At 37.0% G+C, this 57671-nt stretch carries 53 protein-coding genes, 3 tRNA genes, 3 pseudogenes and 1 CRISPR repeat array; of the genes and pseudogenes, 38 read left to right on the top strand and 21 right to left on the bottom strand.

Translation table 11 applies throughout. The features are described 5' to 3' along the window. Positions 1-56 precede the first annotated feature (56 nt). The 11 genes from IEV17_RS02725 (at position 57) to IEV17_RS02675 (ending at position 10861) form a co-directional block, all read left to right on the top strand. A complete protein-coding gene (locus IEV17_RS02725) occupies positions 57-1034 on the top strand; it encodes a KpsF/GutQ family sugar-phosphate isomerase (protein WP_004663031.1) in 978 nt (325 codons plus the stop codon). A 3-nt stretch (positions 1035-1037) separates the two neighbouring features. Continuing rightward, entirely contained in the window at positions 1038-1577 is a 540-nt protein-coding gene (locus tag IEV17_RS02720; protein ID WP_004663029.1) for a KdsC family phosphatase, read from the top strand. 39 nt (positions 1578-1616) lie between these two features. Beyond that, a complete protein-coding gene (gene lptC, locus IEV17_RS02715) occupies positions 1617-2165 on the top strand; it encodes an LPS export ABC transporter periplasmic protein LptC (RefSeq protein WP_004663028.1) in 549 nt (182 codons plus the stop codon). After that, positions 2149-2697: a lipopolysaccharide transport periplasmic protein LptA gene (lptA, locus tag IEV17_RS02710; RefSeq protein ID WP_004663026.1), complete on the top strand. Its 549-nt coding sequence runs from the start codon at positions 2149-2151 to the stop codon at positions 2695-2697. The genes lptC and lptA overlap by 17 nt, the downstream gene beginning before the upstream one ends. Continuing rightward, positions 2697-3443 (top strand): LPS export ABC transporter ATP-binding protein, encoded by a 747-nt coding sequence (lptB, locus tag IEV17_RS02705; protein WP_004663024.1) that lies wholly within the window; start codon positions 2697-2699, stop codon positions 3441-3443. The genes lptA and lptB overlap by 1 nt, the downstream gene beginning before the upstream one ends. 301 nt (positions 3444-3744) lie before the next feature. Further along, entirely contained in the window at positions 3745-5280 is a 1536-nt protein-coding gene (locus IEV17_RS02700) for a TolC family protein (RefSeq protein ID WP_004663022.1), read from the top strand. Further along, positions 5277-7418, top strand: coding sequence for a type I secretion system permease/ATPase (locus IEV17_RS02695; protein WP_004663020.1), 2142 nt, complete (start codon positions 5277-5279; stop codon positions 7416-7418). The genes IEV17_RS02700 and IEV17_RS02695 overlap by 4 nt, the downstream gene beginning before the upstream one ends. Then, positions 7415-8605 carry an HlyD family type I secretion periplasmic adaptor subunit gene (locus IEV17_RS02690; protein ID WP_004663019.1) on the top strand — a complete coding sequence of 397 codons (1191 nt, stop codon included), beginning with the start codon at positions 7415-7417 and terminating at the stop codon, positions 8603-8605. The genes IEV17_RS02695 and IEV17_RS02690 overlap by 4 nt, the downstream gene beginning before the upstream one ends. A gap of 89 nt (positions 8606-8694) precedes the next feature. Continuing rightward, positions 8695-9297 carry an IMPACT family protein gene (locus IEV17_RS02685; RefSeq protein WP_004663017.1) on the top strand — a complete coding sequence of 201 codons (603 nt, stop codon included), beginning with the start codon at positions 8695-8697 and terminating at the stop codon, positions 9295-9297. Next, positions 9287-9904, top strand: a complete 618-nt coding sequence (locus IEV17_RS02680; RefSeq protein ID WP_004663015.1) for an acyltransferase — start codon at positions 9287-9289, stop codon at positions 9902-9904. The genes IEV17_RS02685 and IEV17_RS02680 overlap by 11 nt, the downstream gene beginning before the upstream one ends. A gap of 114 nt (positions 9905-10018) precedes the next feature. Beyond that, entirely contained in the window at positions 10019-10861 is an 843-nt protein-coding gene (locus IEV17_RS02675) for a universal stress protein (protein ID WP_004663013.1), read from the top strand. A 119-nt stretch (positions 10862-10980) separates the two neighbouring features. Here IEV17_RS02675 and IEV17_RS02670 read toward each other — a convergent pair whose 3' ends face one another. From IEV17_RS02670 to mutS, 4 genes are all read right to left on the bottom strand, one after another. Continuing rightward, positions 10981-11649 (bottom strand): O-methyltransferase, encoded by a 669-nt coding sequence (locus IEV17_RS02670; RefSeq protein WP_004663011.1) that lies wholly within the window; start codon positions 11647-11649, stop codon positions 10981-10983. A 138-nt stretch (positions 11650-11787) separates the two neighbouring features. After that, entirely contained in the window at positions 11788-12501 is a 714-nt protein-coding gene (locus tag IEV17_RS02665) for a D-Ala-D-Ala carboxypeptidase family metallohydrolase (RefSeq protein ID WP_004663009.1), read from the bottom strand. A 136-nt stretch (positions 12502-12637) separates the two neighbouring features. Next, positions 12638-12967 (bottom strand): ferredoxin FdxA, encoded by a 330-nt coding sequence (fdxA, locus tag IEV17_RS02660; protein WP_004663008.1) that lies wholly within the window; start codon positions 12965-12967, stop codon positions 12638-12640. Positions 12968-13246: 279 nt separating this feature from the next. After that, positions 13247-15904: a DNA mismatch repair protein MutS gene (gene mutS / locus IEV17_RS02655; protein ID WP_004663006.1), complete on the bottom strand. Its 2658-nt coding sequence runs from the start codon at positions 15902-15904 to the stop codon at positions 13247-13249. A 177-nt stretch (positions 15905-16081) separates the two neighbouring features. On the opposite strand from mutS, the gene IEV17_RS17115 reads away from it, so the two are divergent. From IEV17_RS17115 to IEV17_RS02625, 9 genes and pseudogenes are all read left to right on the top strand, one after another. Further along, complete coding sequence (locus IEV17_RS17115; RefSeq protein ID WP_227554447.1) at positions 16082-16246, top strand: hypothetical protein; 165 nt, start codon at positions 16082-16084, stop codon at positions 16244-16246. A gap of 592 nt (positions 16247-16838) precedes the next feature. Next, entirely contained in the window at positions 16839-17039 is a 201-nt protein-coding gene (locus tag IEV17_RS17110) for a tyrosine-type recombinase/integrase (RefSeq protein WP_227554446.1), read from the top strand. Between the two features lie 111 nt (positions 17040-17150). Beyond that, a complete protein-coding gene (locus tag IEV17_RS17260; protein WP_264822532.1) occupies positions 17151-17282 on the top strand; it encodes a hypothetical protein in 132 nt (43 codons plus the stop codon). 15 nt (positions 17283-17297) lie between these two features. Further along, positions 17298-17534 carry a hypothetical protein gene (locus IEV17_RS17350; protein WP_498034070.1) on the top strand — a complete coding sequence of 79 codons (237 nt, stop codon included), beginning with the start codon at positions 17298-17300 and terminating at the stop codon, positions 17532-17534. Positions 17535-17704: 170 nt separating this feature from the next. Continuing rightward, positions 17705-18466 (top strand): PP2C family protein-serine/threonine phosphatase, encoded by a 762-nt coding sequence (locus IEV17_RS02645; RefSeq protein WP_004663005.1) that lies wholly within the window; start codon positions 17705-17707, stop codon positions 18464-18466. Positions 18467-18488: 22 nt separating this feature from the next. Then, positions 18489-18701, top strand: a complete 213-nt coding sequence (locus IEV17_RS02640) for a DNA translocase FtsK (protein ID WP_004663003.1) — start codon at positions 18489-18491, stop codon at positions 18699-18701. A gap of 42 nt (positions 18702-18743) precedes the next feature. Next, a complete protein-coding gene (locus IEV17_RS02635) occupies positions 18744-20174 on the top strand; it encodes a DUF262 domain-containing protein (protein WP_004663002.1) in 1431 nt (476 codons plus the stop codon). Beyond that, positions 20164-22200 (top strand): GmrSD restriction endonuclease domain-containing protein, encoded by a 2037-nt coding sequence (locus tag IEV17_RS02630; RefSeq protein WP_004663000.1) that lies wholly within the window; start codon positions 20164-20166, stop codon positions 22198-22200. The genes IEV17_RS02635 and IEV17_RS02630 overlap by 11 nt, the downstream gene beginning before the upstream one ends. 64 nt (positions 22201-22264) lie before the next feature. Next, positions 22265-22476, top strand: a pseudogene (locus tag IEV17_RS02625) (hypothetical protein). Positions 22477-22585: 109 nt separating this feature from the next. Here IEV17_RS02625 and IEV17_RS02620 read toward each other — a convergent pair. From IEV17_RS02620 to IEV17_RS02590, 7 genes and pseudogenes are all read right to left on the bottom strand, one after another. Next, a pseudogene (locus IEV17_RS02620) lies at positions 22586-23241 on the bottom strand (Fic family protein); the annotation flags it as partial. Between the two features lie 18 nt (positions 23242-23259). Further along, positions 23260-27787: a CRISPR direct-repeat array (repeat unit 28 nt; unit sequence TTTCTAAATCATCTACACGATGATGAAC). 97 nt (positions 27788-27884) lie between these two features. Next, the gene (cas1f, locus tag IEV17_RS02615; protein WP_004662986.1) at positions 27885-28838 is read right to left on the bottom strand and encodes a type I-F CRISPR-associated endonuclease Cas1f; all 954 of its coding nucleotides are present in this window, start codon (positions 28836-28838) and stop codon (positions 27885-27887) included. A gap of 11 nt (positions 28839-28849) precedes the next feature. Continuing rightward, on the bottom strand, positions 28850-29458 hold the full coding sequence (locus IEV17_RS02610) for a type I-F CRISPR-associated endoribonuclease Cas6/Csy4 (protein ID WP_004662985.1): 609 nt from the start codon (positions 29456-29458) through the stop codon (positions 28850-28852). 2 nt (positions 29459-29460) lie between these two features. Continuing rightward, positions 29461-30522, bottom strand: coding sequence for a type I-F CRISPR-associated protein Csy3 (csy3, locus tag IEV17_RS02605; protein WP_004662984.1), 1062 nt, complete (start codon positions 30520-30522; stop codon positions 29461-29463). Between the two features lie 28 nt (positions 30523-30550). Then, positions 30551-31435, bottom strand: a complete 885-nt coding sequence (gene csy2, locus IEV17_RS02600; RefSeq protein ID WP_004662983.1) for a type I-F CRISPR-associated protein Csy2 — start codon at positions 31433-31435, stop codon at positions 30551-30553. Next, on the bottom strand, positions 31432-32598 hold the full coding sequence (locus IEV17_RS02595) for a hypothetical protein (protein WP_004662982.1): 1167 nt from the start codon (positions 32596-32598) through the stop codon (positions 31432-31434). Before IEV17_RS02595 ends, csy2 begins: the two co-directional genes overlap by 4 nt. A gap of 175 nt (positions 32599-32773) precedes the next feature. Next, the gene (locus IEV17_RS02590; protein ID WP_004662981.1) at positions 32774-32992 is read right to left on the bottom strand and encodes a hypothetical protein; all 219 of its coding nucleotides are present in this window, start codon (positions 32990-32992) and stop codon (positions 32774-32776) included. 565 nt (positions 32993-33557) lie between these two features. Between IEV17_RS02590 and cas3f the strand changes: the two genes are divergently transcribed. After that, entirely contained in the window at positions 33558-36803 is a 3246-nt protein-coding gene (gene cas3f, locus IEV17_RS02585; RefSeq protein ID WP_004662980.1) for a type I-F CRISPR-associated helicase Cas3f, read from the top strand. 284 nt (positions 36804-37087) lie between these two features. On the opposite strand, the gene IEV17_RS02580 is transcribed toward cas3f, so the two are convergent. Together IEV17_RS02580 and IEV17_RS02575 are read right to left on the bottom strand one after the other, a co-directional pair. Next, positions 37088-37519 (bottom strand): SRPBCC family protein, encoded by a 432-nt coding sequence (locus IEV17_RS02580; RefSeq protein ID WP_004662979.1) that lies wholly within the window; start codon positions 37517-37519, stop codon positions 37088-37090. A 246-nt stretch (positions 37520-37765) separates the two neighbouring features. Continuing rightward, positions 37766-38688: pseudogene (locus IEV17_RS02575) on the bottom strand (IS5 family transposase). A 327-nt stretch (positions 38689-39015) separates the two neighbouring features. On the opposite strand from IEV17_RS02575, the gene IEV17_RS02570 reads away from it, so the two are divergent. Further along, positions 39016-39243 (top strand): hypothetical protein, encoded by a 228-nt coding sequence (locus tag IEV17_RS02570; RefSeq protein ID WP_004662973.1) that lies wholly within the window; start codon positions 39016-39018, stop codon positions 39241-39243. 197 nt (positions 39244-39440) lie between these two features. Here the strand turns inward: IEV17_RS02570 and IEV17_RS02565 are convergent, their stop codons facing one another. Then, positions 39441-39671 (bottom strand): hypothetical protein, encoded by a 231-nt coding sequence (locus tag IEV17_RS02565; RefSeq protein WP_004662971.1) that lies wholly within the window; start codon positions 39669-39671, stop codon positions 39441-39443. Positions 39672-39961: 290 nt separating this feature from the next. Between IEV17_RS02565 and IEV17_RS02560 the strand changes: the two genes are divergently transcribed. The 8 genes from IEV17_RS02560 (at position 39962) to IEV17_RS02525 (ending at position 46892) form a co-directional block, all read left to right on the top strand. After that, positions 39962-40573 carry a LexA family protein gene (locus tag IEV17_RS02560; RefSeq protein WP_004662970.1) on the top strand — a complete coding sequence of 204 codons (612 nt, stop codon included), beginning with the start codon at positions 39962-39964 and terminating at the stop codon, positions 40571-40573. Positions 40574-40577: 4 nt separating this feature from the next. Beyond that, the gene (locus IEV17_RS02555) at positions 40578-41876 is read left to right on the top strand and encodes a Y-family DNA polymerase (RefSeq protein ID WP_004662969.1); all 1299 of its coding nucleotides are present in this window, start codon (positions 40578-40580) and stop codon (positions 41874-41876) included. 325 nt (positions 41877-42201) lie between these two features. Next, the gene (locus tag IEV17_RS02550) at positions 42202-42849 is read left to right on the top strand and encodes a hypothetical protein (RefSeq protein WP_004662968.1); all 648 of its coding nucleotides are present in this window, start codon (positions 42202-42204) and stop codon (positions 42847-42849) included. Positions 42850-42866: 17 nt separating this feature from the next. Beyond that, positions 42867-43832 carry a 2-hydroxyacid dehydrogenase gene (locus IEV17_RS02545; protein ID WP_004662967.1) on the top strand — a complete coding sequence of 322 codons (966 nt, stop codon included), beginning with the start codon at positions 42867-42869 and terminating at the stop codon, positions 43830-43832. 111 nt (positions 43833-43943) lie between these two features. Then, positions 43944-44531, top strand: coding sequence for a 1-acyl-sn-glycerol-3-phosphate acyltransferase (locus IEV17_RS02540; protein ID WP_004662966.1), 588 nt, complete (start codon positions 43944-43946; stop codon positions 44529-44531). Positions 44532-44685: 154 nt separating this feature from the next. After that, on the top strand, positions 44686-46098 hold the full coding sequence (locus tag IEV17_RS02535; RefSeq protein WP_227505826.1) for a M48 family metalloprotease: 1413 nt from the start codon (positions 44686-44688) through the stop codon (positions 46096-46098). Between the two features lie 28 nt (positions 46099-46126). Beyond that, the gene (locus IEV17_RS02530) at positions 46127-46492 is read left to right on the top strand and encodes a GFA family protein (protein ID WP_004662964.1); all 366 of its coding nucleotides are present in this window, start codon (positions 46127-46129) and stop codon (positions 46490-46492) included. Between the two features lie 40 nt (positions 46493-46532). Then, the gene (locus IEV17_RS02525; RefSeq protein WP_004662963.1) at positions 46533-46892 is read left to right on the top strand and encodes a hypothetical protein; all 360 of its coding nucleotides are present in this window, start codon (positions 46533-46535) and stop codon (positions 46890-46892) included. Between the two features lie 81 nt (positions 46893-46973). Here the strand turns inward: IEV17_RS02525 and IEV17_RS02520 are convergent, their stop codons facing one another. Both IEV17_RS02520 and rpsU read right to left on the bottom strand, forming a co-directional pair. Further along, on the bottom strand, positions 46974-47420 hold the full coding sequence (locus IEV17_RS02520; protein WP_004662962.1) for a GatB/YqeY domain-containing protein: 447 nt from the start codon (positions 47418-47420) through the stop codon (positions 46974-46976). A gap of 29 nt (positions 47421-47449) precedes the next feature. Beyond that, positions 47450-47665, bottom strand: a complete 216-nt coding sequence (gene rpsU / locus IEV17_RS02515) for a 30S ribosomal protein S21 (RefSeq protein ID WP_004652785.1) — start codon at positions 47663-47665, stop codon at positions 47450-47452. A 145-nt stretch (positions 47666-47810) separates the two neighbouring features. Here rpsU and tsaD point away from each other — a divergent pair, with 145 nt between their 5' ends. Both tsaD and IEV17_RS02505 read left to right on the top strand, forming a co-directional pair. Next, positions 47811-48818, top strand: coding sequence for a tRNA (adenosine(37)-N6)-threonylcarbamoyltransferase complex transferase subunit TsaD (gene tsaD / locus IEV17_RS02510; protein ID WP_004662959.1), 1008 nt, complete (start codon positions 47811-47813; stop codon positions 48816-48818). A gap of 198 nt (positions 48819-49016) precedes the next feature. Next, positions 49017-49520: a hypothetical protein gene (locus tag IEV17_RS02505; protein WP_004662957.1), complete on the top strand. Its 504-nt coding sequence runs from the start codon at positions 49017-49019 to the stop codon at positions 49518-49520. Between the two features lie 79 nt (positions 49521-49599). Here the strand turns inward: IEV17_RS02505 and IEV17_RS02500 are convergent, their stop codons facing one another. The 3 genes from IEV17_RS02500 to IEV17_RS02490 all read right to left on the bottom strand — a co-directional run bounded on the left by IEV17_RS02500 (position 49600) and on the right by IEV17_RS02490 (position 51790). Next, positions 49600-50517, bottom strand: coding sequence for a DMT family transporter (locus IEV17_RS02500; protein WP_004662955.1), 918 nt, complete (start codon positions 50515-50517; stop codon positions 49600-49602). Next, positions 50514-51092: a TetR/AcrR family transcriptional regulator gene (locus IEV17_RS02495; RefSeq protein WP_004662953.1), complete on the bottom strand. Its 579-nt coding sequence runs from the start codon at positions 51090-51092 to the stop codon at positions 50514-50516. The genes IEV17_RS02500 and IEV17_RS02495 overlap by 4 nt, the downstream gene beginning before the upstream one ends. A 155-nt stretch (positions 51093-51247) precedes the next feature. Beyond that, entirely contained in the window at positions 51248-51790 is a 543-nt protein-coding gene (locus tag IEV17_RS02490; RefSeq protein ID WP_004662952.1) for an HPP family protein, read from the bottom strand. A 90-nt stretch (positions 51791-51880) separates the two neighbouring features. Between IEV17_RS02490 and IEV17_RS02485 the strand changes: the two genes are divergently transcribed. Then, positions 51881-52456 (top strand): TetR/AcrR family transcriptional regulator, encoded by a 576-nt coding sequence (locus IEV17_RS02485; protein WP_004662951.1) that lies wholly within the window; start codon positions 51881-51883, stop codon positions 52454-52456. A 60-nt stretch (positions 52457-52516) separates the two neighbouring features. Here IEV17_RS02485 and IEV17_RS02480 read toward each other — a convergent pair whose 3' ends face one another. Next, positions 52517-53617 carry a DUF6670 family protein gene (locus tag IEV17_RS02480; RefSeq protein ID WP_004662950.1) on the bottom strand — a complete coding sequence of 367 codons (1101 nt, stop codon included), beginning with the start codon at positions 53615-53617 and terminating at the stop codon, positions 52517-52519. Positions 53618-53722: 105 nt separating this feature from the next. Continuing rightward, positions 53723-54607 (bottom strand): ATP-binding protein, encoded by an 885-nt coding sequence (locus tag IEV17_RS02475; protein ID WP_004662949.1) that lies wholly within the window; start codon positions 54605-54607, stop codon positions 53723-53725. A 177-nt stretch (positions 54608-54784) separates the two neighbouring features. Here IEV17_RS02475 and IEV17_RS02470 point away from each other — a divergent pair, with 177 nt between their 5' ends. From IEV17_RS02470 to IEV17_RS02450, 5 genes are all read left to right on the top strand, one after another. Beyond that, positions 54785-56293: a DUF3336 domain-containing protein gene (locus IEV17_RS02470; protein ID WP_004662947.1), complete on the top strand. Its 1509-nt coding sequence runs from the start codon at positions 54785-54787 to the stop codon at positions 56291-56293. Next, on the top strand, positions 56268-57089 hold the full coding sequence (locus IEV17_RS02465) for a protein kinase domain-containing protein (protein ID WP_004662946.1): 822 nt from the start codon (positions 56268-56270) through the stop codon (positions 57087-57089). The genes IEV17_RS02470 and IEV17_RS02465 overlap by 26 nt, the downstream gene beginning before the upstream one ends. Before the next feature lie 106 nt (positions 57090-57195). Further along, a tRNA-Leu gene (locus IEV17_RS02460) sits at positions 57196-57280 on the top strand. A 68-nt stretch (positions 57281-57348) separates the two neighbouring features. After that, positions 57349-57422, top strand: a tRNA-Trp gene (locus IEV17_RS02455). A 150-nt stretch (positions 57423-57572) separates the two neighbouring features. Beyond that, positions 57573-57657, top strand: a tRNA-Leu gene (locus IEV17_RS02450). Positions 57658-57671: the final 14 nt, after the last annotated feature.

The raw sequence follows: 57671 nt of genomic DNA, 5'->3' as shown, positions 1-57671 counted from the left end.
TTGATTAAAATCATCTGCCTTCAGGTGGATAGCGTATTATTCTGGGTCAAACTCATATGTCACAAGCCATAAATTTTCAAAAAAGCGCATTAGAGACCCTGCGAATTGAGCAACAAGCCTTAGAAGTTCTTGCAACACAAATTAATGAAAGTTTTGATCGTGCCTGTGAAATTCTTTTGCAGTGTAAAGGGCGTGTTGTTGTGACGGGTATGGGCAAATCAGGTCATATCGGTCGGAAAATGGCAGCGACATTTGCATCAACTGGGACACCATCATTTTTTATGCACCCAGGTGAAGCGGGGCATGGTGATTTGGGTATGTTAGTGCGTGGTGATGTTCTGATTGCCATTTCAAATTCAGGCAAAAGTGATGAAATCATGATGCTCATGCCGTTAATAAAACATCTAGGCGTACCATTAATTACTATCAGTCGTGATGATAAAGGACCAATGCCACAGAATGCGGATGTTGCATTGACATTAGGTGAGGCGGATGAGGCTTGTCCTCTAGGTTTAGCACCAACGTCTAGTACGACTGCAACACTTGTTTTAGGTGATGCATTAGCTGTCGCATTGTTGGAAGCACGTGGTTTTACTGCCGATGATTTTGCTCGTTCCCATCCTGCGGGAGCATTAGGTAAACGCTTACTTTTGCATGTTAAACATTTGATGCATACAGGCATTGAATTACCCAAAGTTAAACCTGATACACCGATGAATAAGGTGTTATATGAAATCTCAGATAAACGTTTGGGTCTTACCACGGTTGTTGATGAGAACGATATTTTATTAGGTATTTTTACTGATGGTGATTTACGCCGAATGATTGATCATCAACAAGGTTTTGATGTAAATCTACCTGTTGCTGAAGTCATGACCAAAAAACCACTCACTATTTCTCAAGAAGCCCGTGCGGTGGAAGCATTGGAAAAAATGCATGAGAAAAAAATTAACCAATTTGTAGTTGTTGATCATACCAATAAAGTGATTGGTGTGATTAGTATGCATGACCTTATTCAGGCAGGAGTAAATTAAGCCATGGCATCTTATGCTTTACAAGAACAAGCACGTCATTTACAAGCATTAGTGCTTGATGTGGATGGAATCTTAAGCGATGGCTTTGTAACCTTAACAAACTCAGGTGATGAACTTAAATCATTTGATATTCGTGATGGTTTAGGTATGAAATTAGTTCAACAAGCAGGAATGAAAGTGATTATTATCACTGGACGTAAAAGCAATATTGTTGAAAAAAGAATGACAGATTTAGGTGTTGATCTTATTTTTCAAGGGCGAGAAGATAAAGGTGTGGCATTACGTGAAGCATGTGCTCACTTAAATATTTTACCTGAAGATTGTTTATATATGGGCGATGACTGGCCTGATTTATCTGCATTTGCGATTGCTGGCATGAGTATTACTGTTCCCAATGGGCATGAAGAAGTTCGTCGTCGTGCAAATTTAGTCACTCAAGCGATGGGTGGACGTGGCGCAGTTCGAGAAGTATGCGATATGCTCTTATTTTCAAAAGGCGTTTACCAAGAGCTACTTGCAAAATATTTGGCTGTACCACATTAATAGTAGCGTGAATTACCCAAAGGTCAGGTAACTCTGTTTATGGATACCAAGGTTTTATATGTTGTCGCTGTTTTGATTGCTGCTTTAAGTGGTGGCTATTATTATTACAGCGGCAAAGCAAAAAAGTTGGATGTTGATTCAGCGAAAAATATGACTTATTCAGCGCAGGGTGTTCACTTAACACAGACTGATGAGCAGGGTAATTTATACATTCGGGCTGAGGTGAAACAGTTGCAGCAAAATATGCAGCAGAAAACATCACAACTTGATCAATTAAATGCCGTGATGTACAAGCAGGGTAAGGCTGATGCAACGTTTTATGCAAAACAAGCACAAGGCTATGACGATAATACAAAGATCATATTACAAGGCAATGTCGTTGCAACTAAATTGTCTGATCAGGGGAAAATGGAGTTTCATACTAATGAACTCACAGGATATCCAAAAACCAGAGAATTAGAGACACAACACCCAGTCACTGTACAAACGCCAAGTTCTGAGTTTGTTAGTCAAGGTCTAAAGGCAAATTTGAATAATGGTCAATATGAATTCTATAAAATTCGAGGAAAGTATGCGCCAAGCTCTTAATTCTAAATTTCGTTTCACTTTCCTAAAACAAGTCACTTGTATTGCCGCTGTAGTATTTTCTTCGGCTTCAAGTTTTGCTTTGCCATCAGACCGTAGCCAACAGTTATCATTGGTTGCTGATCGTGCAACCTATAATGATAAAACGGGTGTAACAACCTATACGGGTAACGTAGTGATCGAGCAAGGCACAATGAAGCTTCAGGCTGATTCTATTATTGCGACATTGAATAGCAAAAAAGAAATACAAACGATTACAGCTAAAGGTCAGTTGGCAAAATTTCAGCAGCAAATAGATGCTAAAAAAGGTTTAGCACGTGGTGAAGCGCAGACCATTGTTTATAATGCCGATACAGGAATTATTACTTTGACTGGTAAGGCATATCTGTATCAAGATGGTTCTAGTATTCGTGGTAATAGTTTGAAATATAGTATGAACAAAGGTGATGTAGAGGCACAAGGTTCTTCATCAAATCGAGTTCAAATTATTATTCCGCCATCAAGTTCTAAGAGTTCTCCAGGGGCGCGTGATTAATGGATCAATCAGTGCAGCAATCACAAACTTTATGTATTAAACACCTAGCTAAAAACTATAGTAAACGTTGGGTGGTAAAAGACGTGTCATTTACGATGCAAAGCGGTCAAATTGTCGGTTTACTTGGACCAAATGGTGCAGGTAAAACCACAAGTTTCTATATGGTTGTCGGACTTGTTCGTATGGATAAGGGTGAAATCCATTTAGATAATTTAGATTTATCTGATCTAGCGATGCATGAGCGGGCACGTAAAGGTATTGGATATTTACCACAAGAAGCATCAATTTTTAGGAAGCTCACAATTTCCGAAAATATCATGGCAATTTTGGAAACGCGTAAAGATCTAAATAAACAGCAAAGACAGCAACGTTTAACTGAATTATTGAATGATTTTAAAATTAATCATATTAAAGACTCCTTAGGAATGAGTGTATCTGGTGGTGAACGTCGTCGTGCTGAAATTGCTCGTGCCTTAGCCGCTGACCCCAAATTTATGCTATTAGATGAACCATTTGCAGGGGTCGATCCAATTTCTGTAGGTGATATTAAAGATATTATCCAGACATTAAAGAGTCGAGGAATTGGTGTTTTAATTACTGATCATAATGTACGAGAAACCTTAGCAATTTGTGAAAAAGCTTATATTGTCAGTGAAGGTTCTGTGATAGCAGAAGGAACTCCGCAAGAAATTTTAGATAATGAGCAAGTACGTAAAGTGTATCTAGGCGATGACTTCGTTGTTTGAATCAAATTCAATCAAGAGAAGAGAGAACCATTTATTGGTTCTTTTTTTATCTAAAATTATTATGAATAATAAATAGATACGTGATTAATGCATTTAAAACTAAAAGGTTTTAATTTTTAGATGATTGATTTTTAATTAATTTTTACTTTTACTTTATGCTGTTGTTTGCGCATTATTACGAAACTATTTTACAAAAAACAAACACTTAAGTGTGTCCGAATTAGCTGAAAGAGCATAGTTTTTTGTTGGAAAAAGTGAGTAGAATGATTGTGCTTTTAAACGATAATAATATGAAAAGAATATGAGCATAAAGAAAGATATAAACGTCAATAGTAGAACATGGAAAATATATGGAGATATTAAGTGGCTATTTTCTATAGCACTTTTATCGGTACCGATTACGCATGCTGAGACACCCAGTGAACAGTACCATACTTTAAAAAATAATTTGTCGCAGCTGTTTGCACCAAAAAGTAATGAAGACTTTAAAATTGCGAATATGCAGAGACTAAGCAATTTTTCGTTTAATCCTTCTAGTGTTGAATTACCTGTAGTTGGTGCTGGTCATGCGATTGATACAGTTCCAAGTGCTTTATGGCAAAGCCAGCTGAAGGTTTTAAAAGATGCGGTAAAAGTAGTGGTGCAGAGAAATCCAGAAATTTCCCAAACACTCGCGACTTTAGCAGCACAAAATGCAAATATTGATGTTGCAAAAGCGGGCTACTATCCACAGATTACTGGTGGCGTTAACACTGGTGATTTAACAAAAAAAGCAGCTCGTGGACAACAGATCCTTGCATTAAATGCGACACAAATGCTTTTTGACTTTGGAAAAGTAAAATCAGGTGTCAACACGGAACAGGCAAAACTTTCATTAGAACAAGCAAAAGTGCTTATTAAAATTGATGATATTTCATTAGATGTCGCTCAAACAATAATTAATATACAACGTTATCAGAAGCTTATTCAGATTGCGAATCAACAAATTTCTGGAATTCGACGTATTCAAGAAATGGCAAATTTAAGAGCAAATGCAGGAATTAGCAGCCAAGCGGACCCAGTACAAGCACAGTCTTATTTACAGTCTGCTCAGTCTGCTTTAATTGCGCAGCAATCTTTACTTGCCCAATATCAACAGCATTTAAATACTTTACTTGGGTTTGATGTAAATAACGTGCAATGGGCGATTCCAGATGATTTGGTTCAACAGTCAGACTTATATTCAGCCCCACAATTTAACATCATTCCTCAAATGATTGCTGCACAAGCAGGAATTGACGTTGCTCGTTCGCAGAAACAGCAAACACAATTAAGTCGATATCCTACATTATCTGTGAAAGGTGAATTGAGTCAGGCTTTGCATGGTCGAAACCCGAATAATGATAAAGAGGGAGGTTTCGATAGTGCCATTATGTTGGAAGCGACCAGTCAGTTTTATCAAGGTGGTGCAACATCCTCACAGATTAAAGCGGCTAGCTTTGCCGAAGAGGCTGCTAAAGCTCAAGTCAATGCAGTCTATCTACAAGTACTTGACCAGATTCGGACGAGTCGGGAACAAATTGAAAATAAACAAAGACAAATGCAAGTTCTCATGAGTCGTCAAGCGACAACCGTGAGAACAAAAGAACTTTATCAAGAGCAATATAAATTAGGTACACGATCACTTGTAGATTTATTAAATGCTGAACAGGCAATTCACGGCGCAAATTCTGAGTTAGAAAGTGCACGTTACGATATTTATAGCAGTATTGCGCAATATATAGCGACCACAGGACGTTCGCGTCAAGCCTACGACTTAAATAATATACAAATTCAGGGGTTTGAAGTTCAGCCATGATGACAAAAATAAATTATCAACCGTGGTTGCAAGCGGTATTAATGATTGCAAAGCATTATCGTATAGAACCGTCTGAAGAACGTGTACGTTTGCAACTTGATTGGAATCAAAATCAAAATTTAGATGAAATTCTATTATTAATGTGTCGACAAGTTGGTCTTCATTTACGCAAAGTTAAGTTTAGTGATGATGTGGTCAATCCATGGCGTTTGCCCGTGATTGTTGAACTGAATGATGGTCAAGTTGGTGTTATTGATAAGGCTGATACAGAAGGTAACGTCAGTGTTCAATTAAGTGGTGATCAAGGGCTATCGCAAAAATTTGCTGTTGGAGCACTTAAACATATTGTCAAAGGTGTTTATATCCTTCGACCAGAAAAATCAGTGCCAGATGCACGTATTGATGAGTATATTAAGCCTTATGAAGCAAGTTGGTTTTGGTCAATTGTATTACAAGATTGGAAGCGTTATATCGATATAATGTTTGCCTCTCTTATGGCTAATATTCTGGCATTAGCCACCATCATTTTCTCTATGCAAGTATATGATCGGGTCGTTCCATCGCAATCTATTCCAACACTTTGGGTACTTGCGGGTGGAGTATTCATTGCAGCAATTTTTGAATTTGTTCTCCGTGTTTCGCGTGTTTATTTGTCAGATATTATTGGAAAACGTGCTGACTTACGTGTTTCGGATCGTGTATTTGGGCATGCCTTAAGAATCAAAAATAGTGAGCGTTCCAAGTCAACAGGAACATTTATTTCTCAGATTCGCGAGCTTGAAGGTGTCCGTGATCTCGTGACATCTACTACTATGGGGGCAATTGCTGATTTACCATTCTTCTTTTTATTCTTGGTTATCTTTGCAATTATTGGCGGTAATTTATTTTGGGTGATGCTCATTGTTGTCCCGTTGATGATCTTACCTGGCATTTTAGTACAAACTAAATTAGCTCAACTTGCTCAAGAAGGGATGCGTGAATCTTCTATCCGCAATGCAATTTTGGTTGAAGCAGTTCAAGGTATTGAAGATATTAAATTATTACGTGCAGAATCTCGATTTCAAAATCAGTGGAATCATATGAATGAGGTTTCTGCTGATATTAGTATGCAGCAACGTAAAATTGTTGGTGTTCTAACTGCATGGACTCAAAAAATTCAAGGTTTGACTTATGCTGCAGTAATTTTGGTGGGATGTTTTGCGGTGATGGATGGTGAAATGACCACAGGTGCTCTTGTTGCTTGTTCAATTTTATCATCACGCATGTTGGCACCTATTTCTCAAATTACGGGTATTTTAGGACGTTTACAACAAGCCAAAGTTGCGAAAAAAAGCCTAGATGAACTCATGCAAAAACCTGTAGATCAAGCTGATCAAGCTCATTTAGTGCATAAAGAAGTCTTAAACGGTGAGTATGAACTTAAAAATGTAATGTTCCAATATACTGAAGAAGACCCAAGACCTAGCTTAGCAATTCGCCAATTAAAAATTAAAGCGGGTGAAAAAATTGCGATTTTAGGTCGTAATGGAGCAGGTAAGTCGACATTATTGCAAATTCTCTCGGCGATGCAGTTTCCTACCAATGGCTCAGTTCATTTAGATGGCTTAGATATTAGTTTAATTGATCCTGCTGATGTGCGTCGGGATATGGGATTATTGAACCAAAATGCGCATTTATTCTATGGAACAATTCGTGAAAATTTAACGCTTGGTGCACCCTTAGCACGTGATGAAGATATTTTAAAAGCCTTAAAAGTTACGGGTGCTTTAAGCTTTGTACAAGAGAAAAAAGAGGGTTTAGATCATTTAGTTTTAGAGGGAGGCGTTGGGTTTTCTGGAGGACAACGACAGGCATTATTATTAGCACGGTTGCTTATTCGTCAACCTAATATTTTACTTTTAGATGAACCTACAGCTGCAATTGATGATGTTGCTGAGAAACAATTGATTGATCATTTAAAAGGTTGGCTTTCTCACCGAACTTTGGTGGTGGCGACTCATCGCCGTGCTGTTTTAGAATTGGTTGATCGTATTATTGTCATGAATGATGGCAAAGTGGTGATGGATGGACCTCGTGAACAAGTATTAAACCAATCTACTTTACAACAAAAACAAGTTAAGCAAGGGGATAATTCATGAGTCAACTAGAACAAGCGAATAGCCGTCCCATGAATGTTACCTATAAAGAACCAAGTTTACCACGTTCTAGCTTTGTGATATGGATTGTAGGAATCGGTTTACTTGTACTTCTAATTTGGGCGTGGTTGTTTAATTTAGAAGAAGTTTCAACAGGGACAGGTAAAGTTATTCCATCCTCTAAAGAGCAGATCGTTCAATCACTTGAGGGTGGTATCTTAACGAGATTGGATGTTCAAGAAGGGGATATTGTGCAAAAGGGGGAAGTTTTAGCTCAACTTGATCCAACACGTTTTGCTTCGAATGTTGGTGAATCCAAATCACTTCTTGTTTCATCTCAAGCGACAGCAGCCCGGTTGCGTGCAGAAGTAAATGGAACACCTTTGGTTTTTCCTGAAGAAGTTTTAAAAGAACCAAAATTGGTTAGGGAAGAAACCGCACTTTATTACTCTCGACGTGAAAATTTGGAACAGTCGTTAGCAGGTTTTCAACAAGCACTTAAGCTTGTGCAACAAGAGTTGGTAATGACAGAACCGTTAGTTGCTAAAGGCGCAGCAAGTGAAGTTGAAGTACTAAGATTAAAACGTGAAGCGAATGATTTACAAAATAAAATGAACGATACCCGTAATCAGTATTACGTTAAGGCAAGAGAGGAGTTGTCTAAAGCGAATACGGATACTCAAACTCAACAACAAGTGGTTATGGGACGCAGTGATAGTTTACAACGTTCGGTTTTTAAAGCCCCTGTTCGAGGAATTGTAAAAGAAATTGATGTTACGACTTTGGGCGGGGTCATCCCTCAAAATGGTAAATTAATGACGATTGTCCCATTGGAAGATAAGCTATTAATTGAGGCACGTATTTCTCCAAGAGATATTGCATTTATTCGTCCAGGACAAGAAGCATTGGTAAAAATCACAGCTTATGATTATTCAATTTATGGTGGTTTAAAGGGTAAAGTGACGGTGATTTCACCCGATACGATTCGTGATGAAGTGAAGCAGGATCAATTTTATTATCGTGTCTACATTCGCACAGATTCTGATAAGCTCAAAAATAAAGCAGGAAAAACCTTTGGTATTACGCCAGGCATGGTTGCTACGGTTGATATTCGTACTGGTGAAAAAACAGTGATGGATTATTTATTAAAACCATTTAATAAAGCAAAAGAAGCCTTACGAGAACGTTGATTCTGATTAAACCTAAACCTCGCTTAAAGCGAGGTTTTTTATTGTCGTGTGAAAAGTTATAATCTCTTTTTAGTTTGTATTTATGTTTTATGCCTTTCACTATCGCAAATACAGTTACTTTTGAAGAAGACATTAAAAAAAGTCGTTTCCAAGCGATTGCCGCAGTTGTTGAGAATGAGCAGCAAGTTAAAAATTTTCTAGAACACACCAAAGATATTTCAACTACACATCAATGCTGGGCATGGAAAATTGGGCATCATGTTCGGTTTAATGATGATGGCGAACCTTCCGGCACCGCAGGTCGCCCCATTCTTGCCACCATTGAAGGCAATGATTTAACCAATATCATCGTATTAGTCAATCGTTGGTATGGTGGGGTTAAGCTCGGTACAGGTGGTCTGGTCAGGGCGTATGGTGGATGTGCAGGTCAGTGTTTATTGCTTGCTGAAAAAATCGAATTGATTGAGAAAAAACAGATTCGTTTTGCTTGTCTATTTAATGAATGGGCAATTATCCAATATGAATTAATTCAACAACAGATTGAATATCAAGAGAGCTATATTGAAACGGGTGTTGTTATTGAAGCACGATTACAAGTACATCAAATTGAACCTTTAAGAAACAAGCTTCAAGATGTGACACGTGGGCGTGAATCACTGAAAGTGACTGAGGAACAAGAGCATGACAACTGATCCTTTATTAAAATATCGAGAACAGCACAAGCATCGTTTGAATTATATGCCTTGGTTGTACTGGTCACTTAAGCCTAAACATCGAGAGTGGGCAGATGTATGGCAGGCTGAATATCAAGCGTATTTGATGGAAATGGAAACTATAGAAATCGGTAAAAATTGTTTCATTTCACCTTTAGCACATATTTTTGCTGAGCCTGGTCGCAAGATCAGCATAGGAGATAATACCTTCATTGCAGCTGATTGTACTTTACATGGACCTTTAGAGATTGGTAACGAAGTCGCGATTAATCATCATTGTATTTTAGACGGTGGTCGAGCAGGGATTAAGTTACATGATCAGGTTCGAATAGCAGCTTATAGTCATTTATATGCATTTGATCATGGAATGGATTTAGACCGACCCATATACCAACAAGCTGTTACCTCCAAAGGAATTGAGATTGGGCGAGATGTATGGCTAGGTGCTCATGTTGGAATAAAAGATGGAGTGAAAATCGGACATCATGCGGTTGTGGGGATGAATAGTATGGTCACTAAAAATATAGAAGATTTTGCAATTGTGGCAGGTAATCCAGCTAGATTGATTCGTTATCGTACTGAATAAAATCAATTAAAAGCTCATGAGATTCTATACATAAATTTAACCCACCATACTTTGATCTGTGATAAGTTAAAAATAAGTAGAAGACCTAAGGTATATACCTAAAGAGAGGCGAAAATGAACCGTGTCATTGCATGTATCGATTCTTCACCCTGTATTGATGCTGTTGCTGAAGCGGCAGTTTGGGTTGCTAAGCAAACTCAAAGAGAATTAGTACTGTTGCAAATTCTGGACTATTATCCCGCAAGTTATCATTTAGGTGAAATTAGTGGCGTAATTGGTTTTGAAAGTAATGCGATGTTACTCAAAGAATTAGCTGAGTTAGAGCAAAAGCAAAGCGAGCTTGCACTCGATTATAGTAATAATTTACTCAAGCATATTTCAGAACTTATAGAGAAACAATACGGTTTAATCAGTACCAAGATTCAAGAAAAGGGAGACTTTCTTGAACAGAGTTTTAATATTCTGAAAGAAAATGATGTAGTAATTATTGGCCGTGTGGGTGAACGAGCAGCAGAAAAGAATAAGCCGATTGGTAGCAATGTTGAAAACTTCATACGCGGCGCGAATTGTACAGTGATTACAGTGGGAGAGCATTTTGAACCACCGAAACGTTTTATTTTCGCTTATGAGTATTCACCTACCTGTCAAAAAATGCTGCAACGTATAGCACAAAGTGATTTATTGAAAAAATTACAATGTCATTTGCTTTATGTCGGTGATCATCCAGAAATGCTGGCAGAGCCAGAAAAATATTTAAAAGATGCGGGTTTAGATGTTATACCAATTTATCGCTATGGGGATGTTGCACAAAATATTCTTGAATATCAACGAGAACATGATATTCAACTGATTGTTTTAGGTGCTTTTAGCCATAGTAAAATTCATCAATTTTTCTTAGGCAGTATTACCACAACCATCTTCCGTAATGCCAATGTTCCTTTGCTTGTAGCTAAGTGATTCATTTTCTTCTATATAGTTATCCGCAATTATTGTGGATAACTATATGGAAAAGCACTGTGGATAAATATAATTTATTGATATTAAACAACTAATTTTTTTAGATTGTTTTTTGATCTTTATTTCACGATCGCAATTGCAAAACCATCATGCCCTTTAGATCCTACTGTTTGTAAAGCTGTGCAAGAGAGTAGTTGAGGATGATCTTTTAATGCTGAGAATGCTTCACGAATGCCTTCAATACTAGGCTTCTTATTATTCTCATCTAAGATTGCACCTGCACGAATGACGTTATCAAGTACAATAATCGTACCTGAGTGAGAAAGCTTTAAACTTAATTCAAAATATTCACGATAACTTTGTTTATCGGCATCAATAAAAATTAGATCAAAGGGTTCACTGCCTTCAGCAATGAGTTGCTTCATAATATCTGCACCACGACCTTTCTTGAGCTCGATATTGGTTGGCATATTGGCAAAATCAATATTTTCCTGAGCAATAATGACGTGAGTATCTCGACCTTCTACCGTGAGTAGATAGCCATCTTCAGGTAATGCTTTTGCAAGCCAAATAGTACTGTAGGCACCAAAAGTTCCTAGTTCCAGTACCCGTTTGCATTGGTTCATCTGAATCAACATTTGCAAAAACATGCCTTGATTAGGCGCAACAGCCAAATGATTAGAAAACCCCTGAGTATCGGTGTTGTCTAATGCATGTTGAAGCCTTGGGTCTGTGGGAATTAAATGTGAATTGATATAGTCATCAATGTCGGTCCACATCTGTTGCATAATCAAGTTTACCTATGAATCTGTTAGCTGCATTTTAAACATTTATGCTTAGAGTGCAATTTGATTACTGAATTAATCACTACCATTGAAATAAAAAAGAGACCGTTTAGATCTCTTATCGATTTAAATTATTGTTTATTAGAAGTTACACATTGAACTATTGCGGGTGAGGTCAGGTCCCCAAGTTCGATAACCTTGAGTATCAATATGAATTTGACCAGAACTGTACAAGCCGATTCCAAGATTTAAACTCTGCCCATGCTGCATCCAAAATTGGCACAGTTTAAATTTGGTCTGTTCAATATATGCATAGTCTTGCGGTTGCGGAACTTCAGGCCCGATACGGAAGTCGATTGCTGAATTGAACAAATGCTTAGAAGAACCCGCACCACCTGCACATTGATTTAAAGGTAGATCGCGGTAAACAGAAGTTACTTCGAAATCAGTTAAAATCTTAGCAGCAATTAAATATTTAAAGACGCGTAAGGTTGAAAGTGAATTATTCCATAGCTCACGATTTGGCACCATATATTCTGAGCGACCACATTTTTGCCAATCTCTAGCGGTACGTAATAATTCAAAACTTGGAATAATATGTGCAACATTATTACGATTTAAAAACTGCTCGTATTCGCGGACGCGCGCGTAATTTTCACCTTGATTGAGCCATTGGCGATAAGAGTTCGGTTCAACTTTATTTGGAATTGGGCGAGTAAAAGTAACTTGTTCTTGAGGGATGTAAATTCTTTTACCTTGATTTTGATTCACTTTAGTGGCTGAACTGACACAACCGACCATCATCACAGGGATGATACAAAATGATAAGAGACCCTGTAATTTATTTCGCATCATAAAAAAGCAGTTCACAATCTATAAGTGATAGATGTATTATTTTAATGCAAAATAACGCACAAATAATGGTGCAATTGCAAAGAAATGTGTGATTCGAGTATAAAAAAAGACCAGTTAATACTGGTCTTTTCTATGATTATTTTTCTAAATATTGCAATTTATTTGGCTTGCCATTCCATTCTTCACGATCGGCAGGTTGTTCACCAATTTGAGTGATGTTATTACCTGCCCATTTTTCAGAGAGTTCAGCATTCAGCTCAATAAACGCTTCTTGACCTTCAGGTAGCTCATCTTCAGAGAAAATCGCATTTGCTGGACATTCAGGTTCACACAATGCACAGTCAATACATTCATCTGGATTGATGACAAGGAAGTTTGGACCTTCATAGAAGCAATCTACAGGGCAAACTTCAACACAGTCTTGATATTTACATTTAATACAGTTTTCTGTGACAACAAAGGTCATGGCGGCAGCTACCTAAAAAATATGGTTTTCATTTTGCATAGCGTATTTTAGGCAAAAAATACCGATAGAAACAATTCCTTTTATTGATATTTATTATTCGTATCAATGAAATGGACTTATTTATATGACTTTTATTGATAATAAGTCTCAATAACCTAATGAATTGTCGAATTTCTTCTTACATTATATATATGATGCAAAATGAGCGCACAAATATAATTGCGATCTTACATCTAGAGAAATCAGCTCTGACCTAGGGCCAAAGCTGATGATTTAATCCTAATTTTCGAGTGCTTGGCTAGATTTGAACAAGGCTTTGAGTTGATAAAGTTGCTCCAGTGCCTGACGTGGTGTTAGATCATCCACATCAATTTTATCTAACAATTCAAGAGCAGGGGATTGAGCTTCCACTTCAACAATTTTCTCAACAACTTGAGTTTCAATTTCATGCTCAAGTGAACTGAATAAATCATTTTGAACTGTATTTTGCAAATGATGATGTTGTTGCTTTTCAAGAATCTTTAAGCGCTTTTGCGCCTCTTTAATGACGCTAGCTGGAATTCCCGCCAGTTTTGCAACTTGTAAACCGTGGCTTTGACTTGCAGGGCCATGTTGTACCTTGTGCAATAAAATTAAATTGCCATTCAGTTCTTGTGCTGTCACATGATAATTATCAATACCAACTTCACCACCAAGTTCGGTTAACTCAAAGTAGTGTGTTGCAAATAAACATAGACATTTCACACGCTTCGTCAAATCAAGTACACATGCCCAAGCTAAAGAGAGGCCATCATAAGTACTCGTACCACGACCAACTTCATCCATCAAAACTAAAGATTGACTTGTAGCATGATGTAAAATCTGTGAGGTTTCAGTCATTTCCACCATAAAAGTAGATTTACCTGTCGACAAATCATCCGCAGAACCGATACGGGTAAAAATACGATCAATTGAACCCAGTTTTGCCGATTTTGCAGGAACGAAACTACCACAGTAAGCAAGTAAACTGATCAATGCAGTCTGACGCATAAATGTCGATTTACCCCCCATATTTGGCCCCGTAATAATGGCCATACGGTGTTGTGGGTCTAGAGTCGTATCATTTGGTGTAAATGGTGCTTTATTTAAAGCTTCAACAACTGGATGACGACCAGCTTGAATTTTGATGCTGGTTTCAGCCGTAAATTCAGGTCTTGTCCAATTATTTAATCTAGCTTGATGTGCAAAATTTGCCAGTACATCAATATGTGCAATTGCTGCGCTCATCATTTGTAATTGAGCAATATTCTGGCGAAGCTCATCTAATAAGGATTCAAACAAAAGCTTTTCACGGGCAAGCGCGCGTGATTCACTTGAAAGGACTTTATCTTCAAAGCTTTTTAGTTCAGGCGTGATATAACGTTCCGCATTTTTGAGTGTTTGACGACGTATATAATCCGCTGGTGCTTGCTCTGCTTGGCTACGAGTCAACTCAATATAGTAACCACTGACACGGTTATAACCAATTTTAAGTGTATTGATTCCTGTACGTTGGCGTTCTTTAATTTCTAAATCAATTAAAAATTGCCCTGCATGATCGCGAATTTTACGTAATTCATCCAATTCATCATCATAACCTTCAGCAATCACATTACCATCGCGTAATAATACTGGCGGATTTTCAACAATTGCCGCCATTAAATGTTGATGCAGACTTTTGAAATCACCTAATTGATTATCTAGTTGATTTAATAATTTAGATTGTTGGTTTTTTAGTACAGGTGCTAAAGCATGCCGTAAAAATGGAATTTGTGCACATGCTTGACGCAGTTGAACTAAATCACGTGGACGTGCACTGCCTAAAGCAACACGACTCAGTACTCGTTCAATATCTCCAATCTCTTTTAATACTAAACGCGCAGGAGACTCATGAAACCCTTTTAATAATTGCTCTGAGGCATCTAAGCGAGCATCTAATATGGCGGTATCACGAATCGGTTGCATAAGCGTTCGACTTAATAAACGACCACCCATTGCGGTTTGGCAGTCATTAATCAGTTGGAATAAAGATGTGCCATGTTCAAATAACGGATCAATAATTTCTAAATTACGACGTGTAATTGGATCAAGTGCAATAAAGTCAGTACTTTGCTCAATTTGAATAGAACGAATATGTGGTAAAGCCGTTTTTTGTGTTTCTTTGGCATAATGAATTAACGCTGCGGCTGCGGCTTTTGCCAAAGGGAGTGGATCTAGACCAAATCCTGATAAAGTTGAAACTGAGAACTGGTCACACAAGGTTTTTTGTGCATTATTTAAATTAAAATCAACATTTGGACGTTTAGTAATTGGGCAATCTAAATTCTTTTTAATTTGTTCAATAATATTTTGATCAATAAGATCTTCATCAATTAGAATCTCGCTAGGCATTAAACGAGCTAGCTCAATCGCCAATTGTTCTGGCTTATAGACTTGTTGTTGAACTTTAAAAATACCTGCGCTCAAATCAAGTAATGCAAATCCAATTTGATTTTGTTGAATACATAAAGCAACCAGATTTGAAGACTGATAACTGCTAAGTAATGCATCATCAGTCAAAGTACCTGGTGTTAGAATACGAACTACTTTACGCTCAACGGGGCCTTTTCCTGTGACTTCCCCAACTTGCTCACAAATTGCAACTGTGCGACCAGATTTAACTAAGCGAGCAAGGTAGCCTTCAGCTGAATGATAAGGCACACCAGCCATTGGAATCGGTTGCCCACTTGCTTTACCGCGATGAGTCAGCGTAATGCCTAGTAGTTTGGCTGCTAAATGTGCATCTTCAAAGAATAGCTCATAAAAGTCACCCATACGATAGAACAGCAATGCATGTTGATAGTCTGTTTTGACTTTGAGATATTGCTGCATCATAGGTGTATGAGAAGATAAGTCAGCCATGATTTCAGCGCTGTTCATGCGTATTAAGTCCTTAAATTTTTGAATAAATTAAATTGTAGAAAGTCTAATTCTCTAACCGATAGGGAGTCAACAGGATCTCCTCTAAGAAAAAGTATACTTTTTATATCCCGAAATTGAGCCAATAGTGTGTGAGATCTTATTTTAAATCTAGGGTCGTAGTTTGAATAAAGAAAAATGGACTCAGAAAAAATGATTGCTCTAATGAGTGTGGCATTAAACAACAGAAAGATATTTTATGATGGTGATAAAAGCGACATTGATGAATATTGTGGCTTGAGAATTTTTTGTGGGAAATGGGGTTTAAAAGTTTTCTCTATAGATATAGAAGCCCTAAAGTAAAGATAATTCTTTAAAAAAAATCATTTTAGGAAATTATCCAAATATGACTTTGGCTGAGGCACGTGTGGAATTACAGCGCTTAAAATTACTAATATCTCAGAGAATTTGTCCTGTATCTTAAAAGAAGAAAATGATAAGCAAACAAAAAGATGCATTTTTAGTCTAAAAAATCAACTTTAAAAAGATTTAATTGATTGTTACTTGATAGAAATTATTGAGAGTAGAGTAATTGTTGACTAGTGAACTGGTTTTTTAAAAAAATAGAGGGTTGTCGTAATTAAAAAGCATAGCAGTAGGAAACAAGAAGAACTTTATATGTTGATATCATTGCAAAATTAGTAGATAGAAAGGTAGATACTATTGTAAGAAAAGATATTGTGGAACTTCTTAAAAGTATTGTTGATCGTGGTGTGCAAGTTCGAGCTGGAAGAGATCTGTCAGAATTAATCGCTACTTAAGATTATGCTATTGGTTTAGATTAATTTTCAGAAAATTTTTGCTAATCCTATTTTATTGGCTAAATCTAGTTTAAAACAAACGCGCATGAAACTTAGTTCGTATAAGCGTACCTGAGTGCTTTTCAGATTCTGAATTGAAACAACTACTTTCTCGGTTGTCAGAATCAGGTTCGTCTAAACATCATAAAAGTATATTGATGATTGCACTTTGGACAGGAGCACGAACAGGTGAAATATGTTCGGCAGAGTGGAAGGGTATTGATTTGGAAAAAGGTACTTGGCATTTAAAAGCTACTAAAAATGGTAGTAAGCGTTTTGTTCAATTATCAAGGTAGTGTGTCAGTTTTTTACGGGGTTTATATCAATTAGATCAGAAGTATTTGTTTGCTTCGTCTCGAACAGGGTTGCCTGTACAGCAAAAGTCTCTGACAGAAGTAAAGTGGCAAATGAAAAAAACAGATAAAGCTCAGGCGAATTTTTGTCCTGAACAACTTTGGTTAACAGATATAGATGATTGGAATCCACATGATTTACGTCGAACATTGAGAACAGGTTTATCTAGATTAGGCGATGAATGAGCTAAGTTATTTACACTGTACGCTGTCGAGTGGTTTAGACGTGAATATACTGCAAAATGGACATGGGATCCGATTTTAACTGCCTTAGATATTAGAGATTTATCAGCAAACACCAGAAATGAAGTTGTAATCAAGGGGCTGAGGTTTTGGAAACGCCCGATTATTAAATATAGTAGGTCCAATAATTACTTAGGCCCGATTTTCAAAGAGGGTGGATTCCCCTTACGTTTATTAAAGGAAGGTAGAAATTAATTTGTTACATCTTTCATTAGAGTGGTAGACATGAACAAAGCTTTAAAAGCGTAAAGTAATTTTTATATTAAAAAAGTTTTATAAAACAATAATTTATTTAAATTTAAATCTTGATTATATCTTTTAAGTTTGGTAAAAATAAAATAATTTCCAAGCGTAAGATCTGTGTGATGAGTGCTTTTGAAATACAAGGTTTGACATGGAAGGCAAGATCAAAGCATCAACAAGATGCCATATTGATTGAAAATAAAGTTATTCAACATGATGGGTTAAGCAGTAAACGATATTGCCATACTGAGCAAGAAAAGTGGTGTGTTGCTGTAGCGGATGGGATTAGCAATAGTCCAGCAGCTGAGCGAGCAGCCTATACGGTCTTAAAAGCTTTAACGCAAAATAGAGAGGTGGGACAATATCAAGCATCGACTGTTCAGCAGTTTCTTGTTGATCAATTGGCAAATCAAAAAAATAGTTTTGGAGCTAGTTCAACACTTGCGCTCATTCATAATCATTCCAAACAAGGTTTTGTGACCATTCAACATCTTGGCGATAGCCGAGTTTATTTGTTTAGTCAGCATGATCAAAAGTGGCACTGCCTGACAAGTGACCATAATTATCTTGAGCAGTTAAGAGAAAGTGGCGAAGTAAAAGCTGGGGAAAACTATGCCAGTATTTATGATGCATTATTACAATATTTTTGTGCTGATCCATTGCATGAAGTGATGGATTTTACAACAACAGAAGAATACTTAACTGAAAATGATGTCTTGTTGGTCTGTACGGATGGTGTACATGATGTGATGGAGTGTAGGGAATGGCCTGCTTTAAAAGTAGATATGGAGCTTCGAGCGTGGTTGCTCAATATGAAAGCGTCATTAGATTCAAAGCAGGCGTATGACAATGTCAGCATGGTCTTAGTACGAGCAAAAATTTAATTCATTGAGAATAGGGGGAATTATGCAATCACATGATCTTTTTGAATGTGCCAAATTATTCACAGAGGGAGTGGGTGTCGTTTCGGTATCGAGTTTACAACGTAAATTTTTAATTGGACATACTCAGGCAGAACAACTACTTAATCAGTTAATTGAAGAAAATATTTGTGAATCTACAAAAACTCTTGTTCTGGATTATGGATATGGCTATAAATTGCATCGAAGTATGAAATAACAACTTTAACAATTAAAAAAATTTAATTTCAGGATAATTTTTATGGCTCAGCATCATGTTGATCAACTTAAAACAGGGATTTGGTCGGTACAAGAATTACTATTAAGTTTAGAACAACTGAGTATTCCTGATTACCAGCGTCCTTACAAATGGACAGAAAAAAATTTAAATACCCTCGTTAATGATATACAAGAACATAAAGATAAATCTGCATATCGATTAGGTACGATCGTATTGCATAGCAATCCCAATGATCAAAATAAAAATATAGATATTGTGGATGGGCAACAACGAACTTTGACTTTAATGCTACTCGTTTGGGCAGCTATTCAGGAGCAAAAATTAGATTTAAAGCGAGAGGCTCTAAAAAAAGAGTTAAATGAAATATCGGAGCAAATTAATGCTTTTATGACCAAGCAAAAATTTAATAGTGATATTAGCCATTACAATATTTATCAGAATTTTAATGCAGCTAAACGGATCGTCTCACTACAATTTTCGGAACAAGATATTGATTTTTTACTCAATCACTGTGAGTTTGCAGTTTTTATTTTAGATGATGTTTCAGAGGCATTTCAGTTTTTTGATTCTCAGAATGCCCGTGGTCGTGATTTAGAACCGCATGATCTTTTAAAAGCCTATCATTTACGAGAATTTTCTGCACAGGAACAACATTTAAAAGCTCAAACTGTTGCTCATTGGGAAAGTTTAGACTCGGATCACTTGGCAAAGTTATTTTCGAACTATCTATTCCGTATTCGTCTTTGGTCAAGAGGGAAGTCCGCAAGATATTACAATAAAGATCATGTGCATCTTTTTAAAGGTATTCATCTTGGACAAGCAGACCAACATCCATATTTAGAACCATTACGCATAGCGCATTATTTTATTGATGACTATAACGCACAATATCAACGGCAAATAGATCGACAAGAAATGAGTTTCCCATTTCAACTTGATCAAATGATCATTAACGGTCGTCGATTTTTTGAAATGGTTGAGCACTATGAAAAAAAAATCAGTAAAGTGGTGGATCATCAAGAACAGTCTGAGAAGGTCTCTATATTTGGTGTGACACTACAGGATCGAGCAAATAGAATTATCAAAATATTGAATTCATATTATGCAAGAAATAGGGATGGAGATCGTTATGTGCGAACCTTGTTTGATTCTGCATTGATTTTTTATATCGATAAATTTGCTACAGATCGGTTATCTGAAGCGATTGAAAAGATATTTATTTGGGCATATCACTGTCGGATTAGTCAATATTCGGTGCAATTGGCAACGATAGATAATTATGTCCTAGAAAAGAATATATTCAGTTTATTGAAGTATGCTCAATCACCCAGTGAGTTAATGGGATGGTCGCTCCCCATAGTCGATAAACAGGAAGGCACGAAAGTTGAGCCTTTGATCACATTATTTAAAGAACTAAATTATCTCAAACAGGAATATCATAATGAAAAATGAGTCAATCCAAGCGCTTAAGATTCAAGCCCTGTTCGAGAATAAACAGACTTATATTATCCCGATGTATCAGCGTAATTATGCTTGGGGAGAGAAAGAAATTGATCAGTTAATTTTGGATATTCAAGATTATCAGAAGCAACCTGATCAGATAAATCAAGGGCAGACTCATGGAAATAAAAAATATTATATTGGAACATTGGTTGTTTTTGAGCGTAGCAATGGCACCTATGAAATTATCGATGGTCAGCAACGATTTACCACTTTAACCTTGTTAGCGATTTGCCTGAAACGATTATCCCAAGAAGAAAAAATTGTTCTTGATATGTCTTGGTTTAATCAATTCAATCTTGATTTTGAAAGTCGACCAAAGTCTTCTTTAACCTTTCAGGCTTTACTTAGAGGTAATCATCTACAACATTTAAAATCATCCGAATATAACGCGGATTTAGTTCAGGGGTTTGAGTTGCTACAACGATCAATTCAAAAAATCATCAAACAAGGTGATTTGAGTATTTTCTGCAAATATTTATTTGAAAATGTAGTCATCACACAAGTTGCAGTCCCAAAGGATACCAATCTCAATCATTATTTTGAGGTGATGAATAGTCGTGGTGAACAATTAGAAAAACATGAAATTTTAAAAGCGAAATTGCTAAGCGTACTGCATAAAATTGAAGATGTGGGTGATAGAACATCATGCATGACACTATTTACGAGTATTTGGAACGCGACTGCCAATATGGAGCGTTACGTTCAATATGGTTTTTCAACAACACAGCGTGATGTGATTTTTGGAAAGGATTGGGGAGATTTTGTTCCTGAAAGCGCTTCTAGTTTACTTAAAATTTTTAGTAAAAATGTAGAATCACAAGAACAAACAAGTTCGAAAAGCAATTTTCAATCTATTTCTGAAATGTTAAAAAAAGTGCCTGAGCGTATTAAAAATAAAGATACAAAAGAAGAAAGGCCTGAACGATTCAATAGTATTATCAATTTTCCGAATTTCTTATTACACGTTTTACAAATTTGGCTAAGTCAAACGAACCGTAATCAAAAAGTGGCATTGGATGACAAGCAACTGATTGATCAGTTTGAAGAACATATCCTTCTCAAGAATCTAGGAATTCAAGAGGATAAAGAAGCAATAGAGAATGTAAAAAGCTTTATGTTTATCCTGCTTAAGTCTAAATTTCTATTTGATCAATACATTGTTAAGCGGGATTATTCTACGGATCATGATGATTGGAGTATAAAGCGGCTTAAATTATATGAAAGAAATAGTTCGTATGTGTATACTTTTGAGGGAAATAATACTGATATTGCTCAAAGAGTTCTATTATTGATGACAGCATTTCATACAGCTACTCCCACCTTGTCTTATAAATATTGGTTAAATGGTGCACTGTATTGGCTTTATCAAAATAAAGATAAATCTGTGTCTGACTATTTTAATGCATTACAACATTTAGCGAGAAAATTTATTTTTCAGCGGTATCTAAATGAAAAACAGATTGATTATTTTGATTTGATTTATGGCACTCCTGCAATCGATGATTTAAAAATCAATCAATTCAAGCGAAAAATAAGCTTTGGCAATATTGAAAATAATTTTGTCTTTAACTATTTGGATTTCTTGATTTATTGTAATGCAGAAAAACGTAATTTAGATGATCGATATGATGTAATCAAAAAATTTAAATTTACACAGCGCAGTTCAGTCGAACATTTCTATGCACAACAGATAGAGGGAGAGCGTGCTAAATTAGATGATGAAACTTTACATCGTTTTGGTAACTTATGCCTGATTAGTTCAAGTAAGAATTCAAGCATAGGTAATCGCTCTCCAAGTACAAAATGTGAGTATTTTATGCCTGAGATAAGGAAGGGTAAAATTGATACACTTAAATTGTACTTGATGATTCAATTGCTTGAAAAAGAAGGTGACTGGAGCACAACCCAGATTGAAAAGCACGAGCAAGCGATGTTCGCTTTGTTTGAGTCAGCTTACCAAGACTTTGTGAAATGAGTGTCGGTTAGTCTATTCAATCTTAAAATGAATGTATATAGAAACACCTGATAGGAAGAGGACTATGACTAAACGTTTAAGTGATTTGAAAATAGAAAGCCACGTTCAGCGATGGCTGGTCAACTATTATCAATTCCTTTTGATGACAACGAGGCAACAAAGCGTGTTGTAATGCATAGTGCAAAGCGTGTCATTCAACAACATAAGAAAGAAATTCAAGAGTTAGCTTATATAAATGAGTACCATCAATTCGACATTTGTAATCGCTGTTCATGATGAAATTTTGAAACAGGCGGAGGGGGCGATCGAGAGGGATGTGATATTCAGATATTTTTAGGGGCTGTACTAGGCCAACATAATGTTAATCTACTATAGCCTTAATTTTTTATTTTCTAATCTGATACCTTGGATTCCTTCCACCACCTTCAAGTCTTATGAGTCAGTTTTTTTCAATAAATCAGTAAGATGGCGAGTAGCAGTGGCTCGGCTCACCTTAGCTACTTTCTTATATTGTGAGGCACTGATCCCATGCTCAAATCCATTTTCCCCACCATCAAGCAGCCTATTTAAAACCTTGCGCTGTCCTTCATGCAAATCCAATTCCGAAAAAATCTGCCAAAATGTACTTTTTAAAAGTGTCCTTTCAATACGCTTTAATGTCTGTTCAAGGCTGTCATTGAATGCTTGTAAAAACCAAAGCAACCAAGCTGTAATATCAGAACCACCTTTTTGAGTTGCTTCAAGAATCTCATAATAGCTTTTACGCTTATTTAAAATGACAGGTGACATCGCATATAGACGAATACTTTGTTGATCCATTTGAGCTAAAGCTAAGTCAGTCAGTGTAAGTGTAATACGTCTATTACAATCATCAAAAGGGTGGGGTGTCAAAAAAACCAGGTGAGTTATTCCAGCCCGAATCAGTGGATCAAGCAGGGTATTGGTTCTGCTGGTATTAAACCACTGGATAAATTCATCTAAACGTTGCTCTAAACCATCTCGTGGTGGAGCTTCAAAATGCACAGTAGGGTAATCTAGTCGGTTTTTTCATAATATTACTTTCTAAATCATCTACACGATGATGAACGAATTTTTTAATGTTAATAGTGCTGCAATTCATTTCTAAATCATCTACACGATGATGAACTTTGACTTCTTCAAATTTGCCGTAGGCTTTAGTTTCTAAATCATCTACACGATGATGAACTTGGCATTACAGCAAGTTATTCAGCGTGTTAATTTCTAAATCATCTACACGATGATGAACAGTTTGACAAGGTATCTACTCTTGCTATGCAATTTCTAAATCATCTACACGATGATGAACGGTTGACAGCAACAGTGGGAGGGATTGCTGTTTTTCTAAATCATCTACACGATGATGAACACAGATGGATGGCCAAAGGGAATAGCTGAAATTTTCTAAATCATCTACACGATGATGAACCCACGATGTCAATGAGTTTTAGTGTAATTGCTTTTCTAAATCATCTACACGATGATGAACCCTCTTTATGAGGTGAGCATGTTTAAGGTCGGTTTCTAAATCATCTACACGATGATGAACCTTAATGACCTCAAGCGCCTAGTTGAAAGTATTTTCTAAATCATCTACACGATGATGAACGTCCATGCCCGTAAATAAAGGCTTTCAGACCATTTCTAAATCATCTACACGATGATGAACCCCTCATTCCTGAATTAACGAACGATCAAATATTTCTAAATCATCTACACGATGATGAACCTCTCCAGTGGGATTATTTGTACAACGAAAACTTTCTAAATCATCTACACGATGATGAACTTTTAAAACAGCGAGATCCTGAAACCTCTTGATTTCTAAATCATCTACACGATGATGAACCATTTCTTGAAAAGACGACTTTTTCAGGTGGTTTTCTAAATCATCTACACGATGATGAACGCGATCAGCGTCTTGTATGACTTGTTTACAGATTTCTAAATCATCTACACGATGATGAACCTTGGGGTTTAAAAAGAGCAGGTTTTCTTATCTTTCTAAATCATCTACACGATGATGAACAAACGGTATGTGTAGTTTCTTGCCTTGTTAGCTTTCTAAATCATCTACACGATGATGAACTTTGTCTGCTTGCTTTTGAATCTTATCTAGCTTTTCTAAATCATCTACACGATGATGAACCCTAGTGAAAAAAGAACTTGACCCGCAATTGATTTCTAAATCATCTACACGATGATGAACAACAGCAAATTTCTGGCTGCATAATGTGGAAATTTCTAAATCATCTACACGATGATGAACAAAAAGGTGAGGTTTGTATTTCAGATGATCAATTTCTAAATCATCTACACGATGATGAACTGTTAGCGATGTTCTTGAATGACCACTGAACATTTCTAAATCATCTACACGATGATGAACGGATTTCTATAGATCTTTACGTACGGATGGATTTTCTAAATCATCTACACGATGATGAACTGACCACTGAACAGGATTTGCAGCGCCCGCTTTTTCTAAATCATCTACACGATGATGAACAAAAATCAATAACTTAGGATAATTGTAATAATTTTCTAAATCATCTACACGATGATGAACTCGTCATTGTGTTTAAAGCTGTCTTTAACATGTTTCTAAATCATCTACACGATGATGAACGTTGAATCACGCCGTTATGGAATTGCCAAGAATTTCTAAATCATCTACACGATGATGAACATTTTTAATGCTTTCTTTAAACTAATAGGAATTTTCTAAATCATCTACACGATGATGAACCGATCTGCTCGTTTGTAAGCTCTGGAATGATGTTTCTAAATCATCTACACGATGATGAACGATTAAAGCATGAATATAACAGCTTTGCTAGGTTTCTAAATCATCTACACGATGATGAACGCAGAAGATGCTGCTTATGCAAATTCAGATTGTTTCTAAATCATCTACACGATGATGAACGATAAGCATCTAAATTTGTTTGAGTGACAACTTTTCTAAATCATCTACACGATGATGAACTCGGTGAGCATTATCATTTAACACGTCCATTCTTTCTAAATCATCTACACGATGATGAACGGTTAGCCCACATCCAAGCGGGCCAGGCAGGATTTCTAAATCATCTACACGATGATGAACAGTTGCACTTACGAAGCGGGGCGTCAATTAATTTTCTAAATCATCTACACGATGATGAACGTGTTGGTCGTGGAGTTGTTTCTGATGATTCTTTTCTAAATCATCTACACGATGATGAACACTTAACAAACCTTATGCCTCTATTTTCGGAATTTCTAAATCATCTACACGATGATGAACCTGTTGCCATAGCACCCAAATTGTATGGAAATTTTCTAAATCATCTACACGATGATGAACTAATGGAACATTTGGCGACCAAACTACATTAGTTTCTAAATCATCTACACGATGATGAACATAAATTACCACTTGATATTGGAGCTGCTTTATTTCTAAATCATCTACACGATGATGAACATGGTCTTAAAAACTTGCTTGGTGTTGGTCGTTTTCTAAATCATCTACACGATGATGAACGCGTTGATGTCCCCTGCAAATTCAATGAGAGATTTCTAAATCATCTACACGATGATGAACCCCAACCGCGCACAAACTCGCCTCGCAAGTCATTTCTAAATCATCTACACGATGATGAACGTCGATGCACCTAATTACGCCATGTCTGACCATTTCTAAATCATCTACACGATGATGAACTTTTCTTGGATGTTGTAAAGAAAGCAGTTCATTTTCTAAATCATCTACACGATGATGAACAGTTGCCGCACCGACTGAGCGTACAGTGACTTTTTCTAAATCATCTACACGATGATGAACACGGGCTGATCGTTGGGCGGGTGCAGATTTTTTTTCTAAATCATCTACACGATGATGAACGCATAAACATTGAAATTTCCGACTGATATTGATTTCTAAATCATCTACACGATGATGAACGCATAAACATTGAAATTTCCGACTGATATTGATTTCTAAATCATCTACACGATGATGAACATCTTCGCATCATTGACAAAAAAAAATCCACTTTTCTAAATCATCTACACGATGATGAACTATTCGTCAGTTGGAGAAGCGTGGATTAGTAATTTCTAAATCATCTACACGATGATGAACAATATTGATCTATGTCGGGAAAAAGAATGGGTTTTCTAAATCATCTACACGATGATGAACGCTATAGCACTTCGCCAAGCCCAGTCATTAATTTTCTAAATCATCTACACGATGATGAACAACAACACTAAAATAAAATTGTGTATGTGCTGTTTCTAAATCATCTACACGATGATGAACCTTTTGATAGGTCGTAATGATCTTTTCAACACTTTCTAAATCATCTACACGATGATGAACATTAACAGAGCGAAATAGTCTGCTGTATTCTGTTTCTAAATCATCTACACGATGATGAACAACATGCTTGCGAGTCCTTTCCGCCGCTAATCTTTCTAAATCATCTACACGATGATGAACCGCCTTAGCACAGCGCAAACATCACAATGAGGTTTCTAAATCATCTACACGATGATGAACCTTTCTGATTTGCTCGACACTCATAAACGCTGTTTCTAAATCATCTACACGATGATGAACACATCTTCATTTAGTTTAAATCCTGCATTAATTTTCTAAATCATCTACACGATGATGAACATAAACGAGCGATATGTTGGCAAGCTTCTTACTTTCTAAATCATCTACACGATGATGAACGTGCTTGAAGAATCAAATGCGCCTTTAAACGTTTTCTAAATCATCTACACGATGATGAACCAAGTGACCATGAATAACACTCAGCGCCAACTTTTCTAAATCATCTACACGATGATGAACATATTTGAGCGACTGCTCTGCTTTTATTCTCATTTCTAAATCATCTACACGATGATGAACATCCTGCCCAAGCTGTCGTTCAAATGATGAAATTTCTAAATCATCTACACGATGATGAACACGTTGCTCCTTGTGGTTTGGGCAGCTTTTGCTTTCTAAATCATCTACACGATGATGAACTATATTGATAGTATATTATTTGGGTATTGATATTTCTAAATCATCTACACGATGATGAACTTAATAATATTGCAGATTACACGCAATCCAGTTTTCTAAATCATCTACACGATGATGAACATACGCTTGGCGTGTCTATGGTAGACGCAAAGTTTCTAAATCATCTACACGATGATGAACAGTCGCCCTGTAATGGTTGCCGATTCGCTCAATTTCTAAATCATCTACACGATGATGAACTATATGACCTACCAACACCAACAATCCAAAGTTTTCTAAATCATCTACACGATGATGAACCAACAAGCATGGGCTTTGGCTCTTGAAATATTTTTCTAAATCATCTACACGATGATGAACTTTGTCCTGAAGATGGGCGAGCCAATGTTTGTTTTCTAAATCATCTACACGATGATGAACATGCCAGCGTAGCGAAAATCCGTGATGAGTTTTTTCTAAATCATCTACACGATGATGAACGATCAAGGAAAATCTTTCTTGATCACTGAAATTTTCTAAATCATCTACACGATGATGAACTAGAGTTAAGTTAAAACAAAACTCTTAAAATCAATTATATAAGTTTTTAATGAGTGAAAATACTTCGTTATGAGGTATAAATCTTAATTTTATGATTTTATTTGATTTTACTGCATATGTCCGTAATGAAGCTAAACATGTAATCCAAAAGATCTTGATCTTGGCAGATTTCTATAAGCTGCGTTCGGAATTCTTTTTGATTCAATCCTTTTGCGGCACATATAAAAGCCAGTGGCATCACAAAAGCATCTTTCACGAGATCAGCTAGGTCAAAGACTAGACCTCCACGACGTGTTTTACCATGCAAAATAGGGAGAGCAAAGCTAATTCCCATGCCATTTAAAGCCACTGCTGCATAGCCATAGGCAATATAATTACCATGATCGAGGTAGCTGTTGGCGATATCAGCAATAGTGTCGTGAGAGTTTTTTCCTTCATCACGCGTAAACTCAAGGCCAAAACCTTTAGCAAGTTGTTTATATAACGCTTTGGCCCAACGGCCTTCGGCAGCAAGTAATTCTTGTTGATTTTCGGAACGGTCAATATCTTGTTTGAATGTGTTTAAAGCATTTTCATCAATATAAATACCAGATTGAATCAAATCAAAATTCTTTTTCCATGCTTGTGATACGAGAGCAATACGTTCAAGTAATAAAATTTTCGCCATGAGTAAGCGTGCGTCATCATCTAACCATGCTTTCATCCAGATTTGCATATATTCAGTGGGGCGATATTCACTTTGGGGGGCTAAAAATGTTAAGTCTAATGATGAAAATAAAGGGGAGCCGCCAGAACCGCAAAACCCAACCATGACATTAGATTCGGCTAAACGTCTGGCAGCCGCATCTGTTAAAGAACTGCCTTTGCCAAGTAGTAAAAAGGCTGTATTTTTCTCTGGAATATTGTAGAAATATTCCACAGGTTGAGAGTTCTCCGTCAAGTAAACAATCCGATCATCTTTTAAAACGACACGAACTCTTTCGAGATAAAATACGCACGCACGCTTTGAAAGCATAAGTGGTCGGCTGCGTTCTTGACGGAGTTGACTCATATTATATTTCCTTAAAAAACGGGTAGGGCAAAAGGGCTTTCCTTACGGGCAAGTCCATAACTATCTGGTAACCCGTATCCCGCATCTTCACTTTCTTGAACATCAATAATCACTGTAAAACCATGACCTGTACTGCTGACCACCTGAAAGAAGGGCATTCCTTTGGCAGTTTTTAAGCGTCTATCTCTTAAAGGTTCATTTTGATGAGAAAGCTTTGTGCGTTCAGCTTTCTGGGTTGGAATACGAAACTTTCGATAACTTTTCCAACCAGAAATTTTGGCAGTAGGAACAGGAATTGCGGCACCTAAAACGGTATAGTCGCGAATTTTCCAGTGTCCTTTAATTGCTTCGATTAACTCATCTAACTCATCCTGTTTTTCTGCAAAAATTCGCAAAATATCAAAGTTAGGTTTAGCTGAACGACCATGTTTTTTCTCAAACTGTTCCTGCTTCGCTTTCAATTTATCGGATATTTCCAACGCAAGAGCGTAATGCGCAGGTAGTTTTCGAAATGCACCATGAATGACGGTGTAAATTTGATTACGAATATGACCTAGTTTTAAATCCGTATCGTCTGATGATTCAAGAACACGGATATCCAGATAATAATTGGCATCCATGATTATTCGCCCTCAGAGTACACGCCACCACGAATTAAACAGGCTATCAAGAACATGCCTTTATCGCTATTTGGATCAAGTTCATCAATTTCTTTTAAAATATCGAATGCAGAAACTTTGTCTTTACCTACACGATAGAAGATCTGTCCTTCTAGGTTTGCACCGTTAGGTTCTACTGCAATTGGTTTTTCATCGTTTTCTTTAAACAGTGGATACCACGTATCAATTGTTCTTAGCGCATTTCCAATTTTTTGATCACGTAAAGCAGCTTGTCCTAGATATTGGTTATCATTTGCTTTGTGGTCTGGCCTTTTCGGCGTTAATTGATATAAAGATCGAGAGAAGCCTTTTGGCTTCTCTTCTAGGTAATTTTGAGATGGAAAAACTTCTACACCACCCATGCCAAAGTCAACAATTGCTTCGATATGCAAGGCAGCACTTGTTGATTCGCCAGTAATTCCTTTTAACAAAATATCTGCTAGTTTTTGTTCTTGTTCAGACGGTTGATCAAAACTCTTGAGGTTGTAGGAAAGGGCATCAAAACTCAATGTTTCAGGGTGGTCCTGAGCAGTCACTTGAATGGTAATGCTTTCAGCGACAATGCGGTTACGCCATAACCAGCGACCATTCACGATATTACGTACATAACGACGTACAACTTCTTTTAGTCCATCGCTTTCTTTGGCGCGATTTACAAAATTTAAGAAAGCTTGGCGGAAATTATATTCTTCGCTTTTGTCAGCACCCGCTTTAGAAGCACTTGCAAACAGTACATAGTTTAGATCAATAAAACGGAAGTCCCATTTCACCAAAAGTTTGGCTTTAGGTTGTAATTTTGCAGATTCAGTAAGCTGGATATTAGTGACTTCACGAGCAAGAGAATTGCCTGTTGCAGCCCCTTTTTCTTTATTACCTGCGACATTTTGAGTTCCTCGAATACCGTGATACATCACATGTAAAGGCTCTTGTTTGCCATCTTCAAATAAATTAAAAAATGCGCCATCACTTACCACTGTGCCGCGTTGTAAAGAAAGGCTACCCGGTAATTTCTTAAAAATTGTCATGTGAAAATTCCTTATGTTCAAAAATGATTTATGCATTAACGCAATTTTGTTTTAAAAGAAAAATGTCGTCTTGTGGCCAGTGGTAGGTCCACAATAATTTTTGCAAGTTATGCCAAGTGTCATCTTCAGCCTCAGTATTTTTCCTTAGAATCTCGCCTAAAGAAAAATACTGAACAATGCCGGTAAGTGATTCTGCATAGGCATGTGCCGTTGTTTCCTGATCTTGTGCTTGGCGAATACCAGCTCGTTGGTCGGTGAGTGGCTCAAGTAGGGCATACCCCAAATTAGTTGCCGATATCCAACTTAAATTTTGATCATTAAAGAAAGCTCTAAGCGCATCTGCTTTTAATGCCAACAGTTGGGTAAAGGCCTGAACTCGATTAATTTGTTTCCGTTGCTGATACTCAATAAGCAAATCTTGTCGATCTAAAATGGCAAAGCCGGTTTTGATTTTCTTTAGGGCTGCTTCTAATTCATTTTCAGCATGGGTGGTAATGTCTAAAAACTCGATAATTTGTCCGCCAGCAAAACGGCTACGTTTCAGTATGTTTGTTAGTTTTTCTGGACTAATCCGAGAGCTAGAAAATTTAATCACAAGGCTAAACTCTAAATGACAAGATGCAGTTGGTTGTAAAGACAACGCATATTTATTTTTAGAAGAATAGTCCTTTTTACCAATAAACACGGCACCACGACGTTGAGCAGGCGTAAAGCGGCCATAGGCTTGCCCACCTAAACGCTGTTGGTCATGATGAATATAAATAATGCCTTGTTCTTGAGTGCCTAATTGTCTTGCTAAATGATGTGCAAACATATTGGCTGCAAACAAAGGTACACCACCTAATAAGAAGCCATTGGTTTGCATATTTGCATTTTGCACACGAATGCGAGGAATAACGACATAACGACTCATCGAATAATCTCCCGTAAGCGGCGGGCGATATAACCTTCAGCATTGCTATCTAGGCTAATTGATACAGTTTCATTGTTGATTTCGATATCAAAGGTTTCATTGGTGATTTTTCTAGCCAGATAATCTGAGAACTTTATTCTCCAGTGATCATCTCTTAGCTCTGGATCAATCAAACCCTGTAAAACAAATGAAAGGCTCGGATGAATCCAAAAAGAAGGACGCTCAATTTCTTCCATACTTGGTAAAATTGATTCAGCTTCTTCTAAAATATTTTTTTGAAAAGTCGCCTGTCTTAATACATCTTTAGCAAGGATATTCAGGAAAATAACTTCCTGATCTCGAACATCCCGATTGGTTGAAGGAGCGAAAATCTCGAGGTCATGCCAATTTTGAATGGTATTGGTCGCGGTGATAATAAGTTGGCGATTTAAAATTTCTGACCACTCTTTAATTGCTTCTTTTGCTCGTTTAGTTCCATGAAGCAGTGTTATCTTGCGGGATAGTCGTATCGTAAATCCGTTATAGAAAATCGCTAAAGCTTGGCGTACTTTTTCACTTGCTTGAGGAGCATCCACTGTAATAGGGCGTTGCATTGAACGAACGAGGCTTCCGACATTTTGTGGGTTGGCTCCGCCTATGCCAAAAACAGCCGTTTGAATACGGTTAAACTCGCTGTCTTTTTCTTTGCGTAATTCATTTACAGTATCAACTTCCTGGTTCACAAGATAATTTACACCAGCAGCAGTAAGTGGGCTTACTGAAACATATTCACCATTTTTGGGAATTAAAAGCTGGCGCATACGTATATCAATGTTTTCTGTACCTGCTTGATACGGCTCATTAAAAACAGATGAAATGGATGGCTTGAGCTGTTCTACCTGATGTTGAAACACAGCTTCTTCTGAACTGAGATCATCATTAATCATGGCAGCTTTAACAACTTTAAAAATAGAAGCCGTTTTACCTGCATTTGCCTGATAGTCAGTGGGAATCAGGAAGTCTTCATTTAATAAGGTTCGAGCACTAAGATAAGGTAAATCAATTGCTTGTCGCTTACTTAAACGGATACCGCCCTTTTCGACGTTCGAATTGATTGTTTTAAAACTAAAGTGCACTGATTCTTCTAAGGCATTTATAAAAATATCAGTTTGTGGTTCAGGCATTATCTTCCCCGTTTTTGTTATCTAACCAATTTTTAACACATTATTTGAAAAATGAAAGTGTTGAAGAAATACTTGGCGTCATAAATTGTCGCCAAGTATTTTGACTATTATGTTTACTGCTAATTAATTTAAGTAAAGCCGACATTATTCATAAATGTCGGCTTTAAATAGAGTTCTAGCTGGTATGACATGCATTACAGCAGTAATAACATCCGTTGATTCGAGCGTTAGGCCATCTACGTTTTGCTGCTAAAACGGCACTAAAGCAATTCAAATGTTCACCTAGATCTACTCTATTTTGAGGATATGGCATGAATGAGCAACCTGTTGTTAGGTTGTGAACTTCATAATCGCCATTTGCTTGAACATTTTTATTGATAATGAATTTAGACATAGGTTTTACTCCTCACAAATAGTACTGATTGAAGATAGATCTATGTCTTGCTGTATAGCTGGATGAGACAAAAGTGTGAAATGTTGTGCTATCATTTGGATAGTCCTTCTTTAAGTTATAGAGCTTTGGAAATGGACAGGGCAGATATGAAGTTTTCGACGGCTAAGTATCTGCTTTTTTTATGTCCATTAAATATGAAATTATCAGCATTTCTCTGAAATAGCAATAGCTGTTTTTATTATTATAAGTGTTTTTGATATATATAACTTCAACATAATTATAAGTATTAAGGGTATTTTTTTAGAAACCATCTAAGCGATGGTAAAAGTTACATTCAAATTAAGCATAAGCATTAATTTCTCAACTACTTACACAGTAGTGAACAAAAGAGATTATACAGAAATAGCTGCAACAACTTACAATTATTTGTTAAGTACAGGTAAGCTAAAATATATTTTCAAAACGACATAAACTGTCGCCCTGGGGCTATATCTTCTTCTTAAGACTTTCTCTTTTTAAAACAAAAGATTATATTTTTATACAGTTAAATTTTAAAAAATAAACTATGCATGTGATTATTATTTGTGCATGTGAAAAGCGTGCTTTAAAGAAAACAAGAGCGATCTTGGATAGCTATGCGATTCGTACAGGACATTCGTCTTGGCAAGCGCCAATGACAATGGAAGGTTTAAAAGAAATCCGAAGTGCACTCAAGAAAGTCGCCACCCGACAAACTGCGGTAGCCGCTTACATTAATTTTGGTGTGCGAAGAATGAAGCTGGCATGGGTTGTGGGAGCAAAACATAAATTTGCCCATGACGGTGCATACCCAGTAGCTTCAACCAAGAAACAGCAAAAACTATTGATGCTAGATGAATGGGTCAAAGTAAGTAGCTTGTTGGCAGGTGCAGCGGGGGATATGCATGATATTGGTAAGGCCTCACAACATTTTCAAAAAAAACTAAGTCCAGAAATGGCGGGACAAAAAATTAGAGATGATATTCGACATGAATGGCTGTCTTTAAAGTTATTGCAACAACTCCGAAAAAATGGATGGGACTGGCAACTTGCCTGGAAAAATTTAGGTAAAGGTTTAGATAAATTTACTTTAGGTGATCGACAAGAAGTTCAACAAGGAATCCAAAATGAAGTAGAAGCAGTCGACTATTTGGTCGTTACACATCATGGCTTATTAGGTGTTGAGCCTAATGGTAAGGACAAACCACCTTTCGATTCGTTACCTCATTATGAAAATCATGTTCGCACATTAGTTCCAAGCCATGAACAAATGAACTGTGCAGGTGAGTTACCAGACTCTATTTTTAAAAGCCATCAAAAACGTATGCAACGTTTAACGGCATTAGTACCAAAACAAAGAACAGATCAGCTTTTATATTGGAAAGCCTTAGCATTGCATTCACGAGCAGCGCTGATTCATGCCGATCATGTTGTCTCAGCACAACAATATTCTTTGCTAAGGCCTGAAAATGTATCGTTATTTGCAAATACAAAGCTTAAAACTATCGGTCAAGACAAGAAAGCAAAATTACAAGACCAGCCACTAGAATGGCATTTACACCAAGTGGGAGATCGAGCTTCACGAATCGCAGTTCAAATGATGACTGATCTGAGTTTATCGGGGCTATCCGAGCAAACAGTTGAATATATTTGCCAGCCAACAACTCACCCACGTTTCCAATGGCAAAATATCGCAGCAAATGCATTGCAAAAACATATACAGAAGTATCCTGAAACACCCGCATTGCTATTCAACATTGCTGGGACGGGAAGTGGTAAAACGCGTATGAATTTGCGAGCTGCTTGTACTTTAAGACCAGATGACCCAAGAATAGCAATTGCGCTTAATTTACGTTCTCTAACTTTGCAGACAGGTCATGCACTTAAAACTTCGATGAATCTGTCTGAAGATGAAATTGCCGTGATTATCGGAGACACGGTCACGCAGACTTTATTCGATCAAAGTAAAGATAAAGTTGAGTTCGTTGATGAAGATGAAAATCATCCAGAACCTATTTTTGATGCTTGGGGAGAGGACTGTGAATTACCTGACTGGTTACATCCATTATTTACAGTTGAAAGAAATGGACGCAAAGTTTTAGATCAAAAGGAAACGACCATTCTGGCTTCGCCATTATTAGTTTCAACCATTGATTATCTGATTGCAGCGGGCGAGCCGCATAAACAAGGGCATCATGTTAAGGCATTACTCAGAATTATGAGTAGTGATTTGATTTTGGATGAGGTGGATGGTTACGAGCCTAAAGCACTGATTGCTGTATTACGTTTAGTGCAGCTCGCTGCAATGTATGGTCGGAACGTAATTTGTTCGTCGGCAACCTTATCACTGACCGTTGCCAAAACAATTCATCGGGCATTTGAGTCGGGTATGCAAATGCGGGCAGCCCTTTATGGTACAGAGAAAAAATCAATCATTGCGATTATTGATAATGAGCTTAAACCACTGGTTTGGTTAGAACGATCAAGTCAAGAATCAGAATTTAATACCAACTACCAAAAGCATTTAGATAATTTACAAGTTCACTTGCTCTCTAAGCCTACTCATCGACTGGCTCAGTTGCTTTCATTACCTGAAACGACAGTTTTATCGTGGAAACAGTCAGTACTAGAGGCAGTAAAGCAACTTCATCAAGCGCATGCATGGAATTTTAAAAAGACAGAAAAGAAAATTTCTTTGGGGTTGATACGGGTTGCCAATATTAAACATGCAATTCGACTTGCCCAATTTTTATCAGATCATTTACCTGAGGCAAATATCGCTTGTTATCATGCAAATGACTGGCTAATTTCAAGATTTTATAAAGAGCAACGTTTAGACCAACTTTTAACACGGCATAAAGAGGGTAAGAAAAGAAAAACGGGGAATGAGCAGATCGAGCAAGATGATGAAATGATTGACCTCATTCAAAAATCTAATTCTCTAAATATTCCATTTATTGTGCTTGCAACGCCCGTGGAAGAAGTGGGGCGAGATCATGATTTTGATTGGGCCATTATTGATGCCTCAAGTGTGCAATCGATTGTGCAAACGTCTGGCCGAGTCAATCGTCATCGGTTGGAAAAAGTACAGCAACCTAATATTATGATTCCACAGTGGAATTATCGTTATTGTGAACAACGGGACATTGAAAAAAACAAGCAACAAAATAAACAGCGCAGGCCTGTATTTGTCTATCCCGGTTATGAAGGATATGGTTTATCTGTAACATCAACTTATTCATCTCAGGATTTAAATGAGCTTTTGCCATGGGATCATCAATCTCAATTAGTTATTAATGCCCGACTGCGTTTTGATCAAATCAATTGTTTATTTGCAAAATATGATGATCAACAAATAGGAAATTTTTGCCAAAATTATTTTAATGATCAAGGCGAGCAATTATTTTCTCGGGCTGATGTAGATGCCAGCATCATGACAGAGAATATTTATAAGTTAACACCTTTACGTGAACGTAATTATCAAGAAACCTATATGTTTGAGTGGGCTGAGAACTTGATTGTGAAAAAACAAGTTTATGGTTTTGATGAGAAAGCGGTGAAGACTTTAAAATATCCGAAATATGGTTTGGTTTGGGATCAAGTGAAGTTCGAAGAAATCCCTGCAAAATCGCAAGCATGGTTGGCCCTCACCCCACAGCAAATGCAAGATTACTGCGTCGAGTACCATATTGCCCATGAGCAAGGTTGCCGTATATCTTTAACTCTTTATAGGAGAGATGAAATACCTACTTGGTCTTATGATTATGGCTTTGGTGTGATGTTAAAACGTTAAATACAAAAAATTATGAATGTATCCTATTACTTAATTTAGAAAGAATATTAAATTTAAATAAGAAATATATTTTTTATTATACTTGTTTGATAGTATGGTTTTTGATTGTTTAGTAATTTTTTAAAAGCGTTAATTTTTGCAGTTCAAGTGGTATCTTTACTCATTATTAAATGATAATAATTTTTATAAAACTAGCTTGATGTGTTGGTGCTTATTGTTGGTTAAATATATTTAAATAAGATTATGAAAAGGGCTTATAAATAAAGCCCTGTTATACTTTATTCTTAGATTTTAATTTTTTTTAGTCCACGATTTATACCATTTTCTAATGCAATTTTAATAATTGAACCAATAAATGGTACGCGACCTTTGAAGGTAATACTGTAATCTAAGCGAGAACGATTATTTCCTAAATCACTAAATTTCATTATCCCACGATGAGCTTTGATTGGTGCAATACCACTAGTGATAGCATATTCAATTAGTTTGTTTTCTTGATAAACAAGGTTTGTTTCAACAAAAGAAGGTGCTAAAGGAATCGACATTTTACGTGCTGACCCAACACCATTACGGCTGTCTTTTCCATTACTTATGCGTGTAATTTTTGCTGGCGCAAAAATTTTGTTCAAATTTTCATGTTCGCTGAGGGTTGCAAAAACTTTTTCTACGGGTGCATCGAATTCTTTTATAATGTTGATATGTTGAGTTTTTAGCATCGAATTATCCTTTAAGTTAACTTGACATGAGTTATTGTCATAATTGGATATTAGCATCCTTTAAAATCTTAGGGAATTACACTTCATCGGAGTCTTTCGATATAGTATTTGCTATTGAAATAATGCGATTTCTCCTAAGAATGAATTTATATCCCATTTGATAACCGAAACCCCAGACAGTTTCAGCCTACAAGGGCTTTGTTGCACAAACCTTTTAAAGGCTGATTTCACCAAGTCCTACCAAATTCAAGGCACAACTTGGGTGTTAGGTCTGCCTAATTCCGTAAATTTATTTAATACTGCCACACGTGCATGAATCTCATTCACTTGAATTTCAAACTTCCTAGCATTGAGTTTATCGCCCAATAATTTGATGCAATGCATCTTAGTTTCAACCAAACTGCGCCGATGATAGCCAGACCACTTTTTCCAAAGTGACCTACCTAACCGTTTGACTGTTTTCAATAGTTCATTTCTTTCTAAAGATCCCAATTTCTTATCTTTCCATGGCCTTGCATTTTTTCTTGGAGGAATTACGGCATGTGCATGACGATCTGAAATCACTTGTCTGCACAATTTCGTGTCATAGGCTCCATCGCTATAGACAGAGTCAATGAGTTCATCAGATGGGATTTGATTTAGCAGATCACCCAAGATCTTGTGAATCACCGACATTATTTGTTGTGAGCTGCACAGCTTGTATTTGCAAGGTTTTAGCATCTATACCAATATGCAGTTTACGCCATTGCCGACGATATTCAGGCTTATGTTTCTTATGTTTCCATTCGCCTTCGCCTAAAAACTTTAAGCCAGTTGAGTCTACCAATAGATGTAGTCCTTCACGACTTTTCTGATAGCTTATCGTAATATCAATGTGCTTTTGTCGTCTACAGAGGGTGGAGTAATCTGGTGCTGTCCAATTCAAACCACAGAGTTTAATCAAGCTTTGAGCAAAGCCAGTGACCATACGTAAAGAAAGACGGAATAGAGATTTGATCATTAAATAGCATTGAATCGCTGTATCGGAATAAGTTTGATTTCGTCCATGCTTGCCTTGTGGCTGTGCATACCATTGGGTCTTGGGATCAAACCAGATTGAAATATTTCCTCGCTTGGTTATACGAGGACCAATTGGTTGTACGGTAGATTTTAGGTGCAGGCTTCTTCATCTGGAAATTATATTGCTGAAGAAACCTTCAAGAATAGCTTTGTGCAACAAAGCCAATGCAAACTGGAAATTTTTTTAGAATTTATTTTTAAATCATGAGTTGATAAAAGGATTAAAAATGTAAAATTTTCTTAAATATTTTTAAATAATATTGTAACTGTATGGTTAGTTTAATATTAAAGAAATTTCTAACCAGTGCTTAATTTCAATCACTTAGTCGTCTTAAAAATAAAAATATAATAGTTATAAGTCTTGTTACAAGGTATTAGTCGACAATCGATAGAAAATTTCCCATAGTCCTATCAACAATATTTTGGGAAGAAGTATTATGGATAAGATTACGGTAATTATTAAAGATCAAGAAGAAAATGAATCGATTGTTGTGGCACAGCTCAATGATTTAGAAGACCAAGATATTCCTTTTTTTAAACGAGTTGAGCATATTGAAGTAGAAGGGAATATCATCTTTCCAAATATCGATTTACTTTTTGAAAGTGATATAGATGGAAAGATTTATAAGTTAGTTGCACCTGTGAATGACAAAAGATTTATCTGACCTCAATCTTGTATTTTCAATATGATAAAAAAGACCCACTTATGAGATTCAAATAAGTGGGCTTTTATTTGAGAGCAACAAAAGTGATTTAAATCTTGAATGAAATCTAAAATAAAAATAATGAGCCTGTCGGTTTAAGGTGATCGTACAAGCCCTTAGCCATAGCAAATAGTTGTTGAAAACACTGTTATGTGATCTCAATGAATTGGGTTAAGCCCTTTAACAATGTCATTAAACTCAGAGCCATTGAGCCAAAAAGATTTTTTTAGAAAAAGAGTAGTCATAATACTTTCCGCTGCCTCACTATTTTGGTTGTCACAAAATAGTCCATAGCTCTCACCTAATACAGTGTTGTTCTCGATGAGACGAATAAAGAAAGCATGTTGTTCGTCAGCATAACCTAGAATAGCATCACGTCGATTGTTCATTTTTCATGTCTCCACATCAAAAATCTTTTGAGTAAAATCTACTGCTAACAGATCAAATATATTCTTGAATTAGATCAATAGTTTAAGTTCTAAAAATAAATTTAATTTTTTAAACCATTGATTTTAAAAGCTAATATAAGCTTGTTTCACATCCGTGTATTAGTTAAACAAGCCAAAATTTGATCTATTAAATTCATTGTTATGCAAAATTAATTGTACGTCAACTTGAATTTGTAACTTTTTCAAGTTAAATTATTTGTAAGTATTTAAAACTTGGGTAAGGAGGAATTATGTCCAAAAAAAATGAATTTGAGCATGGTGGTGCCCGAAGTAATGCAGGACGTAAATCACAATTCAGTGAGCCAACCAAAGTCATCCGTGTTCCCGAATCTCAAGTTGATTTCATCAAAAATTGGTTACTGAATAATGTCAAAACCGATACTCGTACAGATTTGACTGGTCAAATGAAAATCCAAAATGTGCAAGCAAAGAATGACCGAATTTATCATATTCCACTAGCAACGGAACGAGTTGCAGCGGGTTTTCCATCGCCTGCCCAAGATCATGTTGAGCAATCACTCGATTTAAATGAATTTTTAATTCGTAACGAAAACTCGACTTTCATCGTCAAAGCCAATTCACTGTCGATGTTGGATGCAGGGATTGATATTGATGACCCATTAGTGGTGGATCGTAGTCTTTCAGCAAAGTCTGGGGATATAGTGATTGCTTTGATTGACAATGATTTTACAGTCAAACGTTTGATGATTGATCATCATTTCAGCCCTCCAAAGGTATGGTTGAAAGCTGAAAATCCAGATTATCAAAATATTTATATCACAGACGGACAAGAGTTACAGATCTGGGGCGTGGTGACGTATAACTTGAAGCCAATGAGGTAAGCCAATGAGCCTACCACAACGTATTTTTGCTTTAATTGATGTGAATAACTGTTATGTCAGTTGTGAGCGCGTGTTCAATCCAAAGCTAGAAAAGCGTCCTGTGGTGGTTCTATCTAATAACGATGGCTGTGTGGTTTCCCGCTCTTATGAAGCAAAAAAGCTCGGCATTCGTATGGCTGTGCCATTCTTTCAAATCGAAGATATTATTCGTCAGCATCAAGTGCAGGTCTTTTCCAGTAATTATGCTTTATATGCGGAAATGTCGCGTCGTTTTATGAACATATTAGGCAACTTTGTAGATCCCTCTGAACAGGAAGTTTATTCGATTGATGAATGCTTTTTAGAGTTGACTGCCTATCAGCATAGTCACGATTTAACCGAATATGCGCACCAAATTCTAGACACGGTGAAAAACTGGTTGGGTTTGCCATGTTGCATAGGCATTGGTTATTCCAAGACTCAAGCAAAACTTGCCAATAATCTAGCCAAGAAATATGCCTGTTTTGATAGTGTCTGTAATATCGTTGCTGAAGACCCATGCGTGATTGAAGACTTGTTGCAGCAGATGCCTGTAGGTGAAGTGTGGGGTGTTGGACGAAAGATTCGTCAGCGCTTAGAAAAAATGAATATCTACTCGGTGTTGGATTTGGTTCAAGCTGATCCTAAAATGTTAGGTAAGTATTTTTCTGTGGTCATGGAAAATACGGTTAAAGAATTACAAGGCATGGCTTGCTTAGAAATTGAAGATGTTGTGACAGATCGACGACAAGTGTTAAGCAGCCGTTCCTTTGGTCAGCCGATTGAGGACAAAACTAGCCTGAGTGGTGCTTTAACTGAATTTAGCTTACGTGCTATTGAGCGTTTGCGAAAGCAAAAATTACTGTGCAAAGCTGTTGGCGTTAGCATTCGCACCAATCATTTTGACAAAGATCAATATTATCGCCCCTATACAGTGATGTATCTATCTGACTATAGCGATGATCGTTTAGAAATTATCAAAGCCGTGTTACAGGGGCTTGATCGAATTTATCAAGCTGGGCATCGTTATAAAAAAGCAGAAGTGATTTTGTTAGATATTATTCCACAACATAGCCATGCAGTAGATTTATTCCATGACACCAATAAACTAATTGCTCGAAGAAATCTTTCGATCGCTTTTGATGATATTAATAAAAGATTTGGTCGGGATTGTATGACACTAGGGCGATTAATTACGCCGCATGGGCGAGCGTGGCGTATGAATCAAAACCATAAATCACCGAGTTATTTGACCAAGTGGGATGAGCTTCTGAGAGTTTTGTAAAGTATTAATGCTACAACTTATATTTTTCAATATTAACCTTGAAACTCATTATTTTTCCCTGAGAACGTTTGAATTTAACAAAGCAAGATCCTAATTATTTATTGAAGTATATTAATAAAGATATAGAAAATAGATGAATGAAAAATTATCTATTCTTGTTAAATATTTTCCGAAATTAAAGATAAGCGTATCTTTTAAATAATGAATTGAATTTGTAATGATTTGATTGAACAAAAGGAAGCCATTTTGACGAGATCGGTTTATGTTAGACTACTCAACTTACGGTATCGCAAATTACCGTGAGTAACCAAAATGAGTAGGTAAGATGATTGGGCAGCAGAGAAACAGGCTAGCAGCTTTGGGAATAGATGTTTGGATTCCTCGGGAAGTTGTATGTCAAAAAAACATTGCACCAAGTCTATGGCGAGATCAATTAATTGATGACGTTTCTGAGTCTACAGAACGTACATTTGAAATTGCACCGATTTTAGAAGATATTCCAGCAACATCTGCACATACGCCACCGATCACCGAAATTGAAGTATCGCAGCAAACGAAAGTTGTTACAGAACCTATTGTTAAAGCAGCTCTTGATGAAAAAGAACAGATTGTTATTACTGCTCAGGTTCAGTCATTTGAATTGCAAATGTATGTGTTGGAAAACTGCGCCATTTTATTAGAAAGCAGTCAGCTTAGCGATGCTCAAAGCCAACTCTGGCAAAATATTCAAAAGGCAAGATTAGGACAGTATGCTGAATTAAAATGGCCATTTCCTTTGGCTGCTTTTCAGGAAAGTCGGGGACTCTCCTCGTATATTCAAGGTTTTCTCGATGCAACCGCAACACAGAAAAAGATATTATGCTTAGGTCAATTGGACTTTATTCAGCATTCTAATATCTTACATTTAGCGAGTTTAGAAGAAATGTTAGCCCAACCTTTATTAAAAAGACGGTTGTGGCAGCTCATGCAATAAAGATCGGAAATCGAATCATGAAGAAAGTTGTTGTATTCAGCCAAATAGATCAAGATGTTTTAGCGCAGTTACAGCAAGATTATCGGGTCGTGGTACTTAATCCTAAACTGGGTGATATCAACGACCAGATTCGAACAGAAGTTGTTGATGCTGATGCCATGATTGGCGCAGGACGACTGTTAAACGAAAGTAATTTGGCACCAGCCCAAAAACTTAAAATCATTTCGACAGTGTCTGTTGGTTATGATAATTATGATGTTAGCTATCTTAATCAAAAGAAAATTTGGCTTGCTAATACACCACATGTTTTGACGGAAACAACGGCCGATCTTGCCTTTACTTTGTTGCTGAGTGCTGCACGCAAAGTTCCATACCTTGATGCATGGACCAAACAAGGTCAGTGGAAACGAACGGTATCTACTGAACAATTTGGTATGGATGTTTTTGGTAAAACTCTAGGCATTATTGGCTTAGGGAATATTGGTGCTGCCATTGCCCGTCGTGGATTTTATGGTTTTAATATGAATATTTTGTACCATAACCGCCGTGAAAAGATTGAGGTGGCTCAAGCATTCAATGCTCAATATCGCGACTTAGATCAGTTACTGCAGCAGTCTGATTTTATTGTAGTTGCTGTCGATTTAAATCATGAATCCCAAGCATTGATTGGCGCAGAACAGTTTGACTTAATGCAAAAACATGCTGTCTTCGTCAATATTGCGCGTGGCTCTGTAGTCGATGAAGACGCTTTAATCGAAGCATTAAAACAAAATAAAATCTTTGCTGCTGGATTAGATGTCTATGCCAAAGAACCTCTGCAAAATTCAGCATTATTTGAGCTGCCAAATGCAGTAACCTTGCCGCATATTGGCTCAGCAACGACTGAAACGCGTCAGAAAATGGTGAAACTTGCCTACCAAAATTTAGTGGCCGCACTACAAGATAGAACACCTCATTATCTCGTTAATCCAAAGTTTGAATAATTGCTTACAATGCTGATCAGTCAATTGCTGCATTATTGTGCTGGTCTATCTTTTTAAGTTGATTAATATTGGTACACTTGCGCCTTTTGAAATTTTGTCTTCGGGGTGTCTGTGTTTGAGAAATTGGCTGAAAAAAGTTTAAATCTAATGGGTTGGGAACTGGATAATCATTGGGATTTGAATGTTGATCAATGCGTGATGATTGCAGCTCCGCATACCAGTAATTGGGATGCTTTATATGCACGGTTGGCATTAAAAGCTTTAGGTGTAAATGTTCGTCTTACGATTAAAGATAGTTATATGAAGTTTCCATTTGGTCCATTTGTGCGTGCAATGGGGGGTATTGGGATTGATCGTAGCGTGAAACAAGAAGGACAAGCGCGACCGAGTATGGTTCAACTCATGAGTGACTTGTTCAAAACACATCCTAAGTTAGTGATGTTAGTTACCCCAGAAGGGACGCGTGCTAAACAAGAACAGTGGAAAACTGGTTTTTATCATGTTGCAACCACCGCAGGCGTACCGATTGCATTGGCGTATATGGATTATGCTAAGAAAAAAACAGGGGTAGGAAAAATTGTTTATCCTACGGGAGACTATGAAAAAGATATGGTTGAAATTATGTCTTTTTATGCAGAGATTAATGCAAAGTTTCCAGAGAAATTTAGTGTCGATCAACGTTATGTAAACACGAAATAATAGTGTTGATTTCAAAAATATAAACTAAGGCAGGATTTTCCTGCCTTTTATAACACTTCGTTGCAAATATCTTCATTTTCTAATGTTATATTAAATTTCTTTATTAGAATCATAGAGAAACGACTTGAGATCGCTGCTGCTTGCATGTGGTTTATTGGCCACAACTCAATTGAGTCATACTCAGATCTTTTTGCCTACACAGACAATTGGACAAACAGAAGTACCTGAAATTGGCAGTGGTATAGGTTTGCTTGATCAACAGAAAGAAAAACTGATTGGTGAAAAAGTTTATCGTGAAGTTCATCGACAGATGCCAACGGTACAAGATGCATGGTTAGAAGATCAATTTTTACAGGTTTTTTCAGGTATTCTTAGTCAGACTCAGCTTGGTCAACCGATTGGTTTAGTGGTTATAAAAGATCCACAAATTAACGCATTTGCAGTGCCTGGTGGTTTGTTTGCATTAAATACAGGCTTAATTACATCTGCAAAAAATTTGGATGAAATAGCAGGAGTCATGGCACACGAGATCGCCCACGTTGCACAGCGACATTACAGTCGTTCACAAGAAGCATTTAAAGGACAGGGGTTACTTGCTCTTGCAGGTATTCTTGTCGGTGCGGCAATCGCATCTAAAGCGGATGGCGATGTTGGTTCAGCGGTGATGTTAGGCACACAAGCCGCGTTGATGGACAAGCAACTCAGTTATAGTCGTAATCAAGAGCGTGAAGCAGACCGTATCGGTATGCAGTTTATGTATTCTGCTGGATACAACCCACAAAGCATGGCAGATTATTTTGAAACCATGCATCGTGAAACAAGTCGTGTGAGTTTTCTACCTGATTTTTGGCTCACTCATCCCCTAACGACAGAGCGTATGAGTGAAGCCCGATTACGAGCAAACCAACTCCCAAAAGTAAAATCAAAAATATATGATCTTGATTTTGAGATTTTAAAGTTATATACGCTCGTAATTTCAAACCAAGCGACAGAAACTCAATTACAAGCTTTTGCAAATCAAAAAAATACAGCTGCACAATTAGCGCTAAGTAAGTTTTATTTAGAACGTGGTGATTATACTCAGGCACAAGCAAATCTAGATTTGGTAAAAGCAAAGCTTAAATATCATGTATTGGTCCCACTGATTCAAACAGATATTTACTTAGGGCAAAATAAATTTGATCAGGCTTATAGTAGTATAAATTTTATTCAAAAAACGATGCCTGAAAATAGGGCACTATCTTACAAACTTGCAGAAGTTTTAATTCGGCAAGGGCAGGCTGCTCAAGCTCAAACATTAGTTCAAAGGTTTATTCATAAAAACCAGAGAGATATTGAAGGTTGGCAACTGTTGCAACAAGCAACAAACTTAGATAAAAGTTCGCCACTGCAAGCAATTAATGTGCTTTGTTACCGTGCTGAAGCTGAGTATTGGTCAGGATATGAAGAAAATGCAATTAAATCGATGTTGCACGCTCAGCGTTTAGCCAAAGGAAATTTAGCCATGTCAGCAAAAATTGACTCTCGCTTAAAACAAATGCAAGATGATCGCCGTATGAAAATTTAATCTTTATCAAGAATTAAGAGAAATAAAAATGATCAAAGGACAATGTTTGTGTGGTGCTGTGCAGTATCAATATTATGGTGAAATTGAAAACAGTATTTTATGCTATTGTAGTCATTGTCAGCAGGCGCAAGGTTCGATAGCTGGCTGGAACAGCCCACTTGACGAAACACAATTTAAAATTCTGTCAGGACATGATCAGCTCAAAGAGTATTTCCACACACCGAATAAAGCACGCGTATTTTGTCAAAATTGCGCAAGCCCACTTTATTCATATCGTACAGATTTACCTAATGTGATTCGTTTACGTCTAGGAACAGTGACCGATGGGAATCTTCCTGCACCAAAAGAAGAATTTTTTACTGAGCACAAACCAAACTTTATTGAATTAAGATAAGATGATCTGCGTAAAAAATCGCTGAGAAGTTAGAACATTTATGAAGAAAATTTTAGTTTTTATTTTTGCGATAAGCAGTGTGGGGATTAGCTCAGCAGCATCAGTTGAGCAATATGTGAATTCGGTTGAGAAAATTCGTAGTGTCTATGCACAGGATATTCGTAGTTTTTTACGTAGCCTTAATCCACAGATTTCACAGTTCACACCTGAGCAGCAAGCTCAGTATTGTGGTATTAATCAGCGTTATATTCAGGATATGTCAGATGCGATTGAAAAAAATCGCTCATCCTTGCCGCCACAATACGCAAATATGACTAAACAAGATGTAATTAAACAAGTCACTGAGTCAAATGAGATGCAAATGCTAGTGAAATATAATGTTCAGTGTGATTTTAAGTAAAAATAATCTCTTGGGTTCATTATTTAATGAATCCAATTTTTAAATAGAATAATTTGTATAAAATAGAGGAAATTAAGCAGATTAGCTTAATTTTGCTTTAATTTTGGCAGATACTTGTGCAGGATCGGCACGCCCGGCTATGATCGGACGTAGAGAATTCATCACCTTACCCATATCTTTCATGCTAGTAGCTTCTTGAGCAGCAATCGTTTGCTCAATGATGGAATCAAGTTCTTCCTCAGTCATAGCGGCTGGTAGAAATTGAGAAATAATCTCAACTTCGGCTTGTTCCTTACTAGCTAAATCATCTCGACCAGCGCCAGAAAAGGCCTTGATCGATTCTTTACGTTGTTTAATTTGCTTTTCAATGACCGCAAGAACCTGAGCATCGTCAAGCTCTATGCGCTCATCGACTTCGATTTGCTTAATTGCTGCTTGTACACCACGAATAACCGTTACTGTTGCCATATCTTTGGCACGCATTGAGTTTTTTAATACGTCAGTAATTTGGTTTTTTAAAGTATTCATAGTCTCTTCAGCAGTCAATCACAAATTAATTAGTAAAGGCGAGTAGTACGTACAGATTCGCGAGTCAATTTCTTTTGATAACGCTTAACTGCAGCAGCTTTTTTACGCTTACGCTCTTGAGTTGGTTTCTCATAGAATTCGCGCTTACGAACGTCAGCTAAAACACCCGCTTTTTCGCATGAACGCTTGAAACGACGGATAGCTACGTCTACTGGTTCGCCTTCTTTCAACTTAACTTGTGGCATGTAAAATCCTCTAAGATTATGGATAAGATCTAATGCACGATTGCACTAGATCGCAAGTGAAGGCCAGTATTTTACTCATTTACAACTCAGATCACAAGTCTATAATAGCTCTGTTATTATTTTTGATCGTTGTAAAGGCAGTTTAATGATTGTTTTGGGCTTAGAAACTTCGTGTGATGAAACTGGGTTAGCACTCTATGATAGCGAGCTCGGCTTACGTGGACAGGTTTTGTATAGCCAAATTAAACTGCATGCAGAATATGGCGGTGTCGTTCCTGAATTGGCTTCACGTGATCATGTTCGTAAGATGATTCCTTTGATTAATCAATTGCTTGAGCAGAGTGGTGTTAAAAAGCAAGAGATTGATGCTGTTGCCTATACCCGTGGTCCAGGATTGATGGGTGCACTGATGACTGGAGCGTTGTTTGGTCGCAGTTTGGCTTTTGCATTTAATAAACCTGCGATCGGTGTGCATCATATGGAAGGCCATATGCTTGCGCCATTGCTTTCGGAAACTCCACCGGAATTTCCATTTGTGGCTTTATTGGTTTCGGGTGGACACACTCAACTCATGGCAGCCTATGGAATCGGTCAATATGAATTGCTCGGTGAATCGATTGACGATGCAGCGGGTGAAGCCTTTGATAAAGTCGCAAAAATGATGAAATTGCCTTATCCAGGTGGGCCGAATATTGCGAAATTGGCGTTACAGGGTGATGCCAAGGCATTTGAATTCCCACGACCAATATTACATCAAGGTTTAGATTTTTCTTTTAGCGGTCTTAAAACTGCAGTTTCAGTACAACTGAAAAAGCTAGGTGAAGAGAGTCGTGATGCCGATGTGGCCGCTTCTTTTCAAGAAGCTGTTGTCGATACACTGGTTAAAAAATCAGTGAAAGCTTTAAAGCAAACAGGTTTAAAACGTTTGGTGATTGCAGGTGGTGTGAGCGCCAATCTAAGATTGCGCGAGCAATTAGAAACATCACTTAAAAAAATCAAAGCTCAAGTCTATTATGCTGAGCCTGCATTGTGTACTGATAATGGCGCCATGATCGCCTTTGCTGGATACCAACGTTTAAAAGCTGGGCAACATGATGGTTTAGCGGTGACGACGACACCAAGATGGCCAATGACTGAGTTACAACCGACCTAAAATACAATTCATCTTTCTATTGCTTGTTAGGCTGTGGGTAAATCTAGGTGGTTCTTATATTTACCTGACTATTCTTCTATTTAAAAAATCGAATCATTCATTTTATGCATAGCGAACGCGTACTGCCTACGCTATTGTATTTGAAGTATTGGATAAATTATTTTTTGATGAGCTAAAACTCATTGTGGAGTACAAAAGTTGAAAATTTCTTATATTTTTACATGTGGCCGATTAGAGTCTTTATTTAAGATTCTCTGCCTCACTCAACAAGGTGAGAAAAAGGTCGAGTCAAAAGAAAAGGTCGTTGAGCAATATAGAAAAGACATCGCTTTAGGACGTCCTTTTGAAGAAACTGAACTTTATCAAATAATTGAGCAAAGTGAAGAAAAAATTGTCATTAACCGCTTGAGTAATATTCTGCGTGAAAAACCTACTCAGCAGAAGGGCAGCTTTGATGCGGACGAATATAAGACTGGTGCATGGTCTGAGTTTAGTGATTATAAGCTGGCGGTTCGATTCTCAAATGCGAAAACCGAATTAAGTGAAAAGCACTTTGCAAAAACTGGTGAATATATGACCAGCCGTGGTATTGCGAAATTGACAGGTTTTAATCCAAGCAATATTAAGAATATGCTGCATCATAAAAGAAGTGTGGTGAGAAAAATGCTCACAACCTTAGAGAAGTTAGCAAAAGAGTATTAATATTTAAGCTGTATTTTTGATGCAGAGAAAATTTATTTTCTGCATCAATTCTGAATATCTCTAATCTTAAATAAAAAAATTAATTTGGTTTATCTGCTTTAGACAACAAGGCCAGACAGACAAAAATCAATGCCATACCAACCCAACCAATCGGTGCCAGTTGTTCGCCTACCAATAAGACTGCAAATAAAGCGGCAACCAGTGGTTCAAATAAGGTCAGTGTGGTCGCGGTACTGGCTGAAATAGTCTTTAAAGCGTAACCAAATAGCAGATAGCCAAGGAACATTGGAATCAGCATCATATAACCCACTACATACAGATTCACAGGTTCATCAAACAGGTTTGAGCCAGTAAAAAATAGTGTTGGTAATAAGATTAAAGCACCGAAGCCAAAAATTAATCCCATAGAGGCTTTTGAATCGACACCCCGATCAATCATTTTTTTAGCAGCCCATGAATATAAAGAATAGGTCAGTGCCGCGATCAGTCCGAGAATAATCCCAAAGGTTTTTTGGTCTGTAGTCATTATTTGTGTCGCACCTTGAGAGTGGGACTCTCCTAGAGATAACAGCAATACTCCTACAACACCAAAAACAAAACTAATAAACCATTTTCCTGAGAGTGCTTTTTTATCAAAGAACTTTTCCAGTATTGCTGTAAATAAAGGGGCTGAACCAATTGAAACGACAGTCCCAATCGTGATCCCCGCCATACGCATTGATGAATAAAAGGCGAGAGGATAGATCGCTACAGAGATCATGCCTATCAAAAGTAAAGGATAATAGGAGCCAATTTGAGGTAAATGACTGCGGATATTTCTATGGGCTAATAAAGCTTGTAATAAGCCACCGCCACCCATTGCGATTGCGCCAATCGCTAAAGGACTTAGATTGGGTGCGTAAGAGGCAGCAGTACCTGTCGTTCCCCATAAAATAGAGGCAATTAAAACGGCGATAAAGCCAGAATGAGTACTGAAATTAAAAAATGAACTACTCAATTTGAAATCTCGCGTTCTAATAAATTTTGAACCATTTGTTTTGCCGCAAATACTTTCTCACTGGAACTTTCTAAACCTGCACGGGCAATCGAGCCTTCTAATATGAAAGAAATAAGTAGCGCAAGTTGTTGGACTTTTTGCGGCTCTTTGAATAATTGTGATAAATGCCCAGCCACAATATTTTCGATTTCATCTTTATGATTTTTAACGGCTAAACGCTCAGGACTATGTGCAGGAAATTCGGCTGCTGCATTCAGTAAACCACAACCACGAAAACCTTTTTCATAGGCAAATTCAGCATGGTCTTGATAGGCATCAAATATAGCTAAAATACCATCCATAGGAGTTTTGATCTGAACTTTTCTTTTCTCATATAAGTCTAACCATTCTTGATGGCGAGCTTCGATATAACAGGTAATTAGGTCAGATTTGGTTGGAAAATTATTATATAAAGACATTTTCGCGACTTTCGCTTTGTCTGTAATGCTATTAATGCCTGTGTTAGTAATCCCATCGTTGTAGAACAGGATGGATGCTGCATCTAGGATTTTTTGTTTTGCGGATTTGGTGTTCATAATTAAATATAAATTAGGTATACCGATCTACCTATTATTATGGAAAAGTATAATAATTAGCAAGAGAAATTTATTGAATTGATTGATAGAAAGTTTTCTATGAGCTTAAAGGGATAGGATGGAGAGAGCTTTGATCTCCTCCATCACGACTTTATTTATTTGATAGTCTTTTTACTATGAATCAATGCTAAACCATAAATTGGCCATTTGTTTTCTGATTTGAGGTTATTGACCAACCAAGCAATCAGTACAAGAGAAGTTGCCCCGAATAATACTGGGAAGAATAAGAAACTCCAATGATATTCAATGGTATTTGCGGTAAGTAAAATCACGAGTGGGTTTGCACCAGCAGGTGGATGAACACAGCGCAATAATTGCATGGCAGCAATGGCACAGCCAACACAAAGTGCAATACTGATTGTGGTGATACCAAAAAGTTTAAGGAATAGTAAACCAATGAATGCCGAGATAAAGTGCCCAAGAATAACATTACGAGGTTGAGCTAACGGCGATTGAGATACTGCATATAACAGGACGCAAGTTGCCCCGAATGGTGCCATGATGAATAGATTATTTGTCAATTTACTGAGGAAAATCAGGATTAAAATACTCAGTGTTCCACCGATTAAGCTTCTAATTAGATCAATGGATTGTGGTGCTGGGGCGAGGTGCTCTTTACCTTGGAATATTGATAACATTTCATTCTCATTGAATGGTTGCTTTGAAGAGATGATATCGCTAAAATTAAAAACAGTACAGATCTGTACTATTTGAGTGAGTAAATTTTTATGTCTAAATCAGCCCACAAAATTTTGGATACAGCAGAAAAATTATTTTATGAAAATAGTTTTGTTGGTGTGGGTGTCGATTTAATTCGGGATGAGTCAGGCTGTTCAAAAACAACGATGTACACCTATTTTAAAAATAAAAATCAATTGGTGAAGTCCGTCTTAGAAGCGCGAGACCAAAAGTTTAGGAATAGTCTGGTTGCTTATGTTGCAGGTGAAACTGGGCGAGCAGCATTAGATAAATTGATTGATTGGCATCTGTTGTGGTTTCAAGAAGATAATTTTAAAGGATGTCTATTTGTTCGAGCAGTTGCCGAATCGCATGTGGGTGATCAAGACATCATCATAGTTTCGAAAGAGCATAAGATTTGGTTTCGGAACTTAATCGCTCAGTATTTGAGATCTATGCCAAATGCAGATGCATTAGTTGAAATTATTTATACCTTAATTGAAGGATTAATTAGCCGCTTTTTAGTTGAAGGCTATGATGTCAAAGTTGCAGCAGAGATCAAAAATTCAATCAGGCAAATTGTTGATACTTTTATTTTAATTGATCTTAATCAAAAAGAAGTTTAAGCCTAAAGCTATAAGCCTTTGGATCATGTCCAAAGGCTTGTTTTACCTAATTAAAAGCTTTTAATCTTTAAAAGCATTTTGATTTTCGACATCAATATATTCAAGATAACCACGACCTTGAACTTTTTGGTTTTGATATTCACCCGTGAAAGTGTATGCACTTGCATAACCGATCCCATGACCATAGCGGTATGGGCTGTCGACTTCTGCAATAATGTCGAGCAGTTTGTTGTTGGTATCATCCTTCACAGACCATGAAAACAATTGCGGTAAACGCATTTTCTTACCATTTGGGGAAACATAATCATCAACTTGATGTGAAATAATTTTAAATTCCACGTTGGTATACACTTCAGCAGGTTGATCTGTGTGGCGAACATGTAAGCTGTATGCCGCTGGTTGACCTAAAATATCGGCTTTGGTTAAAAGTAGTTGAGTGGTTTCTGTTAAATTAATGATTTGATATGTAAAAAAATCGAGAGGGAGTTTATAGGCTTCAGGCAGCAATTTTTTAACGATACCATGTGCGCCTGCGGCTCTGGCATATTCATAGGTACATAAGCCTTCTGCGAGGGTCGTTTGTCCTTGGTATTCGAGTTGCCCTTTAAATTTTGACAATAAACTAAAGTGATCATAAATCGGGGTTTTTATAAACCAAGAGACTTGATCGGTAACATCCAAATCAAACTCAAAATTTAAGCCATGATAAGCACCTTTGAGGTGAATATTGGGTAAAGTGCCCTCAATCGAAACTTCTTGTCCCAACTCAATTTGCCAACCATTTTCTTGAATATGAGTCTCTTCAGGCATGATATAGGCTTTTAATAGATGTTCATCTAAGGCGGCAGTACTTGAAAAGAGAGTTGCAGTCTTGCGTGGATCACCTAAGGTAATTTCATCATGATCAAAAGCCAATGCCCCAGGCGTACCAAGCAAGATCATAATATTCAAATAACGATGTGGCTCAGGTAGTAGTGGAAAGAAGATGCCATAGTGTGTCCATGTATAGAATTTTTCTTCAGTTCTAGGACGAATGATTTCTGGTGCAGAAAAAGGACTCGTTGAATATTTAATCGCTTGGTCTAAGGTGCTTTGTGCGAGTAATAAACTTTTACCCAAAATTTTGCTTGTGAGGGATGAGGGTGGCAATTGTTTTTTCATCTTGTTTCCTACGTTCTTTCCAGACTGAAAAGCTAGGTTATGAAAAACAATTGCCTTTGCTAAGCGGAAATAAGGACAAAGCCAAAGCTTTTTAGGACAATCTCCCTAAGCTTTGTTAGACAATTTTTCAAGGTTTTGCGAGCCAATCCAGTGTTTAGAGAACTGGTAAGCTGCACGCCCTGAACGCTGCCCACGAGCTTGGCACCATTTCAAACTTTCAGCACGAACAATGTCGTTATATTCCAAATTTGCTTGAACAATATAATGCTCAACAATTTCTAAATACAGTTGTTGATCCATTGGATAGAAGGAAAGCCACATACCAAAACGATCAGACAGTGAAATTTTTTCCTCAATCGCTTCCTGTGGATGTAATTCGGTATATTGAGGAACATCCACTTTACGCACAGGCGTATTTTCATGCATAAATTCAGGTAGTAAATGACGGCGGTTACTGGTTGCATAAATAATAAAATTACTTGAACCCGATTGAAGTGAGCCATCCAAGACACTTTTTAAACTACGATAATTTTCATCTTCTGCGTTAAACGCAAGATCGTCACAATAAACAATAAATTTTTCAGGGCGATGTTCTATTAATTTTTGGATTTTAGGTAAATCAGAAAGATCATCTCGTTCAATTTCAATTAAACGCAAACCTTGTGCTGAATATTCTGTGAGTAAAGCACGAACAATCGATGATTTCCCTGTACCACGTGAACCTGTGAGTAAAACATCATTGGCAGGTAAGCCATTGAGAAACTGTAAAGTATTTTGAATAATCTTGGCTTTTTGGCGTTCAATTCCTTTTAGATCTTCTAAATACATTTTTTTAGGTTGTTGAATTGCAAATAATTGTTGATTTTCCCATCGAAAAGCAATCGCAGAAAAATCTGTTGGTTGTTTAGGAGCAGGGAGAACTTGTTGTAACTGTGTCAAAACACTAGATAAAGATTGAAGAATAGATTCGGGTAAATCAAGGATAGCCATAAACACAAACCAAACTCAGTGATTAATGATTAGGGATACTATCATTGCTATAGCTGAAATGAAGAAAATATCATTAAAAATGTTGCAAACGGTCAATTTTACCCTTGATTGTTGGTGCTGCTTTTTGCATTGTATAAGTGCGAGATGATAAGAATATAATGAAAAATAGGAATGCTAATGTTCAATAGAGCTCAAGAAAAAAGAAATACATATCAATTGCATAGAGTCGATATGTTAAAAGAGAGCTTGCAACATGCGAGTTCTTATGCGGAATGGAAAGAAATTGCACTAAAACTGGACGAAGAAGCGGGGCATGAAGCATGGAAATATGACAATCAATCGCCTTACTTTGATGCAGAAATTTTGTCTAAACGATATAACTTATTAAAAAAATATCGAATGCAACATCGAACTTTAGATTTAATTTATGTTCTTCGTGAAGGCTTATCTTATGACTTCGCCAATATTGGCCATCCAATGTTATTTGCACAAACCTATATTGGTACGAAAAGAATTATCGAAAACTATGTTGAAGAAATGAGTGAATGTCTTCGCTATTTAGCTTCTAGTGAATGTATTACTTTTCAACTCAAGGAAAAAATTCAATTTTTTAAAGAATGTCAAAGAGCCTATGGACAACCTGCACTTATGTTTTCTGGTGGTGCGACACTGGGTTTATTTCATACAGGTGTATGTAAGGCTTTGCTCGAACAAGATTTGATGCCTCGAGTCCTGTCTGGTTCAAGTGCAGGGGCGATCATGACTGGAATGTTGGGGGTATCCTCGGCTGATAAAATTCCAGAACTGCTCAAAGGTGAACATTTTTTTAGTGATGCTTTTAAATTCAGGAAAATTTCAGAGCTAATTCGAGGGCATGGTGGTATTGCTGATGTCATGTATTTGAAAAAATTCCTGATGCAAAATTTGGGTGATGTGACATTTGCAGAAGCCTATCAACAGTCAAAGCGACATATTAATATTGTAATTGCCCCGTATAACACAGCGCAAAACCCGCGGATTATGAATGCACTCACTGCGCCGAATGTTTTGGTGTGGAGTGCTGTTTTAGCATCTTGTGCTGTACCTGTATTATTTCCGCCTGTGCACTTAACTAGTAAACGTTATGACGGTCAGCATACACCTTATTTGGCCAATACCAAATGGGTGGATGGGAGTATGCGTAGTGATTTTCCACAAGAAAAAATGGCTCGTTTGTATAATATAAATTACACCATTGCCAGCCAAGTAAATCCGCATATCGTGCCATTTATGCAAAGTGATACTGATCGGTTTCGTCGCGATGTTTTAAACTGGCCTGAACGACTTATTCGACATCAAGGCAAAGCAATTGCAATGGAAGTCATGGATTTAACACGTAATTATATGGGCGGTTTTTTCCCTATTCGCCGTATTTTAGATCATGGATATGGCATTTTAGGGCAGCGTTATTACGGCGATGTAAATATTATTGCGCGCTATGGTTTAAGACACTATAGCTATATGCTTAAAAATCCACGTCCGAAGCTCTTTAAGGTTTTGCAGCAAGAGGGAGAGCGAGCGACATGGCCGAAGATTTCATCTATTGAAATTCACGCACGCATTGGTAAAACGATTGAGCATTGTTTAACATCACTGCGTAAGCAGCAAGAAAAGCAACAGAATGAGTTTTACTACGTTGATCTTTGATTCAAATATTCAACTGGATAATTTGAGTCTAAGTACTAAACCTGAAAGCTATGCTTTTGGGCGGCGTTTATATCGTTGCCAGATTGAGCAACAACAATATTGGCTTAAATTTCATTTAATCAATAGCCATGATGTTTTAGAGCAAGCGTTTGAGCGAGAATTAAGTTTCTATCAACAAAACTCTCAAGTTAGACATAGTTTTTTATTGCCCCATCAAATTATACCACTTTGTCATATTAAACATGACGATGACTTTCCACAGCATGGGGTAGGGTTGCTTAGTGTTGCTACAAATATATTTTTTAGTCATATTCAGGCAACGGATAGCATCCAAGTTATCTACTATAAAATTTTAACTGCGCTGCAAGCGATTGAAAGTATGCATCAATTAGGTTGGGTTCATGGCGATTTTAAAGCAGAGCATTTTCGATTATATGAAAACTCATGCAGGCTCATTGATTTTGAACAAAGTTATCAATTACAGCCAATCCAAAATTTAACCGCAACTCCTCATTATATGGCACCTGAGCTTTTTCATGGGAAGCCAAAAACCGTACAAACTGATTTATATGCTTTTGGCATCATTGTTTATGAGTGGTTATCCCAAAGCAAATTAACTGCAAAAAACTACCATGAATGGGCCGTCCTACATTGCCAGAAATTGGAAATTGAATTACCTGATGAATTGCGGTGTTTTTTGCCTTTATTAACAGGCTTATTGCAGAAACATGTAAAACAGCGATTTAGCTCAGCGATAGAGGTAAAAAATTGTTTAAATACGATTGATTTGCTGTAAAAATAAACATAAATGTTTGATTTGAATATTATATGTGCATTTGGTAGAGTTTTTTGTCAGAAAGACTTGTCATAGCGAATGTTTCTCACTAATATGCATACCCATCGGGGGCGTGGCGAAATTGGTAGACGCACTGGATTTAGGTTCCAGCGCCGCAAGGTGTAAGAGTTCGAGTCTCTTCGCCCCCACCAAATTTAAAAAGCAAGAGTTTCTTGCTTTTTTTATGATTAAATCAGAAATGAATTGATCATGCAGTTATAGAGGATTGGTGTAATGGTAGCATGACGGTCTCCAAAACCGTTCGTCAAGGTTCGAGTCCTTGATCCTCTGCCAAATATTAAAAGGAACTTTAAATAAGTTCCTTTTTTTATTTCAAGAATTTTTTCATTTGTATATGAAAAAAGCATTAGCTTTCAGATGCATAGTTTTTTTATAAAAAAGGCTTGTCAGCAAGAAAGTTTATCACTAATATACACATCCATCGGGGGCGTGGCGAAATTGGTAGACGCACTGGATTTAGGTTCCAGCGCCGCAAGGTGTAAGAGTTCGAGTCTCTTCGCCCCCACCAATTTTATGATTAAT

The organism is Acinetobacter modestus (assembly GCF_014636095.1).
Taxonomy (GTDB): Bacteria; Pseudomonadota; Gammaproteobacteria; order Pseudomonadales; family Moraxellaceae; genus Acinetobacter; species Acinetobacter modestus.
The sequence above is the reverse complement of the archived record's forward strand: the minus strand, read 5'-3'. Positions and strand labels throughout refer to the sequence as shown.

Excerpts from the sequence above, each read along its gene's own strand:
- rpsU (WP_004652785.1), bottom strand. The coding sequence starts at position 47,665 with ATGCCACAAGTTAAGTTGAAAGAAGGCGAACCAGTAGACGTAGCTATC.
- cas1f (WP_004662986.1), bottom strand. The coding sequence starts at position 28,838 with ATGAGTCAACTCCGTCAAGAACGCAGCCGACCACTTATGCTTTCAAAG.
- fdxA (WP_004663008.1), bottom strand. The coding sequence starts at position 12,967 with ATGACCTTTGTTGTCACAGAAAACTGTATTAAATGTAAATATCAAGAC.
- lptA (WP_004663026.1), top strand. The coding sequence starts at position 2,149 with ATGCGCCAAGCTCTTAATTCTAAATTTCGTTTCACTTTCCTAAAACAA.
- IEV17_RS02700 (WP_004663022.1), top strand. The coding sequence starts at position 3,745 with ATGAGCATAAAGAAAGATATAAACGTCAATAGTAGAACATGGAAAATA.
- IEV17_RS02675 (WP_004663013.1), top strand. The coding sequence starts at position 10,019 with ATGAACCGTGTCATTGCATGTATCGATTCTTCACCCTGTATTGATGCT.
- IEV17_RS02680 (WP_004663015.1), top strand. The coding sequence starts at position 9,287 with ATGACAACTGATCCTTTATTAAAATATCGAGAACAGCACAAGCATCGT.
- IEV17_RS02485 (WP_004662951.1), top strand. The coding sequence starts at position 51,881 with ATGTCTAAATCAGCCCACAAAATTTTGGATACAGCAGAAAAATTATTT.
- IEV17_RS02480 (WP_004662950.1), bottom strand. The coding sequence starts at position 53,617 with ATGAAAAAACAATTGCCACCCTCATCCCTCACAAGCAAAATTTTGGGT.
- IEV17_RS02470 (WP_004662947.1), top strand. The coding sequence starts at position 54,785 with ATGTTCAATAGAGCTCAAGAAAAAAGAAATACATATCAATTGCATAGA.
- IEV17_RS02565 (WP_004662971.1), bottom strand. The coding sequence starts at position 39,671 with ATGAACAATCGACGTGATGCTATTCTAGGTTATGCTGACGAACAACAT.
- IEV17_RS02580 (WP_004662979.1), bottom strand. The coding sequence starts at position 37,519 with ATGCTAAAAACTCAACATATCAACATTATAAAAGAATTCGATGCACCC.
- IEV17_RS02520 (WP_004662962.1), bottom strand. The coding sequence starts at position 47,420 with ATGAATACTTTAAAAAACCAAATTACTGACGTATTAAAAAACTCAATG.
- lptB (WP_004663024.1), top strand. The coding sequence starts at position 2,697 with ATGGATCAATCAGTGCAGCAATCACAAACTTTATGTATTAAACACCTA.
- lptC (WP_004663028.1), top strand. The coding sequence starts at position 1,617 with ATGGATACCAAGGTTTTATATGTTGTCGCTGTTTTGATTGCTGCTTTA.
- cas3f (WP_004662980.1), top strand. The coding sequence starts at position 33,558 with ATGCATGTGATTATTATTTGTGCATGTGAAAAGCGTGCTTTAAAGAAA.
- IEV17_RS02665 (WP_004663009.1), bottom strand. The coding sequence starts at position 12,501 with ATGATGCGAAATAAATTACAGGGTCTCTTATCATTTTGTATCATCCCT.
- IEV17_RS02690 (WP_004663019.1), top strand. The coding sequence starts at position 7,415 with ATGAGTCAACTAGAACAAGCGAATAGCCGTCCCATGAATGTTACCTAT.
- IEV17_RS02720 (WP_004663029.1), top strand. The coding sequence starts at position 1,038 with ATGGCATCTTATGCTTTACAAGAACAAGCACGTCATTTACAAGCATTA.
- IEV17_RS02465 (WP_004662946.1), top strand. The coding sequence starts at position 56,268 with ATGAGTTTTACTACGTTGATCTTTGATTCAAATATTCAACTGGATAAT.
- IEV17_RS02635 (WP_004663002.1), top strand. The coding sequence starts at position 18,744 with ATGGCTCAGCATCATGTTGATCAACTTAAAACAGGGATTTGGTCGGTA.
- IEV17_RS02640 (WP_004663003.1), top strand. The coding sequence starts at position 18,489 with ATGCAATCACATGATCTTTTTGAATGTGCCAAATTATTCACAGAGGGA.
- IEV17_RS17115 (WP_227554447.1), top strand. The coding sequence starts at position 16,082 with ATGGACTCAGAAAAAATGATTGCTCTAATGAGTGTGGCATTAAACAAC.
- mutS (WP_004663006.1), bottom strand. The coding sequence starts at position 15,904 with ATGAACAGCGCTGAAATCATGGCTGACTTATCTTCTCATACACCTATG.
- IEV17_RS17260 (WP_264822532.1), top strand. The coding sequence starts at position 17,151 with ATGAAAAAAACAGATAAAGCTCAGGCGAATTTTTGTCCTGAACAACTT.
- IEV17_RS02670 (WP_004663011.1), bottom strand. The coding sequence starts at position 11,649 with ATGCAACAGATGTGGACCGACATTGATGACTATATCAATTCACATTTA.
- IEV17_RS02630 (WP_004663000.1), top strand. The coding sequence starts at position 20,164 with ATGAAAAATGAGTCAATCCAAGCGCTTAAGATTCAAGCCCTGTTCGAG.
- IEV17_RS02545 (WP_004662967.1), top strand. The coding sequence starts at position 42,867 with ATGAAGAAAGTTGTTGTATTCAGCCAAATAGATCAAGATGTTTTAGCG.
- IEV17_RS02645 (WP_004663005.1), top strand. The coding sequence starts at position 17,705 with ATGAGTGCTTTTGAAATACAAGGTTTGACATGGAAGGCAAGATCAAAG.
- IEV17_RS02560 (WP_004662970.1), top strand. The coding sequence starts at position 39,962 with ATGTCCAAAAAAAATGAATTTGAGCATGGTGGTGCCCGAAGTAATGCA.
- IEV17_RS02530 (WP_004662964.1), top strand. The coding sequence starts at position 46,127 with ATGATCAAAGGACAATGTTTGTGTGGTGCTGTGCAGTATCAATATTAT.
- IEV17_RS02525 (WP_004662963.1), top strand. The coding sequence starts at position 46,533 with ATGAAGAAAATTTTAGTTTTTATTTTTGCGATAAGCAGTGTGGGGATT.
- IEV17_RS02685 (WP_004663017.1), top strand. The coding sequence starts at position 8,695 with ATGCCTTTCACTATCGCAAATACAGTTACTTTTGAAGAAGACATTAAA.
- IEV17_RS02495 (WP_004662953.1), bottom strand. The coding sequence starts at position 51,092 with ATGAACACCAAATCCGCAAAACAAAAAATCCTAGATGCAGCATCCATC.
- IEV17_RS02570 (WP_004662973.1), top strand. The coding sequence starts at position 39,016 with ATGGATAAGATTACGGTAATTATTAAAGATCAAGAAGAAAATGAATCG.
- csy2 (WP_004662983.1), bottom strand. The coding sequence starts at position 31,435 with ATGAGTCGTTATGTCGTTATTCCTCGCATTCGTGTGCAAAATGCAAAT.
- IEV17_RS02490 (WP_004662952.1), bottom strand. The coding sequence starts at position 51,790 with ATGTTATCAATATTCCAAGGTAAAGAGCACCTCGCCCCAGCACCACAA.
- IEV17_RS02550 (WP_004662968.1), top strand. The coding sequence starts at position 42,202 with ATGATTGGGCAGCAGAGAAACAGGCTAGCAGCTTTGGGAATAGATGTT.
- IEV17_RS02555 (WP_004662969.1), top strand. The coding sequence starts at position 40,578 with ATGAGCCTACCACAACGTATTTTTGCTTTAATTGATGTGAATAACTGT.
- csy3 (WP_004662984.1), bottom strand. The coding sequence starts at position 30,522 with ATGACAATTTTTAAGAAATTACCGGGTAGCCTTTCTTTACAACGCGGC.
- IEV17_RS02610 (WP_004662985.1), bottom strand. The coding sequence starts at position 29,458 with ATGGATGCCAATTATTATCTGGATATCCGTGTTCTTGAATCATCAGAC.
- IEV17_RS02475 (WP_004662949.1), bottom strand. The coding sequence starts at position 54,607 with ATGGCTATCCTTGATTTACCCGAATCTATTCTTCAATCTTTATCTAGT.
- tsaD (WP_004662959.1), top strand. The coding sequence starts at position 47,811 with ATGATTGTTTTGGGCTTAGAAACTTCGTGTGATGAAACTGGGTTAGCA.
- IEV17_RS02695 (WP_004663020.1), top strand. The coding sequence starts at position 5,277 with ATGATGACAAAAATAAATTATCAACCGTGGTTGCAAGCGGTATTAATG.
- IEV17_RS02725 (WP_004663031.1), top strand. The coding sequence starts at position 57 with ATGTCACAAGCCATAAATTTTCAAAAAAGCGCATTAGAGACCCTGCGA.
- IEV17_RS02590 (WP_004662981.1), bottom strand. The coding sequence starts at position 32,992 with ATGTCTAAATTCATTATCAATAAAAATGTTCAAGCAAATGGCGATTAT.
- IEV17_RS02595 (WP_004662982.1), bottom strand. The coding sequence starts at position 32,598 with ATGCCTGAACCACAAACTGATATTTTTATAAATGCCTTAGAAGAATCA.